At 55.2% G+C, this 57,428-nt stretch carries 52 protein-coding genes and 1 pseudogene (1 of these 53 only partly in view); 39 read left to right on the plus strand and 14 right to left on the minus strand.

What is annotated here, in order from left to right; genetic code table 11:
* Positions 1-304 carry the 5' end (the start) of an aspartyl/asparaginyl beta-hydroxylase domain-containing protein gene (locus tag KVH01_RS04160; protein WP_217880538.1) on the minus strand. Its footprint begins 521 nt before the window's first position, so 304 of the gene's 825 nt are visible here — the first part of the coding sequence; it begins with the start codon at positions 302-304; the stop codon falls past the left edge of the window.
* A gap of 276 nt (positions 305-580) precedes the next feature.
* Here KVH01_RS04160 and fabV point away from each other — a divergent pair, with 276 nt between their 5' ends.
* Positions 581-1,774: an enoyl-ACP reductase FabV gene (gene fabV, locus KVH01_RS04165; protein WP_217880539.1), complete on the plus strand. Its 1,194-nt coding sequence runs from the start codon at positions 581-583 to the stop codon at positions 1,772-1,774.
* 226 nt (positions 1,775-2,000) lie between these two features.
* Positions 2,001-2,624, plus strand: coding sequence for an HAD family hydrolase (locus KVH01_RS04170; protein WP_217880540.1), 624 nt, complete (start codon positions 2,001-2,003; stop codon positions 2,622-2,624).
* Here KVH01_RS04170 and KVH01_RS04175 read toward each other — a convergent pair.
* Positions 2,621-3,526: a LysR family transcriptional regulator gene (locus KVH01_RS04175; protein ID WP_217880541.1), complete on the minus strand. Its 906-nt coding sequence runs from the start codon at positions 3,524-3,526 to the stop codon at positions 2,621-2,623. The genes KVH01_RS04170 and KVH01_RS04175 overlap by 4 nt on opposite strands.
* 100 nt (positions 3,527-3,626) lie before the next feature.
* Between KVH01_RS04175 and KVH01_RS04180 the strand changes: the two genes are divergently transcribed.
* A complete protein-coding gene (locus tag KVH01_RS04180; RefSeq protein ID WP_217880542.1) occupies positions 3,627-4,796 on the plus strand; it encodes an aspartate aminotransferase family protein in 1,170 nt (389 codons plus the stop codon).
* Between the two features lie 58 nt (positions 4,797-4,854).
* Here KVH01_RS04180 and punR read toward each other — a convergent pair whose 3' ends face one another.
* The gene (punR, locus tag KVH01_RS04185; protein WP_217880543.1) at positions 4,855-5,769 is read right to left on the minus strand and encodes a DNA-binding transcriptional activator PunR; all 915 of its coding nucleotides are present in this window, start codon (positions 5,767-5,769) and stop codon (positions 4,855-4,857) included.
* 122 nt (positions 5,770-5,891) lie between these two features.
* On the opposite strand from punR, the gene punC reads away from it, so the two are divergent.
* Complete coding sequence (gene punC / locus KVH01_RS04190) at positions 5,892-7,082, plus strand: purine nucleoside transporter PunC (protein ID WP_217880544.1); 1,191 nt, start codon at positions 5,892-5,894, stop codon at positions 7,080-7,082.
* Positions 7,083-7,206: 124 nt separating this feature from the next.
* Here punC and KVH01_RS04195 read toward each other — a convergent pair whose 3' ends face one another.
* Positions 7,207-8,040 carry a nucleoside-binding protein gene (locus tag KVH01_RS04195; RefSeq protein WP_217880545.1) on the minus strand — a complete coding sequence of 278 codons (834 nt, stop codon included), beginning with the start codon at positions 8,038-8,040 and terminating at the stop codon, positions 7,207-7,209.
* A 158-nt stretch (positions 8,041-8,198) separates the two neighbouring features.
* Between KVH01_RS04195 and KVH01_RS04200 the strand changes: the two genes are divergently transcribed.
* A complete protein-coding gene (locus tag KVH01_RS04200; RefSeq protein WP_124377003.1) occupies positions 8,199-9,701 on the plus strand; it encodes a nucleobase:cation symporter-2 family protein in 1,503 nt (500 codons plus the stop codon).
* A 96-nt stretch (positions 9,702-9,797) separates the two neighbouring features.
* On the opposite strand, the gene KVH01_RS04205 is transcribed toward KVH01_RS04200, so the two are convergent.
* Entirely contained in the window at positions 9,798-10,730 is a 933-nt protein-coding gene (locus KVH01_RS04205; RefSeq protein WP_217880546.1) for a proline iminopeptidase-family hydrolase, read from the minus strand.
* Positions 10,731-10,821: 91 nt separating this feature from the next.
* The gene (locus KVH01_RS04210; RefSeq protein ID WP_043047458.1) at positions 10,822-11,586 is read right to left on the minus strand and encodes a LuxR family transcriptional regulator; all 765 of its coding nucleotides are present in this window, start codon (positions 11,584-11,586) and stop codon (positions 10,822-10,824) included.
* Between the two features lie 183 nt (positions 11,587-11,769).
* On the opposite strand from KVH01_RS04210, the gene KVH01_RS04215 reads away from it, so the two are divergent.
* The 6 genes from KVH01_RS04215 to KVH01_RS04240 are packed head-to-tail and all read left to right on the plus strand — an operon-like array spanning position 11,770 to position 17,930.
* The gene (locus KVH01_RS04215; protein WP_217880547.1) at positions 11,770-12,657 is read left to right on the plus strand and encodes a proline iminopeptidase-family hydrolase; all 888 of its coding nucleotides are present in this window, start codon (positions 11,770-11,772) and stop codon (positions 12,655-12,657) included.
* Between the two features lie 3 nt (positions 12,658-12,660).
* Positions 12,661-13,608 (plus strand): ABC transporter permease, encoded by a 948-nt coding sequence (locus tag KVH01_RS04220; RefSeq protein ID WP_217880548.1) that lies wholly within the window; start codon positions 12,661-12,663, stop codon positions 13,606-13,608.
* A complete protein-coding gene (locus tag KVH01_RS04225; RefSeq protein WP_217880549.1) occupies positions 13,605-14,462 on the plus strand; it encodes an ABC transporter permease in 858 nt (285 codons plus the stop codon). The genes KVH01_RS04220 and KVH01_RS04225 overlap by 4 nt, the downstream gene beginning before the upstream one ends.
* The gene (locus tag KVH01_RS04230; protein ID WP_217880550.1) at positions 14,459-15,415 is read left to right on the plus strand and encodes an ABC transporter ATP-binding protein; all 957 of its coding nucleotides are present in this window, start codon (positions 14,459-14,461) and stop codon (positions 15,413-15,415) included. Before KVH01_RS04225 ends, KVH01_RS04230 begins: the two co-directional genes overlap by 4 nt.
* On the plus strand, positions 15,412-16,383 hold the full coding sequence (locus tag KVH01_RS04235) for an ABC transporter ATP-binding protein (protein ID WP_217880551.1): 972 nt from the start codon (positions 15,412-15,414) through the stop codon (positions 16,381-16,383). The genes KVH01_RS04230 and KVH01_RS04235 overlap by 4 nt, the downstream gene beginning before the upstream one ends.
* Positions 16,384-16,415: 32 nt before the next feature.
* Positions 16,416-17,930 carry an ABC transporter substrate-binding protein gene (locus tag KVH01_RS04240; RefSeq protein ID WP_217880552.1) on the plus strand — a complete coding sequence of 505 codons (1,515 nt, stop codon included), beginning with the start codon at positions 16,416-16,418 and terminating at the stop codon, positions 17,928-17,930.
* A 135-nt stretch (positions 17,931-18,065) separates the two neighbouring features.
* Here the strand turns inward: KVH01_RS04240 and KVH01_RS04245 are convergent, their stop codons facing one another.
* The 4 genes from KVH01_RS04245 to KVH01_RS04260 form a co-directional block, all read right to left on the minus strand.
* Positions 18,066-18,806 carry a YciK family oxidoreductase gene (locus KVH01_RS04245; RefSeq protein ID WP_043047451.1) on the minus strand — a complete coding sequence of 247 codons (741 nt, stop codon included), beginning with the start codon at positions 18,804-18,806 and terminating at the stop codon, positions 18,066-18,068.
* A 157-nt stretch (positions 18,807-18,963) separates the two neighbouring features.
* Positions 18,964-19,635, minus strand: a complete 672-nt coding sequence (gene mupP / locus KVH01_RS04250) for an N-acetylmuramic acid 6-phosphate phosphatase MupP (RefSeq protein ID WP_217880553.1) — start codon at positions 19,633-19,635, stop codon at positions 18,964-18,966.
* 4 nt (positions 19,636-19,639) lie between these two features.
* Positions 19,640-20,338 carry a bifunctional 2-polyprenyl-6-hydroxyphenol methylase/3-demethylubiquinol 3-O-methyltransferase UbiG gene (gene ubiG, locus KVH01_RS04255; protein ID WP_003172645.1) on the minus strand — a complete coding sequence of 233 codons (699 nt, stop codon included), beginning with the start codon at positions 20,336-20,338 and terminating at the stop codon, positions 19,640-19,642.
* 64 nt (positions 20,339-20,402) lie between these two features.
* Entirely contained in the window at positions 20,403-21,734 is a 1,332-nt protein-coding gene (locus KVH01_RS04260) for a TRZ/ATZ family hydrolase (RefSeq protein ID WP_217880554.1), read from the minus strand.
* Between the two features lie 109 nt (positions 21,735-21,843).
* On the opposite strand from KVH01_RS04260, the gene mtnA reads away from it, so the two are divergent.
* The 25 genes from mtnA to KVH01_RS04385 all read left to right on the plus strand — a co-directional run bounded on the left by mtnA (position 21,844) and on the right by KVH01_RS04385 (position 50,461).
* Positions 21,844-22,914: an S-methyl-5-thioribose-1-phosphate isomerase gene (mtnA, locus tag KVH01_RS04265; RefSeq protein WP_217880555.1), complete on the plus strand. Its 1,071-nt coding sequence runs from the start codon at positions 21,844-21,846 to the stop codon at positions 22,912-22,914.
* A 422-nt stretch (positions 22,915-23,336) separates the two neighbouring features.
* Complete coding sequence (gyrA, locus tag KVH01_RS04270; RefSeq protein ID WP_217880556.1) at positions 23,337-25,991, plus strand: DNA gyrase subunit A; 2,655 nt, start codon at positions 23,337-23,339, stop codon at positions 25,989-25,991.
* Positions 25,992-26,222: 231 nt separating this feature from the next.
* Positions 26,223-27,308: a 3-phosphoserine/phosphohydroxythreonine transaminase gene (serC, locus tag KVH01_RS04275; protein ID WP_043047446.1), complete on the plus strand. Its 1,086-nt coding sequence runs from the start codon at positions 26,223-26,225 to the stop codon at positions 27,306-27,308.
* The gene (gene pheA / locus KVH01_RS04280) at positions 27,308-28,402 is read left to right on the plus strand and encodes a prephenate dehydratase (protein ID WP_217880557.1); all 1,095 of its coding nucleotides are present in this window, start codon (positions 27,308-27,310) and stop codon (positions 28,400-28,402) included. Before serC ends, pheA begins: the two co-directional genes overlap by 1 nt.
* Before the next feature lie 9 nt (positions 28,403-28,411).
* Positions 28,412-29,524 carry a histidinol-phosphate transaminase gene (gene hisC, locus KVH01_RS04285; protein WP_217880558.1) on the plus strand — a complete coding sequence of 371 codons (1,113 nt, stop codon included), beginning with the start codon at positions 28,412-28,414 and terminating at the stop codon, positions 29,522-29,524.
* Between the two features lie 28 nt (positions 29,525-29,552).
* Positions 29,553-31,763, plus strand: coding sequence for a bifunctional prephenate dehydrogenase/3-phosphoshikimate 1-carboxyvinyltransferase (locus KVH01_RS04290; RefSeq protein WP_264083495.1), 2,211 nt, complete (start codon positions 29,553-29,555; stop codon positions 31,761-31,763).
* Positions 31,760-32,449: a (d)CMP kinase gene (gene cmk / locus KVH01_RS04295; protein WP_034102642.1), complete on the plus strand. Its 690-nt coding sequence runs from the start codon at positions 31,760-31,762 to the stop codon at positions 32,447-32,449. The genes KVH01_RS04290 and cmk overlap by 4 nt, the downstream gene beginning before the upstream one ends.
* A 119-nt stretch (positions 32,450-32,568) precedes the next feature.
* Positions 32,569-34,254: a 30S ribosomal protein S1 gene (rpsA, locus tag KVH01_RS04300; RefSeq protein WP_043047443.1), complete on the plus strand. Its 1,686-nt coding sequence runs from the start codon at positions 32,569-32,571 to the stop codon at positions 34,252-34,254.
* A 158-nt stretch (positions 34,255-34,412) separates the two neighbouring features.
* Complete coding sequence (locus KVH01_RS04305) at positions 34,413-34,697, plus strand: hypothetical protein (RefSeq protein ID WP_217880560.1); 285 nt, start codon at positions 34,413-34,415, stop codon at positions 34,695-34,697.
* Between the two features lie 131 nt (positions 34,698-34,828).
* Complete coding sequence (gene ihfB, locus KVH01_RS04310) at positions 34,829-35,125, plus strand: integration host factor subunit beta (protein WP_003189779.1); 297 nt, start codon at positions 34,829-34,831, stop codon at positions 35,123-35,125.
* A 24-nt stretch (positions 35,126-35,149) separates the two neighbouring features.
* A complete protein-coding gene (locus KVH01_RS04315) occupies positions 35,150-35,380 on the plus strand; it encodes a lipopolysaccharide assembly protein LapA domain-containing protein (protein WP_217880561.1) in 231 nt (76 codons plus the stop codon).
* 336 nt (positions 35,381-35,716) lie between these two features.
* A complete protein-coding gene (locus tag KVH01_RS04320; protein ID WP_217880562.1) occupies positions 35,717-37,081 on the plus strand; it encodes a Wzz/FepE/Etk N-terminal domain-containing protein in 1,365 nt (454 codons plus the stop codon).
* Between the two features lie 611 nt (positions 37,082-37,692).
* Positions 37,693-38,586, plus strand: coding sequence for a glucose-1-phosphate thymidylyltransferase RfbA (gene rfbA / locus KVH01_RS04325; RefSeq protein WP_217880563.1), 894 nt, complete (start codon positions 37,693-37,695; stop codon positions 38,584-38,586).
* Positions 38,583-39,149 (plus strand): dTDP-4-dehydrorhamnose 3,5-epimerase, encoded by a 567-nt coding sequence (rfbC, locus tag KVH01_RS04330; protein ID WP_217880564.1) that lies wholly within the window; start codon positions 38,583-38,585, stop codon positions 39,147-39,149. Before rfbA ends, rfbC begins: the two co-directional genes overlap by 4 nt.
* Complete coding sequence (locus KVH01_RS04335; protein WP_217880565.1) at positions 39,146-39,550, plus strand: sugar 3,4-ketoisomerase; 405 nt, start codon at positions 39,146-39,148, stop codon at positions 39,548-39,550. The genes rfbC and KVH01_RS04335 overlap by 4 nt, the downstream gene beginning before the upstream one ends.
* The gene (locus tag KVH01_RS04340) at positions 39,543-40,007 is read left to right on the plus strand and encodes an acyltransferase (protein WP_217880566.1); all 465 of its coding nucleotides are present in this window, start codon (positions 39,543-39,545) and stop codon (positions 40,005-40,007) included. Before KVH01_RS04335 ends, KVH01_RS04340 begins: the two co-directional genes overlap by 8 nt.
* The gene (locus KVH01_RS04345) at positions 40,004-41,128 is read left to right on the plus strand and encodes a DegT/DnrJ/EryC1/StrS family aminotransferase (protein WP_217880567.1); all 1,125 of its coding nucleotides are present in this window, start codon (positions 40,004-40,006) and stop codon (positions 41,126-41,128) included. Before KVH01_RS04340 ends, KVH01_RS04345 begins: the two co-directional genes overlap by 4 nt.
* Positions 41,129-42,418: an O-antigen translocase gene (locus KVH01_RS04350; protein WP_217880568.1), complete on the plus strand. Its 1,290-nt coding sequence runs from the start codon at positions 41,129-41,131 to the stop codon at positions 42,416-42,418.
* Positions 42,415-43,473, plus strand: coding sequence for a glycosyltransferase family 4 protein (locus KVH01_RS04355; protein ID WP_217880569.1), 1,059 nt, complete (start codon positions 42,415-42,417; stop codon positions 43,471-43,473). Before KVH01_RS04350 ends, KVH01_RS04355 begins: the two co-directional genes overlap by 4 nt.
* Positions 43,474-43,493: 20 nt before the next feature.
* Positions 43,494-44,399, plus strand: a complete 906-nt coding sequence (locus KVH01_RS04360; RefSeq protein WP_217880570.1) for a glycosyltransferase family 2 protein — start codon at positions 43,494-43,496, stop codon at positions 44,397-44,399.
* Positions 44,399-45,460 (plus strand): EpsG family protein, encoded by a 1,062-nt coding sequence (locus KVH01_RS04365; protein ID WP_217880571.1) that lies wholly within the window; start codon positions 44,399-44,401, stop codon positions 45,458-45,460. Before KVH01_RS04360 ends, KVH01_RS04365 begins: the two co-directional genes overlap by 1 nt.
* Before the next feature lie 18 nt (positions 45,461-45,478).
* Positions 45,479-46,390 (plus strand): glycosyltransferase, encoded by a 912-nt coding sequence (locus KVH01_RS04370; protein ID WP_318836564.1) that lies wholly within the window; start codon positions 45,479-45,481, stop codon positions 46,388-46,390.
* Positions 46,387-47,352 (plus strand): UDP-glucose 4-epimerase family protein, encoded by a 966-nt coding sequence (locus tag KVH01_RS04375; RefSeq protein WP_217880572.1) that lies wholly within the window; start codon positions 46,387-46,389, stop codon positions 47,350-47,352. Before KVH01_RS04370 ends, KVH01_RS04375 begins: the two co-directional genes overlap by 4 nt.
* Entirely contained in the window at positions 47,349-48,374 is a 1,026-nt protein-coding gene (locus tag KVH01_RS04380; protein WP_217880573.1) for an MraY family glycosyltransferase, read from the plus strand. Before KVH01_RS04375 ends, KVH01_RS04380 begins: the two co-directional genes overlap by 4 nt.
* Positions 48,375-48,466: 92 nt before the next feature.
* On the plus strand, positions 48,467-50,461 hold the full coding sequence (locus KVH01_RS04385; protein WP_217880574.1) for a polysaccharide biosynthesis protein: 1,995 nt from the start codon (positions 48,467-48,469) through the stop codon (positions 50,459-50,461).
* A gap of 94 nt (positions 50,462-50,555) precedes the next feature.
* On the opposite strand, the pseudogene tnpC reads toward KVH01_RS04385, so the two are convergent.
* The 4 genes and pseudogenes from tnpC to KVH01_RS04405 all read right to left on the minus strand — a co-directional run.
* Positions 50,556-51,313, minus strand: a pseudogene (gene tnpC, locus KVH01_RS04390) (IS66 family transposase); the annotation flags it as partial.
* A gap of 507 nt (positions 51,314-51,820) precedes the next feature.
* Positions 51,821-53,644: a DUF2142 domain-containing protein gene (locus tag KVH01_RS04395; protein ID WP_217880575.1), complete on the minus strand. Its 1,824-nt coding sequence runs from the start codon at positions 53,642-53,644 to the stop codon at positions 51,821-51,823.
* A 13-nt stretch (positions 53,645-53,657) separates the two neighbouring features.
* Positions 53,658-53,996: an EamA family transporter gene (locus KVH01_RS04400; RefSeq protein WP_217880576.1), complete on the minus strand. Its 339-nt coding sequence runs from the start codon at positions 53,994-53,996 to the stop codon at positions 53,658-53,660.
* Complete coding sequence (locus KVH01_RS04405) at positions 53,993-54,961, minus strand: glycosyltransferase family 2 protein (RefSeq protein WP_217880577.1); 969 nt, start codon at positions 54,959-54,961, stop codon at positions 53,993-53,995. Before KVH01_RS04405 ends, KVH01_RS04400 begins: the two co-directional genes overlap by 4 nt.
* A gap of 482 nt (positions 54,962-55,443) precedes the next feature.
* Between KVH01_RS04405 and KVH01_RS04410 the strand changes: the two genes are divergently transcribed.
* The 3 genes from KVH01_RS04410 to KVH01_RS04420 all read left to right on the plus strand — a co-directional run bounded on the left by KVH01_RS04410 (position 55,444) and on the right by KVH01_RS04420 (position 57,424).
* The gene (locus KVH01_RS04410) at positions 55,444-55,776 is read left to right on the plus strand and encodes a ComEA family DNA-binding protein (protein WP_217880578.1); all 333 of its coding nucleotides are present in this window, start codon (positions 55,444-55,446) and stop codon (positions 55,774-55,776) included.
* A gap of 140 nt (positions 55,777-55,916) precedes the next feature.
* Complete coding sequence (locus tag KVH01_RS04415; protein WP_217880579.1) at positions 55,917-56,561, plus strand: GntR family transcriptional regulator; 645 nt, start codon at positions 55,917-55,919, stop codon at positions 56,559-56,561.
* A 14-nt stretch (positions 56,562-56,575) separates the two neighbouring features.
* Complete coding sequence (locus KVH01_RS04420) at positions 56,576-57,424, plus strand: urea carboxylase-associated family protein (RefSeq protein WP_198844619.1); 849 nt, start codon at positions 56,576-56,578, stop codon at positions 57,422-57,424.
* The last annotated feature ends 4 nt before the right edge of the window (positions 57,425-57,428 follow it).

Here is a 57,428-nt window from a genome sequence, read left to right on the forward strand (position 1 = left end):
GCAGATCTTCGCGCCAGGCGGGGGGCAGGTCGTGCATCGTGTAGACATGGCGGTTGCGGCTGCTCAGCAGGTCAAGCAGGGTGTTGAAGGGGGCGAGCACCCAGGTATTGCGGCCGTTGCCGATGAAGTATTTCTTGAGGGTGGCGCGGTCATAGAGGCCGTTGCGCAGGAAATCATAAATACCGCACAGCACCACCAGCAGCAGGAATACCAGGCAGGTACGCGGGAAACAGTCGATCAACAACAGAACGCCGAGTACCCAGGCCAGGGACACCAGCTTTTTGCCGACAGCACTTTTGCTCATGAAAAACGGCTCCAACTTTGAAACATAATGAAACAATATCGTCATGATAAGGCTTTGAGGAGCCGCCAGGGGTTATTAAATAGGGCGAAATTGTGAAGCCCTTGCACAATTTGTAAGCGTTGCCACGCCCCCTTCGAGGGTTTTTGGATTGAATTTTGAGAACAGAAGATTTGCGACTATCGTGACGCTTCGGTTTTTTGGACGTCATAGACCGGTACGATTGAAGTTGAATGGCCACCATTGGCCTTCGGCACCTTGGAAGAGGCAGAAATTTTTATGATCATCAAACCGCGGGTTCGTGGCTTTATCTGTGTGACCGCTCACCCTGTTGGCTGTGAAGCGAACGTCAAAGAGCAGATCGACTACGTAACCAAGAATGGCGTCATCGAAGGCGGCCCGAAGAAAGTGCTGGTGCTTGGCGCTTCCACCGGTTACGGCCTGGCCGCGCGCATCAGCGCCGCGTTTGGCTGCGGCGCCGACACCCTGGGCGTGTTTTTTGAGAAAGAAGGCGAAGAAGGCAAACTGAGCTCTGCCGGCTGGTACAACAGCGCGGCGTTCGAGAAGTTTGCCGTGGAAAAAGGCCTGTACGCCAAGAGCATCAACGGCGACGCGTTCTCCGATGAGATCAAGCGCCTGACCATCGACACCATCAAGAAAGACCTGGGCAAGATCGACCTGGTGGTCTACAGCCTGGCCGCGCCACGCCGTACCGACCCGCAAGGCGTGGTGCACAACTCCACCCTCAAGCCAATCGGCAAGGCCGTGACCCTGCGCGGTATCAACACCGACAAGGGCGTAGTGGTCGACACCACCCTTGAGCCTGCAACCCAGGAAGAAATCGACGGCACCGTGAAGGTCATGGGTGGCGAAGACTGGCAGCTGTGGATCGACGCCCTGCGTGACGCCGACGTACTGGCCGAAGGCGCCAAGACCACTGCGTTTACCTACCTCGGCGAGAAGCTGACCCAGGACATCTACTGGAACGGTTCCATCGGCGAAGCCAAGAAAGACCTGGACAAGAAAGTCCTGACCCTGCGCGAAAACCTTGCAGCGCTCAAGGGCGATGCCCGCGTGTCGGTGCTCAAGGCCGTGGTCACCCAGGCCAGCTCGGCGATCCCGATTATGCCGCTGTACCTGTCGCTGCTGTTCAAGGTGATGAAAGAGCAGGGCACCCATGAAGGTTGCATCGAGCAGGTCTACGGCCTGTTCAAGGACAGCCTGTACGGTAAAGAGCCTAAGCTCGACGCCGATGGCCGCCTGCGCGCCGACCTGGCTGAGCTGGAACCCAAGGTTCAGGACGCCGTAGCCGCGCTGTGGAATCAGGTTACCGACGACAACGTCAACGAGATCAGCGATTTTACCGGTTACAAGGCTGAGTTCCTGCGCTTGTTCGGCTTTGAAGTCGACGGCGTGGATTACGACGCGGACGTGAACCCGACCGTCAAAATCAACGGCCTGGTCCAAGCCTAAGGTCTGATGCAGATCTAAAATGTGGGAGGGGGCTTGCTCCCGATAGCTGTGTGTCAGTCACTGAAAATAGGGACTGGTGCACCGCTATCGGGAGCAAGCCCCCTCCCACATTTGATTTGTGTTACGCATTCTTTTTGGGAACCGTCCTACCTGCCATTGCGTTCCCACGACCGCCCTCAATCTGCCAGACTCCTGCGGCTATCAAGTCACGCTAACGGAGGATCTGATGACGATTCGTGCAGTAGTTTTTGATTTCGGCGGTGTCCTGTTCGACTGGAGCCCGCAGCACCTGTACCGCAAGCTGATTGCCGATGACGCAGAGCGGCAGTGGTTCCTCGACAACATCTGCACCCAGGCCTGGAACACCGAGCAAGATGCCGGTCGTACCCTGGCTGAAGCCACCCGCACCCTGATTGACCAACACCCCGATCACCACACCTTGATCCAGGCTTATTACGAACGCTGGCACGAGATGCTGCGCGGTGAGTTGCCCGAAGGCGTAGCGATGCTCGAGGCGTTGCACCAAGCTAATGTGCCGTTGTTCGGCCTCACCAACTGGTCGGCTGAAACTTTCCCTTATGCCCGGGCCAATTACCCGTTCCTACAGCGTTTTCGCAACATCGTCGTGTCCGGCGAATTGAAGTTGATCAAGCCTGATCCGGCGATCTACCACGCCAGTCTTGCGCAGGTTCGTGCCCACCTGCCGGATATCCAGCCGGGTGAAGTGGTGTTTATCGATGATGTCGAAGGCAATATCGACGCGGCTGTCGCCTTGGGCTGGCAGGGTATCCACCATGTGTCGGCCGATCGTACCGCTGCGCGTTTGCGCGAGTTGGGCGTGGCCTTCTAGGGCGCCCACTTCTCCATGGCGAAGTCGACGAACGCCCGCAGCTTGGGCAGGCGATAGCGGTCCTGGCGATACAGCAGGTGCATGGGGCGGCTGGGTAGTTTATAGGTGGTCAGCAAGGCCACCAGCTTGCCGCTCTCCAGGTCCGGTTGCACCAGGGCATCGGCCAGCATGATGACGCCCATGCCGTTGATGGCCGCCTGGCGCAAGCCTTGCGAGCTGTTGATGGTCAATGAACCGCCAACCGGGACTTCCACCTGGCCTTCATCCCCGGTCATGCGCCAGAGTTTATCGGTATCGCGCCAGTTATCATTCGCGGGGTAAGCGAACGCCAGGCAATCGTGCTGCTGCAGATCATCTGGGGTCTGCGGCGTACCCCGTCGCGCCAGGTACGCAGGTGATGCGCACAGGGTCAGGGTGTAGGGCTGCATGGGCCTGGCGATCAAGCTGGATGTTGCCAGTTCACCCAGGCGGATCGCCACGTCGAAGCCGCTGTCTACGAGGTCCATCCGCTCATTGCTCAGCACCACGTACAGGTCAATAAGCGGGTAGCGCTGGGAAAACTCGCTCAAGGCCGGCACCAGGCGTTCGGTGCCGAACACGGGCGGTGCAGTGATACGCAGGCTGCCTTTGGGGGTTTCGCTGTGGATCTGTTCGGCCATTAGCTCGGAGTCGGCCACCAGCCCCAGCACTTCCAGGCAGCGCTGATAATACTGCGCGCCAAATTCCGTAAGGTCCTGTTTACGGGTAGTGCGTTTGAGCAGGCTGACGCCCAGCCGTTGCTCCAGGGCACGCAAATGGTTGCCCACCATGGTGGTCGACATCCCGCATTCGTGGGCGGCGGCGGTCATGCTGCCGGTCTCGACGACTTTCACGTACACCGACATTGCCTGGAACAGGTCCATTATCAACTCCTGGTTTAAAGTCATTGCAGGCATTCAGAGTTTATCCATCCCAGGTGGTTAACGATACTGAAACCACCTCAACGATGCACTGGAGCCCCCCATGACCGCCGCCTGCCTGATGAGCACCTATCAACCCTTGGCCCTGAGCTTCAGTCGTGGCCTGGGCACGCGCCTGTGGGATCAGCAGGGCCGCGAATACCTGGATGCAGTTGCCGGCGTGGCAGTGACCAATGTCGGTCATTCCCACCCCAGGCTGGTAGCGGCCATCAGTGAACAGGCCGGCCTGCTGCTGCACACGTCCAACCTCTACAGCATCGACTGGCAACAGCGGCTTGCCCTTCGCCTGGCCCAACTGTCCGAGCTGGACCGTGCGTTTTTCAACAACTCCGGCGCCGAGGCCAACGAGACGGCGCTGAAACTGGCGCGCTTGCATGGCTGGAAAAAAGACATTGAACAGCCGCTTGTGGTGGTGATGGAGAATGCCTTTCACGGCCGGACGCTCGGCACCATGGCCGCCAGCGACGGGCCGTCGGTGCGCCTGGGGTTCCAGCGCCTGCCCGGGGACTTCATCAAGGTTGGCTTTGGCGATATGGCCGCCTTGGAGGTGATCACCAGGCAATACGGCACACGCATCGCCGCGGTGCTGCTGGAACCGATCCAGGGCGAAAGTGGCGTGCTGGTGGCCCCACCCGGTTACCTCAAAGCCCTGCGCGACCACTGCACGCGCCACGGCTGGTTGATGATGCTCGACGAAATCCAGACCGGCATCGGGCGTACCGGCATCTGGTTTGCCTTCCAGCACGAAGGCATCGTGCCGGATGTGATGACCCTGGCCAAAGGCCTCGGCAATGGCGTGCCCATCGGTGCTTGCCTGGCCCGGGCCGCCGTGGCCGAGTTGTTCACGCCTGGTAGTCATGGCAGCACCTTTGGCGGCAACCCACTGGCCTGCCGCGTGGGCTGTACCGTCCTGGAGATTATTGAACAGCAAGGTTTGCTACAGAACGCGACACACCAGGGTGAATACCTGCTGGCGCGGTTGCATATGGAATTGGACGAGCACCCGCAGGTACGGGCGATTCGCGGCAAGGGCTTGATGATCGGCATTGAACTGGCCAGCCCTTATCGCGACCTGGCCCAGCGCGCGGCCCAGGAGCATGGGCTGTTGATCAACGTCACGCGGGGCAAGATCATTCGCCTGTTGCCGCCGCTGACTTTGCAGCGCCATGAGGCAGAAATGATTGTGCGGGCCATCACCCGCTTATTGGGTTGAAATATGATCAAAGTGTGGGAGGGGGCTTGCTCCCTCCCACAGTGGTTCTGTGTAGGGTTCAGAGGGTGGGGCCATTCAGCCATTCCTGGTTCATGGTCTGCGTATCCCCCAGATACTCCAGCAACCACGCCATGGCCGGTGAAAACTTGCTCTGCGCCCAGGCCACACACGACGGGCTGGCCGGGAACGGTCGGCTTAATTGCAGCGCCACCAACTCGCCCTTTTCGATCCACGGCAACACCTGATGGGCCGGGGCCATGCCCACACACAGGCCATCGCGCAGGCAATCCAGCGCCGAAGCCCAGTTGGGTACCACCAGGCGGCGCTGGTTATCCAGGGTCCAGGTGTCACGCTTGGGCAGGTTGCGCGAGGTGTCGGTCATGCAGAGTGAGGCGAAGGGGCGTAGCTGGTCATCGCTGAGCAAACCTTCTACCGCCGCCAACGGGTGCCGGGCACTGACCACACACAGCCAGTTCAACAGGCCCATGTCGCGGAAGCTAAAGTGGCTGGCCACCGGTACCGCGCTGGTGGCGCCGATCACGATGTCGGTGCGCTCATCGGCCAGCGCATCCCACACACCGTTGTACACCTCGTACTCAAGCAGCAATTCCACTTCGGGAAACTGCCGATAGAAGTCCAGCACCAGTTGACGACAACGCTGGGGTTTGACGATGGAATCCACGGCCACCTTCAATTGGCCGCTCCAGCCATTGGCCACCTGTTGGCACAAGCGCCGGGTGCCAAGCATTTTTTTCATCACGCCGCGGGCTTCGTCGATAAACAGGCGGCCGGCGGGCGTCAACTCTACGTCGCGATGCCTGCGCACAAACAAGGGCACGGCCAGCCATTCCTCAAGCTGACGTACCGTGTAGCTGATGGCCGATGGCACGCGGTGCAGTTCCTGGGCGGCGGCGCTGAAGCTGCCGTGGCGGGCAACTGCATCGACTACATCCAGGGAATATTCTGACCACATGAAAGTTGCCTTCAAAAATATTGATAAGAGCGTCCAATTATTATCGCTTCACACACATATTGTCAGCTTCATAATGGACGCCAGTCAGCAAATAGTTTGATGGCAGTATCTACAAGGCTTCGATGAAAAATTCTTTTGGTTTTACCTGGTACCTGGCGGGGCTGAGCATGCTCGGTTATCTCGCCATGGACATGTACTTGCCGGCGTTTGGCGCCATGGGCGAGCAGTTACAGATTGGCGCCGGCGCAGTGGGTGCCAGCTTGAGCATTTTCCTCGCCGGCTTTGCGGTGGGGCAGTTGGTGTGGGGGCCGTTGTCGGATCGCCTCGGGCGCAAGCCGATCCTGCTCGCGGGCCTGAGCCTGTTTGTGCTTGGGTGCCTGGGTATGTTCTGGGTCGAGACCGCGCCGCAATTGCTGGCCCTGCGCTTTATCCAGGCGATTGGCGTATGTGCTGCCGCCGTAAGTTGGCAGGCCTTGGTGATCGATCGCTACCCGGCCGACAAGGCCCACCGCGTATTCGCCAGCATCATGCCGTTGATGTCGCTGTCGCCGGCCCTCGCGCCATTGTTGGGCGCCCTGGTGTTGAATCACTTTGGCTGGCAGGCGATCTTCGGCGTGTTGCTGGTGGTGTCGCTGTTGCTGCTGTTGCCAACGCTGTTCCTGCGCAGCCTGCCCAAGCGTCTTGAACAGGAGGGTGCCCCTACGCGCCTCGGTTATGGGGAGTTGCTCACCTCTAAAGTGTTTACCGGCAATGTGATGATCTTCGCTGCCTGCTCAGCCAGCTTCTTCGCCTGGCTTACGGCCTCGCCGTTCATCCTTGGTGGCATGGGCTACAGCCCGAATGACATCGGTCTCAGCTACGTGTTGCCGACCCTGGCGTTTCTCGTCGGTGGCTATAGTTGCCGCAGCGCCCTGCAGCGTTTGCCGGGCAAAACCCTGTTGCCGTGGTTGCTGGCTGCGTATTGCTTGAGCATGGTGGCGTTGTACCTAGTAGCTACCCTGAGCGTGCCGACCCTGACCACCTTGCTGATCCCGTTCTGCCTGATGGCGCTGTGCAACGGCGCCAGCTACCCGATTGTGGTCGCGAATGCGCTGATGCCGTTTGCAGAAAACTCCGGCAAGGCCGCGGCACTGCAAAACACTCTGCAACTGGGGCTGTGCTTCCTGGCCAGCTTGTTGGTGTCGTCGATGATCGAGCAACCGCTGATGATTACGGTGATTGTGATGTTGGCGACGGCGCCATTGGCGGTGTTGGGGTATTGGTTGGCGCGGCCGAAAGCAGATTGCTCCGAGCTGGCAACTGATTTGAAGTGACAATGTGATCAAAAATGTGGGAGGGGGCTTGCTCCCGATAGCGGTGTATCAGCCAGCACATTTGCCACTGACATACCGCTATCGGGAGCAAGCCCCCTCCCACATTGGTCCTGAATTTATTCAGTTAGAACGTCACTTCCATGTTCAGGGTGGGTGTTGAGGTGCGGGTTCCCCGCCCCCCGTCCACACCGAATTTGTTATGCCAGTATTCATAGCCCACCCCCAAGTACAGGTTCGGCTTGACGCTTTTACCCGGCCGTACCGCCACCATCAACGCCGTACGCATCAGCCCTTCAGGCGCGGTATCGCGGCCATGGTAATCCTCGCCTTTGTCCCCGACATAATTGATAAACCCCTGGAACTTCGCCGCGTGGCTGCCAACCTCGAAAGGGCGCATCCAGGTCAGGTTGAGCATGTAGGTGTCGTCGAACGTATGGTTCGACTCTTGCGCGCCGGGGATGCCGGTGTGGTTCCTTTCCTTGTAGTACATCAGGCTCAGGTCCAGTACGCCGACGGTGTTGAACTTGAAGGTCGGGCCGATCACCAGAGCGCGCTTTTTGGCTGAGGCGAAGTTGTTGTTGCGGTTGGCGTCAAAACCCAGGGTCAGCGCGTAATCCTTGATCAGGCCAGTGCCCGGCGGCAGGTCGAACACCCGCGAGGCATACAGCTGGTGCCGGTACACGGCGTACACCTCGCTGCCGCCGTGATCGGTGCCCTTGCGCGGGTCGCGGCTGTCGGACAGGAACACATCCAGGTTGAGGAAGTTGCTGCCATAGCGGTAGCCGCTGGCGTGGGTAAAGCTGTAGATGCGCTTGCTGAAATCGTCGGGGTTGTTTGGGTTGGTGAAGTGCTGGCCGTAGCGAAATCCTACGCTGTTGTTCATCCACTCCACCGCGACAGCCTCGCCGCCGCCGAGAAGGGTCAATGCGACGGTGGCGCCCTGTATTGCCTTTTTCATTATTGTTGGTCCTTTGGCGTTGTGGCTCGTGACGGCCGGATTATTTTTGTAACGCCGCGGGAGGGTATCTTGTTCGATTGATTGTATACAACTCTATGGACATACAGTCTTAACATTGCATACAGTGAGCGCACAACAAAAACAGAGAACCTCTCACCATGACTATCCCGAAGGCGTCACCGCAGCGGCCCGAAGACGAGAACCTGGGCGTCGCCGCCAACATGGCTTACGGCCTGCAGCATGTGCTCACCATGTACGGCGGCATCGTCGCCGTGCCGTTGATCGTCGGCCAGGCAGCCGGGCTGTCGCCTGCGGATATCGGCCTGTTGATCGCGGCATCGCTGTTTGCCGGTGGCCTGGCCACCTTGTTGCAAACCCTTGGCCTGCCGTTCTTCGGCTGTCAATTGCCGCTGGTGCAGGGCGTGTCGTTCGCGGGCGTGGCCACCATGGTGGCGATTGTCGGCAGTGACGGTGCGGGAGGGATCCCGGCGATTCTCGGCGCAGTCATGGCCGCTTCGTTGATCGGCCTGTTGATCACCCCGGTGTTCTCGCGGATCACCAAGTTTTTCCCGCCGCTGGTGACCGGCATTGTGATCACCACCATCGGCCTGACCCTGATGCCCGTGGCGGCGCGCTGGGCCATGGGCGGCAACAGCCGTGCGGCGGATTTCGGCAGCATGTCGAATATCGGCCTGGCCGCATTGACCCTGGTGTTGGTGCTGTTGTTGAGCAAAATCGGCAGCGCCACCATCTCGCGCTTGTCGATCCTGCTGGCGATGGTGATCGGCACGGTGATCGCGGTGCTGCTCGGCATGGCTGACTTCTCCGGGGTGACCCAGGGGCCGATGTTCGGCTTCCCCACACCTTTCCATTTCGGCATGCCGACCTTTCATGTGGCAGCGATCATCTCCATGTGCATCGTGGTGATGGTGACCCTGGTGGAAACCTCGGCGGATATCCTGGCGGTGGGTGAGATCATCGACACCAAGGTGGATTCCAAGCGCCTGGGCAATGGCCTGCGTGCCGATATGTTGTCGAGTATGTTTGCGCCGATCTTCGGTTCCTTCACCCAAAGCGCGTTCGCCCAGAACGTTGGCCTGGTGGCGGTGACTGGAGTGAAAAGCCGATTTGTAGTGGCTACCGGCGGGGTATTCCTGGTGGTGCTTGGCCTGTTGCCGTTCATGGGCCGGGTAATCGCCGCAGTGCCAACCTCGGTGCTGGGCGGTGCAGGTATTGTGTTGTTCGGCACGGTGGCGGCCAGTGGGATCCGCACGCTGTCCAAGGTGGATTACCGCAACAACATGAACCTGATCATCGTGGCCACGTCCATTGGCTTCGGCATGATCCCAATCGCCGCGCCGAGCTTCTATGATCACTTTCCAAGCTGGTTCGCGACCATCTTCCATTCGGGCATCAGTTCGTCGGCGATCATGGCGATCCTGCTGAACCTGGCCTTCAACCACTTCACCGCCGGTAACTCGGACCAGCAGTCAGTGTTTGTGGCCGGGACTGAACGCAGTTTGTGCTTCCGCGATGTGGCCGCGTTGCGTGACGGGGATTACTACAGGGGCGGGAAGTTGTTTGATGCAGAGGGCAAGGAGATTCCGTTGGTAGCGGATACCTCAAAGAAAGCTACAAAACCCGAAACCACAGAGGTCTAAAAATGTGGGAGGGGGCTTGCTCCCGATAGCAGTGTGTCAGCCACTGAAGCTATTGACTGATACACCGTCATCGGGAGCAAGCCCCCACATTGGAATCTAGCCAGCCTTGCGGGCTTTGTGCGGCATTGAACACACCTCATCCAGAAACTTCACCACTGTCCCCATGCACGCCTGGCGTTCTTCAACATGGGGCATGTGGCTGGAGTCTTCAAACAATGCCCAGCGCACGTCCGGGATTTCATCCAGGAACGGCTTGACCACCAGTGGCGTGGCCTCGTCATGCCGGCCGGAAATCACCAGGGTCGGCACCTTGATTGCCGCCAGACGACCGATCACGTTCCAGTCCTTCAAGCTACCGATTACGTGGAATTCGGTCGGGCCGCTCATGGCGTGGTACACCGTGGGGTCTGCATCGACCTGGGCGAAGGTGCGCGCCACTTCTTCCGGCCAAGGTTTGACGCGGCACACATGCTGATCATAGAAAATCCGCGAGGCGGCCAAGTATTCCGGATCTTGATAGGTGCCGGCCTGCTCGTGCCTGAGCAGGGTTTCGTGCACGCCCTCAGGCAACAACTTGCGCAGGCGGTTGGCTTCGCTGACCCAGGTGCGCATGCAGGTCGGTGAGTTGGCAGGAATAAACGCGCGCAGGCCCTTGGGCTGCAGGATCGCGTGTTCGCTGCCCAGCATGCCGCCCCAGGATTGGCCGAGGATCGCGTAGTTATCGCTGATCTGCAGGTGGTCCAGCAGGTTGTTCAACTCGTCGAGGAACAGGCTGATGGTCCAGAACGATGGGTCTTTATCTGGCAAGTGCGTGGAGCGGCCATTGCCCAACTGATCATAGTGAATCACCGCGTGGCCGCTGGCGGCGACGTCCTTGAAGGCATCGACGTAATCGTGGGTGCAGCCCGGGCCGCCATGGATGATCACCAACGGCGTACGGCCTGTGCTCAGGTCGCCCGTGACGCGATACCAGGTCTGATACGCGCCAAAGGGCGCATAGCCTTCGCGAACTTTTTCGATGAATTCCATTTCGTGCCCCGCTCTGAAAAAAGGATCAGGGCTACGATAGTCTGAACAAAAAGTTTAGGTAACTAGCAAAACAGCTAGGTTTTTCCGGTAGTCAGCCTTCCAGCAAGCGGTAATGGGTAGCCCGCACCACTGCCTGTACGCGGTTCTTGGCCCCCAGTTTGTGCATGGCCGAGGCCAGGTGCAGGGTGACCACCGCCAGCGAACGACTCAATTGCGTGGCGATTTCGGCAGCGGTCAGGCCGTCGGCGGCCCATTTCAGGCATTCGCGTTCGCGTTTGGTCAGGTGGATATGCGGATAGGCCCGCAGTTCCTTGCTGAACAGCGGGTAGGCTGCTTCCTGCAGGGCATGGGTAATCAGGCTGAAATCGGCCAACGTATGTTGTGCGTCCTTCAATACCGTGCGCGCCTTGCCGGTGCGCAACCCGGTCAGCGACGCGAAGCCGCCCCGGGGCAGGTGAATAGGGACGCTGACGCCACAGGTCAGCTCACGTTCGTGCAAGTAAGAGGACACGGGCGCGTGGCACGGGTCGATGATCTTCTGCAGGGCTGTCTCTGTCTTCGCTTCATAGGACCAGACAAACGGCGATACCGTGCTCAACGCCAGGTGCTGCACCGGATCGATCTGGTAGAACCCTTCGCTGCACCACAAGGCATGCCAGTCCGGCGGGGTGTTGCGCAACTGCAACACCGAGGGCGTGATCAGCGTGCCATTGAGGTCGATGGGCACCGGCGTGTAGTCATACACCAACGCATCGAAGCCCAGTTGTTGGGCCAGGATAAACGTATTGTCCATCTGTTCATCCAGGCTCCTGCCTGGCATGAGGCGATTATTGAAGGCGGTCAGCTTGGCCAGCATCCGTTCTGCTCCCGAATTCATTTGAATCTCGACTTGCGGCAAGTAGAATGCCACGCCCCGGCGAAGGACTGCCAGGCCAAACCTATAAGAAATACTAGGTTATGGACGCACGGCATCCTCGGTAGTGTTTACCTGATAAACGGCCGCTACCCGCCAGGCCGATACAACACAAGGAATGTATGCATGTGGCGTGAAATTGCCCCCGACCAGCAGTACAACGTGCAAGTCGACGGCCACAACCTCGTGGTCTACAGCTTCGGCGAAGGTGATGAGGTGCTGCTGTGTCTCAACGGCGGGCCGGGCCTGCCGTGTGACTATCTGCGCGACGCCCATGGCTGGCTCAAAGCGCATAACCTGCGAGTGGTTGCATTCGACCAGCTTGGCACGGGCGCATCAGCCAGACCGACCGATACCGCCCTGTGGGAAATTCGCCGTTATGTCGAAGAAGTCGAGACCGTGCGCCAAGCCCTGGATCTGGGCCGCGTGCATTTGCTCGGGCACTCCTGGGGCGGCTGGTTGGGTATCGAATATGCCATCCATTACCCCGATGCCCTGAAAAGCCTGATCCTGGAAAACACCGTCGGCGACATCCCGCATTTGTCCCGGGAACTCGAACGCTTGCGCGGGGCGCTGGGCAGCGAAACCGTGGCCATGATGCAACGCCACGAAGCCATGGGCACCCTCGACCACCCGCAATACCAGGCTGCCATCACCTTGCTCAACTATCGTCACGTGTGCCGCCTCGACCAATGGCCGGAGCCGCTCAAGCGCTCCCTGGACGACTGGAACATGGGCCCCTACGAAACCATGCAAGGCCCCAACGAGTTCCTTTATATCGGCAACCTCAAGGATTGGAACCGCCTCGAGGAAATGGCCGGGTTCACGATGCCGATCCTGATTACCACCGGCCAGCACGACGAACTCACCCCCGCCTGTGCCATGCGCATGAAGCTGGCGGCCCGGCATGCCCAATTGCATGTGTTCCCCAACAGCAGCCATATGCCATTTTACGAGGAGCCCCAGGCGTACTTCCCGGTGCTGCTGGACTTTCTCGCTCGCCACCGAGGTTGACGCATGAACTTGGCGCGTTACCGTTTTGTCCTGTCCCGGCCGCTGCAACTGCTGCCGGTGCTGTTTGGCATCAGCCTGATCACCTTTGTGCTGGTGCGCTCGATCCCCGGCGACCCGGCGCGAGCGCTGCTGGGCTCACGCAGCACGCCGGATGCCCTGCTGAAAATCCGCGCCCAGTTCGGCCTCGACCAGCCCTTGTGGCTGCAATATTTCTACTTTCTGAAAAACCTGCTCAAGGGCGATCTCGGTCAATCGCTGTTGTACAAGGTCGATGCCCTGAAACTGATCGTGACCCGTATCGAGCCGACGCTGATGCTGGTGCTGGGCAGCGTGGTCCTGGCGTTGTTGATCGCGGTGCCGTTGGCGACAGTGGCGGCACGCAACAAAGGCGGTTGGGCGGATAACCTGATCCGCGTTTTTACCACGGTCGGCCTGGGCATGCCGGCGTTCTGGCTGGGGTTGATGCTGATCCTGCTGTTCAGTGTGCAATGGGGTTTGTTCCCGGTGTCCGGCTACGGTCGCACCTGGCTGGACAAGGCGCACCATATGGTTTTGCCCTGCCTGACCATCGCCCTGGCACTGGCGGCGGTGCTGGTGCGCAACCTGCGCGCGAGCATGCTGATGGAGTTGCAGGCCGATCCTGTTACCGCCGCCCGAGCGCGGGGCCTGTCGGAGGCCGTGGTGTTTCGTCGACATGTGCTGCCCAACTCCCTGGTGCCGGCGGTCAACCTGCTGGCGGTCAACATTGGCTGGCTGATCAGCGGCACGGTGGTCATCGAAAGTCTGTTCGCTATCCCGGGCATCGGCCAGTTGCTGGTGCGCGGCATCTTCACCCGTGACTACATGGTGGTGCAGGGCGTGGCGATGGTGCTGGCGTGTGCCACGGTGGTGGTCAATTTCATTGCCGACGTGGTGACGGTGGCCCTCGACCCACGGGTGAAGATGCAATGAGCAGCCGCCCACTGATCGCCCCATGGCGCTTGCGCCTGCGCTTTGGCTTTCGCAACGGTCGACTGACCGCCGCGTGGGGCCTGTTGATCCTGTTGGCATGGCTGGCCCTGGCGCTGTTTGCGCCGTGGATCGCACCTTTCGATCCTATCGCGCAGAACACCGACATGAGTTTGCTGGCTCCCAGCCTGGCACATCCGTTTGGCACTGATAACTACGGCAGGGATATCCTTTCGAGGGTTATCTGGGGTGCGCGCATCGACCTGCAACTGGCGGTTGTCGGGGTGATCTTCCCGTTCATCATCGGCACCTTCATCGGTGCGGTGTCCGGTTATGTCGGCGGGCGTTTCGACAGCTTCTGCATGCGTGTGATCGATGTGGTCCTGGCGTTTCCGTTCCTGGTGCTGATGCTGGCGATCATGGCTATCCTCGGGCCGGGCTTGAAGAGTTTCTATATCGCCATGGCGCTGGTGGGTTGGGTGTCGTATGCGCGGCTGATCCGCTCGCAGATCCTGGTGCTCAAGGAAAGCGAGTTTGCCTTGGCCGCCAAGAGCCTGGGCTTTGGCCATGGGCGCATTCTGTTCCGGCATTTGCTGCCCAACGCGCTATTTGGCTCCATTGTGTTTTCCATGTCCGACGCAGTATTGGTGCTGCTCAACGGCGCCGCCGTGAGTTACCTGGGCCTGGGCGTGCAACCGCCTACCGCCGAGTGGGGGACGATGGTGGCCGAGGGGCAAGCCTTTATCACCACCGCCTGGTGGATCTGTACGTTCCCGGGCCTGGCCATCGTGACCCTGGCCATGGGTTTCAGCCTGTTGGCTGATGGCGTCGCCCAAGTGTTGGGGGATCGCTCATGAGCCTGCTGCAAGTGCGTGACCTCAGCGTGATCGCCAATAACGGCGGGCGCGATGTCACCCTGGTGGATCGCGTGTCCTTCGACCTGGCCGAAGGTGAAATCCTCGGCTTGGTGGGTGAGAGCGGGTCCGGCAAGACCATGGCCTGTCGTGGCCTGATACGCCTGCTGCCCTCTGCGAATCTACGCGTGCAAGGCACCGCCGTGAGCTTGGCCGGCCAGGACCTGTTGCAGCTCGACGATGCTGGCATGCGCGCTGTGCGAGGCGGGCAACTGGGTATGATCTTCCAGAACCCCGGCAGCCACCTGGACCCGCTGATGCGCATCGGCGAGCAGATCGCCGAAGGCATTCGCCTGCATCAAGGTGCATCGAAAAAAGACGCACGCTTGCAGGCCATTGAGGTGCTGCGCCAGGTTGGGATCCCTGACCCCAAGGCGCGGGTCGACAACTACCCCCATGAGTTTTCCGGTGGCATGCGCCAGCGCGCGATGATTGCTGTAGCCCTGGGCTGCAACCCCAAAGTGCTGATCGCCGATGAGCCGACCACGGCCCTGGATGTGACGGTGCAGGCGCAAATCCTGCGCCTGTTGCTCGACCTGCGTGACCAGCGTGGACTGTCGATCATCATGATCACCCATGACCTTGGCGTAGTGGCGCAGACGTGCGACGCCATCGCGGTAATGTACGCCGGGCGCCTGTGCGAGCATGGCAGCAAATACGAGCTGCTGGCGCACCCGCAACATCCGTATACCGCAGGCCTGATCGACTGCCAGCCGGCCCACAGCAGCGGCCATGCCTTGTTGCGCACTATCCCCGGCCAGCCGCCGTTGCTGGATGCATTGCCCGATGGTTGCCGCTTCCACCCGCGCTGCCCCCAGGCCGGTACCTTATGTGCCGAGGTGTTGCCCCAGGGCGCACGCGTGGCCTGTCACTATCCGTTGGGAGAGCGCCCATGAGCCTGTTGCAGATCAAGGACCTGGAGGTGCGCTTTGCCGCGTCCGGCACTGGCCTGTTCGGCCTCAACAAGCAGTGGGTGAGGGCGGTGAATGGCGTGTCGCTGAATCTGGCCGCCGGTGAAACCCTGGGTTTGGTGGGCGAATCTGGCAGTGGCAAGAGCACCCTGGGCCGGGCGATTCTGCACCTCAACCCGATCAGCGCCGGGCAGGTGTTGTTTGACGGTGTCGACATGGCCCATGGCAGCGCCATCGACATCGCTCGCCTGCGCCACGAAACCGCGATGATTTTCCAAGACCCCTACGCTGCGCTGAACCCACGCCAGAGCATCGGCGAGATCATTGCCGAGGTGCTACGCGTGCAGCGCAAGGTGGCGGTGGCGCAGATCCCGGCGCGGGTCAATGAGCTACTGGAACTGGTTGGCCTGCGCCCCGAGTTGGCCACGCGCAACCCAGGCTCACTCAGTGGCGGCCAGTGCCAGCGCGTCGGTATTGCCCGGGCGCTGGCGGTGGAGCCACGCCTGATCATTGCCGACGAATGTGTGGCGGCGCTGGATGTATCGATCCAGGGCCAGATCATCAACCTGCTGCTGGAACTGCAACAGCGCATGAACCTGGCGATCCTGTTTATCGCCCATGACCTGGCCATCGTGCGGCGCCTGTGCGACCGCGTGGCGGTGATGTACCTGGGCAAGATCGTCGAAGAAGGGCCGGTGGAAGCGGTGTTTACCGCGCCGCGTCATCCGTATACAGCGGCGTTGATCGAGGCGATTCCCGAGATCGATCCGCATCGGCCGTTGCCCGCGCAGCCGTTGCCCGGCGAGCCGCCGAGCCCGTTGGATTTGCCTGCAGGTTGCGCCTTTCATCCACGTTGCCGGCATGCCCGAGCGATGTGTTCGGTGGTGTTGCCGCCGACCCATTTCCTGCACGAGCATCGGTACAGTTGCGTGCTTGAAGAACCTTTGCTTTGACCCTCTGCCATTCATTAACAAGGAGTTGTGATATGCAATCGCGCCACTTGAAATTGCTCGCCGCCGCCACGCTGACCGCTTGGTCGCTGACCGCTGGCCTGGCCCAGGCCGCTGGTGTTCTCACCATCGGCTGCCGTGAAGACAGCACCACCTTTGACCCGATCAAAAGCGCGCAAAACCGCGACACCTGGGTGTTTGCCAACGTCTACGACACCCTGGTGCGCGTGGATAACCTGGGCACCAAGATGGAACCAGGCCTGGCCGAAAGCTGGGAGATTTCCAAGGACGGCCTGACCTACACCTTCAAACTGCGTGAGGCGAAGTTCTCCGACGGATCAAAGATCACCGCCGATGATGCCGCGTTCAGCCTGCTGCGCATCCGCGACAACAAGGCGTCGTTGTGGAGCGACCCGTTCAGCCTGATCAACACCGCCAAGGCCAGCGATCCGAAGACCCTGGTGGTGACCCTGAAAACCCCGGCGGTGGCTTTCCTCTCGCAATTGGCGTCGCCGACGGTGTCGATCCTGTCGGAAAAAGCCATGAACACCCTGGGCGAAGACGCCTACTCGGAAAACCCGGTGACTTCCGGTGCGTTTACCGTGGAAGAATGGCGTAAGGGCGACCGGGTCATCCTCAAGAAGAACCCGAACTTCTGGCAGGCCAGCAACGTCAGCCTCGACGGCGTGGAGTGGGTGTCGGTAACCGATGACAACACGCGCATGCGCATGGTGCAGAACAACGAACTCGACACGGCGATCTTCGTGCCGTTCTCGCGGGTTGAAGAGCTTAAGAAAGACAAAAATGTGGTGATCCACTCCGACCCGTCCACCCGTGAAGATCACCTGTTGATCAACCACGAGCACGGCCTGCTGGCCAAGCCGCAAGTGCGCGAGGCCCTGGACATGGCCATCGACAAGCAATCACTGGTGAAGGCCGCCACTTACGGTCAAGGCACCGTGGCCTATTCCTACATTCCAAAAGGCTCGCTGTACCACTATGCCAATAACCTGCAACGCCCCTATGACCCTACGGCGGCGAAAAAGCTGCTGGAAGAGGCCGGCGCCAAGGACTTGAAGCTCAACTACGTGGTCAATGCCGGCAATGAGGCCGACGAGCAGATTGCGGTGATCATCAAGGACCAGTTGGCCAAGGTCGGCGTCACCGCCAACCTGCAAAAGGTCGACCCGACCCAAAGCTGGCAGATGCTGGTGGACGGTGAGTACGATATTTCGGTGATGTACTGGACCAACGACATCCTCGACCCGGACCAGAAGACCACCTTCGTCCTGGGACACGACACTAACCAGAACTACATGACTCGCTACAAGAACGACAAGGTCAAGGCGTTGGTCGCGGCTGCACGGGTCGAGGCAGACCCGGCCAAGCGCGAGCAAATGTATGTGGAGTTGCAGAAACTGGCGAAACAGGATGTGAACTGGATTGACCTGTACTACAGCCCGTATATCAACATCTCACGCAAGAATGTGAGCAACTTCCTGCAGAACCCGTTGGGGCGTTTCACCCTTGAAGAGGTCGTGAAAAACTGAGTTCCAGAGAACACCCGATACAAATGTGGGAGGGGGCTTGCTCCCGATAGCTGAGTGTCAGTCAATGCATTTATTGGCTGGCCCACCGCTATCGGGAGCAAGCCCCCTCCCACATTTAATACTTATGTATGTCTATTATTGCGCGTCGAACGCCTGCCCATTGATGCCGGCACTGTCCGGCCCCATCAGGTACAGGTACACCGGCATGATCTCTTCCGGTGCCGGCCGCTCCATCGGATTTTCCCCTGGATACGCCTGGGCCCGCATGCTGGTGCGCGTGCCGCCGGGGTTGATGCTGTTCGAGCGTACTGCCGCCACATCCTCAAGCTCATCGGCCAGGGTCTGCATCAGCCCTTCGGTGGCGAATTTCGACACCCCATAGGCACCCCAATAGGCACGGCCCTTACGCCCGACGCTGCTGGAGGTGAACACCACCGACGCATCCTGGGACAGCTTGAGCAACGGCAGCAAGGTGGCGGTCAGCATGAACATCGCGTTGACGTTCACATGCATCACCCGCATGAAATTCTCGCCGGACAACTGCTCGATGGGCGTGCGCGGGCCAATGATCGAGGCATTGTGCAGCAGGCCGTCGAGGTGGCCGAATTCCTTTTCGATCATCGCCGCCAACTCATCGTACTGATGGGGCAGGGCGGTCTCCAGGTTGAACGGGATCACCACCGGTTGCGGGTGGCCGGCGGCTTCGATCTCGTCATACACCTGGGCCAGATTGGCTTCGGTCTTGCCCAGCAACAGCACGGTAGCGCCATGGGCGGCATAGGTCTTCGCCGCTGCCGCGCCAATCCCGCGACCGGCGCCGGTTACCAGGATGATCCGGCCTTTGAGCAGTTCTGGAGGTGCGGAGTAATCAAACATAAATAGCCTCGACAAAATTCACAGAAAATCCACGTGCCTTCTGTAGGAGCGAGCTTGCTCGCGAAAAACGTTAACGATAACGCGGGGGATCAGGATAAACGCGTCGTCCTCGGATTCTTCGCGAGCAAGCTCGCTCCTACAGGTGGGTGATAGCGCTTCAGCAACTGCACAGCGCGTTATCCAGCACCTTGCGCAGCTCCAGCGGGTGGTCCACCACCACATCCGCGCCCCAGTGACGTGGGTTGTCATCCGGGTGGATATAGCCGTAGGTCACCGCCGCCGTGCGGGTGCCGGCGCCGCGGCCGGACTCGATATCGCGCAGGTCATCACCGACGAACAGCACGCTGGCCGGGTCCAGGTCGAGCATCTTGCACGCCAGGATCATCGGCTCGGGGTCCGGCTTGCTGTTCTTCACGTGGTCCGGGCAGATCAGCACGGCCGAACGCTCGGCCAGGCCCAGTCGCTGCATGATCGGTTCGGCAAAGCGCACGGGCTTGTTGGTGACTACGCCCCAGATCAGCTTGGCTTTCTCGATGTCTTCCAGCAGCTCCGCCATGCCGTCGAACAGTTTGCTGTGAACTGCACAGTCCTTGAGGTAGCGCTCGAGGAATTCCAGGCGCAATGCTTCAAAGCCGGGTGATTCCGGGTCCATCGAGAAGGTCACCGCGACCATTGCCCGCGCTCCGCCGGAAATCTCATCGCGGATATGCTGCGGGCTGATCGGCTCCAGGCCCCGGTCGGCGCGCATGGCCTGGCAGATGGCGATAAAGTCCGGCGCGGTATCCAGCAGGGTACCGTCCATGTCGAAGAGAACCGCTCGCAACTTCACAGGCTTACTCCTCGCGCAGGGTCTGGATCATGTAGTTGACGTCAACGTCGCTGGCCAGCTTGTAGTGCTTGGTCAGCGGGTTGTAGGTCAGGCCGATGATGTCCTTGACCGTCAGCCCGGCCTGTCGGCTCCACGCGCCCAGCTCGGAAGGGCGGATGAATTTCTTGAAGTCATGGGTGCCACGCGGCAGCAGCTTCATGATGTATTCGGCGCCGATGATCGCGAACAGGTAAGCCTTGGGGTTGCGGTTGATGGTGGAGAAGAACACCTGGCCGCCGGGCTTGACCATGCGGAAACACGCACGGATCACCGAGGATGGGTCGGGTACGTGCTCCAGCATCTCCAGGCAGGTGACCACGTCGAACTGCTCGGGCATTTCCTCGGCCAGGGCTTCGGCGGTGATCTGGCGGTATTCCACGCTCACGCCGGATTCCAGCTGGTGCAACTGGGCCACGGCCAGGGGCGCTTCGCCCATGTCGATGCCCATCACCGTGGCGCCGCGCTGGGCCATGGCTTCGCTGAGGATGCCGCCGCCGCAACCGACGTCCAGCACTTTTTTGCCGGCCAGGTTGACGCGTTCGTCAATCCAGTTGACCCGCAGCGGGTTGATGTCGTGCAGGGGCTTGAACTCGCTTTCGCGGTCCCACCAGCGGTGGGCCAGGGCTTCGAACTTGGCGATTTCGGCGTGGTCGACGTTGCTCATGGTGAATCCTCTAGAATCTGATAAATCGCTATGTCGGTGCTGAACGCAGGGGCCAGCACCTTCGTTATTCGCTGTGCCCGCTGATGCGTTGGCCCCAGGCGATGGCCGTGGCGGTCAACTGTTGTTCATCCATGCGGGTCAATTGCCGATCGTCGAGCAATGGCTTGCCGGCGACCCAAAGGTGTTTCACGCAATCGCGCCCGGTGGCATATATAAGCTGTGAGACCGGATCGTAGATCGGTTGTTGCGCCAGCCCCGACAAATCAAAGGCGACCATATCTGCTGCCTTGCCCACTTCCAGCGAGCCAATCTGGCTTTCCAGACCCATGGCGCGCGCGCCGTTGAGGGTCGCCATACGCAGGGCGCGGTGCGCATCCAGGGCGGTGGCCGAACCGGCGACGGCCTTGGCCAGCATCGCGGCGGTGCGGGTTTCGCCCAGCAGGTCCAGGTCATTGTTGCTGGCGGCGCCGTCGGTGCCGACGGCCACATTGACCCCTGCCTGCCACAAGCGCTCCACCGGGCAAAAGCCGCTGGCGAGTTTCAGGTTCGATTCCGGGCAATGGATAACGCTGGTGTTGCTTTCTACCAGTAAAGCCAGGTCATCCTCGCTGATTTGGGTCATATGAACGGCCTGGAAGCGCGGCCCCAGCAAGCCGAGGCGACCCAGGCGCGCCAGTGGCCGCTCGCCGGTCTGCTCCACGGCTTGCTGCACTTCGAAGGCGGTTTCATGCACATGCATATGGATCGTGGCGTCCAGCTCCTCGGCGACCACGCGGATTTTCTCCAAATTGGCATCGCTCACGGTGTAGGGCGCGTGAGGGCCAAAGGCGATCTTGATGCGCGGGTGATGCTTGAGGTCGCCGAATAGCTCGATAGCCTGGCGAAGCGCCTCGTCGGCACTGCTGGCGCCGGGAATCGGGAAATCGAGGATCGGCATCGCGATCTGCGCGCGCATGCCGCTGTTGTGCACGCAGTCGCTGGCGACCTTGGGGTAGAAGTACATGTCGCAAAAGCAGGTGATGCCGCCCTTGAGCTGTTCAGCGATGGCCAGGTTGGTACCGTCGCGCACGAAGGCTTCATCGACCCACTTGGCTTCGGCGGGCCAGATGTGTTTTTCCAGCCAGGTCATCAGCGGCAGGTCGTCGGCCAGGCCACGGAACAGGCTCATGGCTGCATGGCCGTGGGCGTTGATCAGGCCGGGGCTGAGCAGCATGCCGGGCAGCTCCCGCACTTCCTTGGCCGCAAGCTTCAATGCCGCAGCCCGCGGGCCGATAAAGGCAATGCACCCGTCGCGGATGCCCAGGCCATGCTCCTTGAGCACTACGCCGGCAGGTTCGACGGGTACCAGCCAGGTCGGCAGCAGCAGCAAGTCGAGCGGGGCGGCAGAGGTGGTCATCGCAGGCTTCTTCCCAGGCAGCTATAAAAGAAGGGCGAAGTATACCCGAGCGTCCTGGCTGGCGGATCGCTATAATCCGCGGCTTTTGTTCATGAGTGCGGGGTAAGGGATGCGCGACCGACTGTTGGCTGCAGAGAACGTGAAGGCCATCGATTGGCGTGATGGCGCGCTGTATCTGCTCGATCAGCGTGTTTTGCCGTCCCGGGAAAGCTGGGTAGCCTGCCGTACCGTAGAGGCAGTGGCCGATGCCATCCGCTCGATGCTGGTACGGGGCGCGCCGGCCATTGGCATCTGCGCCGCGTATGGCTTGGTGCTGGCTGCCCGTGAGCGCATCGCTCAAGGCGGTGACTGGCAAGCTGCCTGGGAAGAAGACTACGCACTGTTAGCCGATACCCGACCTACTGCCTCGAACCTGTTCTGGGCCTTGCAGCGCATGCGCGACCGCCTGGACCGCCTCAAGAAGCACGCCGATCCGCTGGCGGTGCTGGAAGCCGAAGCCATTGCGATTCATGAAAGCGACCGGGAGGCCAATTTCGTTATGGCCCAGCTAGGCATGGAGCGGATTCGCAAGCACCAAGGCAACGCCCAGGCGATCCTGACTCATGGCAACACTGGCGCTTTGGCCACGGGCGGCGTCGGCACGGCCCTCGGGGTTATTCGCGCAGCGTTCCTTGAAGGGTTGGTCGAGCAAGTCTATGTCAACGAGACCCGGCCCTGGCTGCAAGGCTCGCGGCTGACTGCCTGGGAGCTGGCGGGCGACGGTATCCCGGTGACGGTGAATGCCGACTCGGCGGGGGCGCATATCCTCAAGACCAAGGGCGTGACCTGGGTGATTGTCGGCGCCGACTGCATTGCCGCCAATGGCGATGTGGTCAGCAAGATTGGCACTTATCAGTTGGCCGTCTGCGCCATGCACCACGGCGTGCGCTTCATGGTGGTGGCGCCAAGCTCGACCCTCGACCTGATGATGGCTACTGGCGATGACGTTGCGCTGGAGGCGCGTGATCCCGGCGAATTGCTGGAGGTAATGGGGCAGCGCTTGACGGTAGAGGCTATTAATCCGGTATTCGATGTCACCCCGGCTGACCTGATTGACGTGATCGTGACTGAGAAGGGCGTGGTCGAGCGGCCGGATACTGCCAAGTTGGCCAGGTTGATGTGCCGTAAGCGGCTGCATTGAGGCCTGTGGTGTCTGTGAAATAGCAATCGGGAGCAAGTCCCCTCCCACACTTGAATTGTGAACACCGTCAAATGTGGGAGGGGGCTTGCCCCCGATTGGCCCTTGAAGTCAATAAAGCATCCAGATCCAGCCTCAAAAAAAGCACCACCCCACCTCTGAGCCCCTCTCGTCGCCCTCAAGCCTGTCATCCGTCAAATTACTAGTCTCCATGCGCATCAGGGGGATAGGTGCGTGGCGGCGATTGTGATAACATCCGGCGGTTTCCAGGGCCACCCCGAGGGGTGGCCCATAACGTGCAGATCCGTGTCATAACTCGTTGATTTGTCGTAAGTCGTTGTCAGGCACCGTGCCGGCAGCGGCGAGCTTCGTTCGTCCCATATGGATGCGACGAAGTTTCACCCGAAAAAGGAATCAGGCTTCTCATGGGCGAACTGGCCAAAGAAATCCTCCCGGTCAATATCGAAGACGAGCTGAAACAGTCCTACCTCGACTACGCGATGAGCGTAATTGTCGGTCGGGCACTGCCTGATGCACGCGATGGCTTGAAGCCCGTGCACCGGCGTGTGCTGTTCGCGATGAGCGAGCTGGGTAACGACTGGAACAAGCCGTACAAGAAATCTGCCCGTGTTGTCGGTGACGTGATCGGTAAGTATCACCCTCACGGCGACACTGCGGTGTACGACACCATCGTTCGGATGGCCCAGCCGTTTTCCCTGCGCTACCTGCTGGTAGACGGCCAGGGCAACTTCGGTTCGGTCGACGGCGACAACGCCGCGGCCATGCGATACACCGAAGTGCGCATGACCAAGCTGGCGCACGAACTGCTGGCCGACCTGCATAAAGAAACCGTGGACTGGGTGCCGAACTACGACGGCACCGAAATGATCCCGGCTGTCATGCCCACCCGCATCCCCAACCTGCTGGTCAACGGTTCCAGCGGTATTGCCGTGGGCATGGCCACCAACATCCCGCCGCACAACCTCGGTGAAGTCATCGACGGTTGCCTGGCCCTTATCGACAACCCGGAGCTGACCGTCGATGAGCTGATGCAATACATCCCCGGCCCGGACTTCCCGACCGCCGCGATCATCAACGGTCGCGCCGGCATCATCGAAGCCTACCGCACCGGTCGCGGGCGCATTTACATGCGCGCCCGCTCGATGATCGAAGACATCGACAAGGTCGGTGGCCGCCAACAGATCGTCATCACCGAACTTCCGTACCAGCTGAACAAGGCGCGCCTGATCGAGAAGATCGCCGAGCTGGTTAAAGAGAAGAAGCTCGAAGGCATCACCGAGCTGCGCGACGAGTCCGACAAGGACGGCATGCGCGTAGTGATCGAGCTGCGTCGTGGCGAAGTGCCTGAGGTGATCCTCAACAACCTCTACGCCCAGACCCAGCTGCAAAGCGTGTTTGGTATCAACGTAGTTGCTCTGATCGACGGCCGCCCACGCATCCTGAACCTCAAGGACCTGCTGGAAGCCTTCGTACGTCACCGCCGCGAAGTGGTGACCCGCCGTACCGTATTCGAACTGCGCAAGGCTCGTGAACGAGGCCATATCCTGGAAGGCCAGGCCGTTGCGCTGTCGAACATCGATCCGGTCATCGCCTTGATCAAGGCCTCGCCAACCCCGTCGGAAGCCAAGGAAGCGCTGATCAGCACGCCTTGGGAATCCAGCGCCGTGGTGGCAATGGTTGAACGTGCCGGCGCCGACTCGTGCCGTCCGGAGACCCTGGACCCACAGTATGGCCTGCGCGAAGGCAAGTACTTCCTGTCGCCGGAACAGGCCCAGGCTATCCTGGAACTGCGCCTGCACCGCCTCACGGGCCTTGAGCACGAGAAGCTGCTGGCCGAGTACCAGGAGATCCTCAACCAGATCGGCGAGCTGATCCGCATCCTCAGCAGCGCCGTGCGCCTGATGGAAGTGATCCGCGAAGAGCTGGAAGTGATCCGCGCCGAATACGGCGACGTGCGCCGCACCGAAATCCTCGATGCGCGCCTCGACCTGACCCTGGGTGACATGATCCCGGAAGAAGAACGTGTGGTGACCATCTCCCACGGCGGCTATGCCAAGACCCAGCCGCTGGCTGCGTACCAGGCCCAGCGCCGTGGCGGTAAAGGCAAGTCGGCTACCGGCGTCAAGGATGAGGACTACATCGCTCACCTGCTGGTGGCCAACAGCCACACCACGCTGCTGCTGTTCTCCAGCAAGGGCAAGGTGTACTGGCTGAAAACCTACGAAATCCCGGAAGCTTCCCGCGCCGCCCGTGGTCGCCCACTGGTCAACCTGCTGCCGCTGGACAGTGATGAATACATCACCACCATGCTGCCGGTCGAGGAGTACACCGAAGGTCACTTCATCTTCATGGCCACCGCCAAGGGCACCGTGAAGAAGACCCCGCTGGAATCCTTCAGCCGTCAACGCAGCGTGGGCCTGATCGCCCTGGAGCTGGACGAAGGCGACGTACTGATTTCCGCCGCCATTACCGATGGCGAGCGCGAAGTCATGCTGTTCTCCGACGGCGGCAAGGTCACCCGCTTCAAGGAATCCGACGTGCGTGCCATGGGCCGTACCGCCCGCGGTGTGCGTGGCATGCGCCTGCCAGAAGGGCAGAAGCTGATTTCGATGCTGATCCCGGAAGAAGGCAGCCAGATCCTCACTGCTTCCGAGCGTGGTTATGGCAAGCGCACCGCCATCAGCGAGTTCCCGGAATACAAGCGTGGCGGCCAGGGCGTGATCGCCATGGTCAGCAACGACCGCAACGGCCGTCTGGTCGGCGCGGTGCAGGTGCTCGATGGCGAAGAGATCATGCTGATTTCCGACCAGGGCACCCTGGTGCGTACCCGCGTGGCTGAAGTCTCGAGCCTGGGCCGTAACACCCAGGGCGTGACGCTGATCAAGCTGGCCAAGGACGAAAAACTCGTCGGTCTTGAGCGTGTGCAGGAGCCTTCGGAAGTTGAAGGTGAAGAGCTGGAAGGCGAGGAATTCGACGACGAGGTAATCGCAGCTGGCGATGACAGCGTCGACGAGCCAACCCTCGATGCTGCCGCAGGCGAAGAAGAGCCGCAGGAATAAGCGGACACACAGGGGGCGGATGAAGATTCGCCCCCTTGTTGTTTGTCCGGATGGAAATATCGACAGCGATGAAAATCCAACTGTGGGAGGGGGCTTGCTCCCGATTGCGGAGTGTCAGCGGCATATCAGCTGACTGACCCACCGCTTTCGCGAGCAAGCCCGCTCCCACATTGGATCGGGTGTCGCCTGATATGTTTGCGTGACTACCACCAGATCAGAGTGAGATTGGATGTGAGCAAGAGAGCCTATAACTTCTGTGCCGGTCCCGCGGCGCTTCCTGAAGCAGTCCTGCAGCGTGCGCAGGGTGAACTCCTCGACTGGCATGGAAAAGGCCTCTCCGTGATGGAAATGAGCCATCGCAGCGATGAGTTCGTATCCATCGCCACCAAGGCCGAGCAGGACCTGCGCGACTTGCTGGACATCCCATCCGACTACAAAGTGCTGTTTCTGCAAGGTGGTGCGAGCCAGCAGTTCGCTCAACTGCCGCTGAACCTGTTGCCGGAAGATGGCACTGCCGACTATATCGACACCGGGATCTGGGGGCAGAAAGCCATTGAAGAGGCATCGCGCTACGGTCACGTCAATGTGGCAGGCACCGCCAAGCCCTACGACTACTTCGCCATTCCAGGTCAGAACGAGTGGAAGCTTTCGAAGGATGCGGCCTACGTCCACTACGTAGCGAACGAAACCATTGGCGGCCTGGAATTCGACTGGGTGCCGGAAGTGGGTGACGTGCCGCTGGTGTGCGACATGTCTTCGGACATCCTTTCGCGCCCGATCGACGTATCCAAATACGGCATGATCTACGCCGGTGCGCAGAAGAACATCGGCCCGAGCGGCATCCTGGTCAATATCATCCGCGAAGACCTGCTCGGTCGCGCGCGCTCGCTGTGCCCGACCATGCTCAACTACAAGGTTGCGGCCGATAACGGCTCGATGTACAACACCCCACCAGCGTTCGCCTGGTACCTCTCGGGCCTGGTGTTCGAATGGCTCAAAGAGCAGGGCGGTGTGGCTGCCATGGGCAAGCGCAACGAAGAGAAGAAGCGCACCCTGTACGACTTCATCGACGCCAGCGGCTTGTACAGCAACCCGATCAACCTCACTGACCGCTCGTGGATGAACGTGCCGTTCCGCCTGGCCGATGATCGCCTGGACAAGCCATTCCTGGCCGGTGCCGACGCGCGCGGCCTGCTGAACCTCAAGGGCCACCGTTCGGTCGGCGGCATGCGCGCCTCCATCTACAACGCTGTCGACATCCACGCGATCAACGCGTTGGTGGCCTACATGGCAGAGTTCGAAAAGGAACACGGCTAATGTCTGAGCAAGAACTCAAGGCCCTGCGTATACGCATTGATAGCCTGGACGAGAAAGTCCTGGAGCTGATCAGTGAGCGAGCGCGCTGTGCCCAGGAAGTGGCACGGGTGAAAATGGCGTCCCTGGCAGAAGGCGAAGTGCCGGTGTTCTACCGGCCTGAGCGTGAAGCCCAGGTGCTCAAGCGCGTGATGGAGCGCAACAGGGGCCCGTTGGGTAACGAAGAGATGGCGCGGTTGTTCCGTGAAATCATGTCCTCGTGCCTGGCGCTGGAGCAGCCGCTGAAAGTGGCTTACCTCGGCCCGGAAGGCACCTTCACCCAGGCCGCAGCCATGAAGCACTTCGGCCACGCGGTGATCAGCAAGCCGATGGCGGCCATCGACGAAGTGTTCCGCGAAGTGGCGGCCGGGGCGGTGAATTTTGGCGTGGTGCCGGTGGAAAACTCCACCGAAGGCGCGGTCAACCACACCCTGGACAGCTTTCTCGAGCACGACATGGTGATCTGCGGCGAAGTCGAGCTGCGTATCCACCATCACCTGCTGGTGGGTGAGAACACCAAGACCGACAGCATCAGCCGCATCTACTCCCACGCCCAGTCCCTGGCCCAGTGCCGCAAGTGGCTGGACGCCCATTACCCGAATGTGGAGCGCGTGGCGGTATCCAGCAACGCCGAAGCGGCCAAGCGGGTCAAGGGTGAGTGGAATTCGGCGGCGATTGCCGGTGATATGGCTGCGGGCCTGTACGGCCTGACGCGCCTGGCCGAGAAGATCGAGGACCGCCCGGACAACTCCACGCGCTTTTTGATGATCGGCAGCCAGGAAGTGCCGCCCACCGGCGACGACAAGACCTCGATCATCGTCTCCATGAGCAACAAGCCCGGCGCGCTGCATGAGCTGTTGGTGCCATTCCACGATAACGGGATTGACCTGACGCGCATCGAAACGCGTCCTTCGCGCAGCGGTAAATGGACTTATGTGTTCTTTATCGACTTCATCGGCCATCACCGCGACCCACTGGTCAAGGGCGTGCTGGAGAAAATCAGTCAGGAAGCCGTAGCACTCAAGGTGCTGGGCTCGTACCCGAAAGCGGTTTTGTGAGGCTTTGACATGAGTGGCAACTTTCTCGCCCTGGCGCAGCCGGGCGTGCAACAACTCTCGCCTTATGTTCCAGGCAAGCCTGTGGACGAGTTGGCCCGTGAGTTGAATCTGGACCCGTCCAGGATCGTCAAGCTGGCGAGCAACGAGAACCCGCTGGGCCCGAGCCCTAAAGTGCTTGCGGCGATTCGCGAAGAGCTGGCCGAGCTGACCCGTTACCCCGATGGCAACGGCTTTGCGCTCAAGTCCCTGCTGGCGGACAAGTGCCGGGTCGAGCTGAATCAGGTGACCTTGGGCAACGGCTCCAATGACATCCTTGAACTGGTCGGCCGTGCCTACCTGGCGCCAGGCTTGAATGCGGTGTTCAGCGAGCACGCGTTTGCGGTCTACCCGATCGTGACCCAGGCGGTGGGGGCGGATGCTCGGGTGATTCCTGCCAAGGACTGGGGTCATGACTTGCCGGCGATGCTGGCGGCCATCGACGCGCAAACCCGCGTGGTGTTTATCGCCAACCCGAACAACCCGACCGGCACCTGGTTTGATGAGCGGGCGCTGAACGAATTCCTGCAGGATGTGCCGGAGCACGTGCTGGTGGTGCTGGACGAAGCCTATATCGAGTACGCCGAGGGCAGCGACCTGCCGGACGGCCTCGACTTCCTGGCGGCCTATCCGAACCTGCTGGTATCGCGCACGTTCTCCAAGGCGTATGGCCTGGCGTCGCTGCGGGTCGGCTACGGCTTATCCACGGCGGTGGTTGCCGATGTGCTCAACCGTGTGCGCCAGCCGTTCAACGTCAACAGTCTGGCCCTGGCGGCTGCGTGTGCGGCGGTAAAGGATGCCGAGTATCTGGAAGAAGGACGTCGCATCAACGAAAGCGGCATGCTGCAATTGCAGCAGGGCTTTCGCGAGTTGGGCCTGGGTTGGATTCCGTCCAAGGGCAACTTCATCTGCGTCGATCTCGGCCAGGTTGCTGCCCCGGTGTTCCAGGGCCTGTTGCGCGAAGGCGTGATCGTGCGTCCGGTGGCCAACTACGGCATGCCGAACCACCTGCGTATCACCATCGGTTTGCCGGCTGAGAACAGCCGCTTCCTTGAGGCACTGGCCAAGGTTCTGGCCCGTGGTTGATGTCACTGCATTGCAACCTGCTGTGCCTATGATCGGTCGCCTGGTGGTGGTCGGCCTGGGGTTGATCGGTGGCTCCTTCGCCAAGGGCCTGCGCGAAAGCGGATTATGCGGCGAAGTGGTGGGGGTGGATCTGGACCCGCAGTCGCGAAAGTTGGCGGTGGAGCTGGGCGTGGTGGACCGCTGTGAGGCGGACCTGGCGATCGCTTGCCAAGGCGCGGATGTGATCCAGCTCGCGGTGCCGATCCTGGCCATGGAGAAGCTGCTGGCGGTGTTGGCTGGCCTGGATCTGGGGCAGGCAATCCTCACGGACGTCGGCAGTGCCAAAGGTAATGTGGTGCGGGCTGCGCAGCTGGCATTTGGCGAAATGCCGCCGCGCTTTGTGCCGGGCCATCCGATTGCCGGTTCCGAGCAGAGCGGGGTGGAAGCCTCCAATGCACAGTTGTTTCGTCGGCATAAGGTGATCCTCACGCCGCTTGCGCAAACCGATCCGGCGGCGCTGGCCGTCGTGGATCGTCTCTGGCGCGAGCTGGGGGCAGATGTGGAGCACATGCAGGTTCAGCGCCACGATGAAGTGCTGGCGGCGACCAGCCATTTGCCCCATTTGCTGGCATTTGGCTTGGTGGACTCCCTGGCCAAGCGCAATGAAAACCTGGAGATTTTCCGCTATGCCGCCGGTGGCTTCCGCGATTTTACGCGGATTGCCGGCAGCGACCCGGTGATGTGGCACGACATCTTCCTTGCCAATCGCGAAGCGGTGTTGCGTACCCTGGACACCTTCCGCAGCGACCTCGACGCCCTGCGTGACGCGGTTGACGCGGGTGACGGCCATCAACTGTTGGGCGTGTTCACCCGTGCGCGGATGGCGCGTGAGCATTTCAGCAAGATCCTGGCACGCCGGGCTTATATGGAAACCGCAGTGAACGCCGATGAGCTGACTTTCATCGCCAGTCCGGGAGGCCGCTTGAGCGGGCGTATTCGGGTGCCGGGTGATAAGTCGATCTCTCATCGCTCGATCATGCTCGGTTCGTTGGCCGAGGGCGTGACAGAAGTCGAAGGTTTCCTTGAGGGCGAAGATGCCCTGGCGACTTTGCAGGCATTTCGCGACATGGGCGTGGTGATTGAAGGGCCGCACCATGGGCGCGTGACTATCCATGGCGTCGGCCTGCATGGGTTGAAAGCTGCGCCGGGGCCGATCTACCTGGGTAATTCCGGTACGTCCATGCGTCTGCTGGCCGGTTTACTGGCGGCGCAGAGCTTCGATAGCGTGCTGACCGGCGATGCGTCGCTGTCCAAACGCCCGATGGATCGCGTGGCCAAGCCGCTGCGGGAAATGGGTGCAGTGATCGAGACCGGGCCGGAAGGCCGCCCGCCGCTGGCCATACGTGGCGGTCAAGTGCTCAAAGGTCTGACCTACGCATTGCCGATGGCCAGTGCGCAGGTTAAATCCTGCCTGTTGCTGGCTGGCCTGTATGCACAGGGTAAAACCGCGGTCACCGAGCCTGCGCCGACGCGTGATCATACCGAGCGTATGTTGCGTGGTTTTGGGTGCCCGGTGGCAGTGGAGGGCGCGACGGCGTCCGTGGAACCTGGCCGTAAGTTGGCCGCGACCCACATTGAAGTGCCTGGGGATATTTCGTCTGCGGCGTTTTTCCTGGTGGCGGCATCGATTGCCGAGGGCTCCGAGTTGCTGCTGGAGCATGTCGGTGTCAATCCGACCCGCACCGGGGTGATCGATATCCTGCGGCTGATGGGCGCAGATATCACCTTGGAAAACCCGCGTGAAGTAGGGGGCGAGCCGGTTGCTGACTTGCGTGTACGTGCCGCCAAGCTCAAAGGTATCGAGATTCCAGCGGCGCTGGTGCCGTTGGCAATCGATGAGTTTCCTGTGCTGTTTGTCGCCGCTGCCTGCGCCGAAGGTCGAACCGTACTACGCGGTGCCGAGGAGTTGCGCCTCAAGGAGTCCGACCGTATCCAGGTCATGGCCGATGGTCTGGTGGTCCTGGGTGTGACGTGTGAAGCCACGGCCGATGGGATTATCATTGACGGTGGCCCGGTGGGTGGGGGTGAAGTGCAGGCCCATGGTGACCACCGCGTGGCCATGGCGTTCAGCGTGGCTTCCCTGCGGGCCGCGGCGCCGATTCGTATCCGTGACTGCGCGAACGTTGCTACATCTTTTCCGAACTTTCTTACACTGTGTGCCCAAGTCGGCATCCGTGTTGCCCAAGAGGCTCAATTGTGAATATCAAAGCACCGGTGATTACCATCGACGGGCCAAGCGGCTCGGGCAAGGGCACCATCGCCGGCATCCTGGCCAAGCGCCTGGGCTGGTGCTTGCTCGATTCCGGCGCGCTGTACCGCCTGCTGGCGTTCGCGGCGCGCAACCATGGCGTCGACCTGACCAACGAAGAATCCCTCAAGCTGCTGGCCGCGCATCTGGATGTGCAGTTCGTCGGCGCGACGGAAGGTCATCCCCAGCGCATTATCCTCGAAGGCGATGATGTGACCGATGACCTGCGTAACGAGCAAGTCGGCTCCTGGGCGTCCCAGGTTGCCGCACTGCCGGCCGTGCGCGATGCCCTGCTGCAGCGTCAGCGGGCGTTCCAGGAGCCGCCGGGCCTGGTGGCCGATGGCCGCGACATGGGCACCGTGGTGTTTCCGGACGCGCCGCTGAAGATTTTCCTGACCGCCAGCGCCGAGGAGCGGGCGCGCCGCCGCTACTTGCAGTTGAAGGGCAAAGTCGATGGTGTTAGTCTGTCGAGTCTGCTAGATGAGATCCGTGCACGCGATGAGCGTGATACCCAGCGCGCAGTAGCCCCGCTAAAGCCGGCGGCTGACGCGATACAGCTGGATTCCACGGAGTTGTCCATCGAGCAGGTGCTGGAACGCATCATGAGCGAGATCGCCATTCGCGATATCGCCGGGTGACCAAGAAGGCTGCAGGGGACCAGTCATAGTCCTGCGGTGCTTCTTCTAATTGAAACTGACCCATACCGTCTGGGGTGTGGAGATGGGCGTATTCTTCGCCCTTATCAACAGGAATTAAAATGAGCGAAAGCTTTGCGGAACTCTTTGAAGAAAGCCTAAAAACCCTGAACCTTCAGGCAGGCTCCATCATCACCGGTGTTATCGTTGATATCGATTACCAAGCTCGCTGGGTAACCGTTCACGCTGGTCTGAAGTCTGAAGCTCTGATCCCGCTGGAACAGTTCTACAACGATGCTGGTGATCTGACAATCAATGTCGGTGACGAAGTTCACGTTGCTCTGGACTCGGTTGAAGACGGTTTCGGTGAAACCAAGCTGTCCCGTGAAAAAGCCAAGCGCGCTGAATGCTGGATTGTTCTCGAAGCAGCCTTCGCAGCTGAAGAAGTGGTCAAGGGCGTTATCAACGGTAAGGTTAAGGGCGGCTTCACTGTCGACGTTAACGGCATCCGTGCGTTCCTGCCAGGTTCTTTGGTCGACGTTCGTCCAGTGCGCGACACCACGCACCTGGAAGGCAAGGAACTCGAATTCAAGGTCATCAAGCTCGACCAGAAGCGCAACAACGTTGTCGTTTCCCGTCGCAGCGTCCTGGAAGCAGAGAACTCCGCCGAGCGTGAAGCTCTGCTGGAATCCCTGCAGGAAGGCCAACAAGTCAAAGGTATCGTCAAGAACCTCACCGATTACGGCGCATTCGTCGATCTGGGTGGCGTCGATGGCCTGCTGCACATTACCGATATGGCTTGGAAGCGTATCAAGCATCCTTCCGAAATCGTCAACGTTGGCGACGAGATCGATGTCAAGGTTCTGAAGTACGATCGTGAGCGTAACCGCGTTTCCCTGGGCTTGAAGCAGCTGGGCGAAGATCCATGGGTTGCTATCAAGGCTCGTTACCCAGAAAGCACTCGCGTAACCGCGCGTGTTACCAACCTGACCGACTACGGCTGCTTCGCAGAGCTGGAAGAAGGCGTGGAAGGCCTGGTACACGTTTCCGAAATGGACTGGACCAACAAGAACATCCACCCTTCGAAAGTCGTACAAGTCGGCGACGAAGTGGAAGTTATGGTTCTGGACATCGACGAAGAGCGTCGTCGTATCTCCCTGGGCATCAAGCAGTGCAAATCTAACCCATGGGAAGATTTCTCTGGCCAGTTCAACAAGGGCGATAAAATCTCCGGCACCATCAAGTCGATCACCGATTTCGGTATCTTCATTGGTCTGGACGGCGGCATCGACGGCCTGGTTCACCTGTCCGACATCTCCTGGAACGAAGTTGGCGAAGAAGCTGTTCGTCGTTTCAAGAAGGGCGACGAACTGGACACCGTTATCCTGTCGGTTGACCCAGAGCGCGAGCGTATCTCCCTGGGTATCAAGCAGCTGGAAAGCGATCCGTTCTCCGAGTACGTTCAAGAGAACGACAAAGGCGCAATCGTTAAGGGCACTGTGAAAGAAGTTGACGCTAAAGGCGCCATCATCACTCTGGCCGACGATATCGAAGCGACTCTGAAAGCCTCCGAAATCAGCCGTGACCGCGTTGAAGACGCGCGCAACGTTCTGAAAGAAGGCCAGGAAGTAGAAGCCAAGATCATCAGCGTTGACCGCAAGAGCCGCGTAATCCAACTCTCCATCAAGTCGAAAGACGAAGTTGAAGAGAAAGAAGCCATCCAGAGCCTGAAAGCCGCTCCGGAAGCTGAAAAAGGCGAGACCACCATGGCCTCCCTGCTGCGCGAAGCAATGGCTAAGCAGAACTAAGTTCTGTAAAGCTATAGAAAAAGGGCGACTTCGGTCGCCCTTTTTTGTGCCTGAAATTTGATGAATCAACAACATAGAACCAAGGCGTTCAGCTCAATGTCAGAACTGACTATAGTCTTCACGAAGGCTATTCGTTTTGCTGACCTATAAGGGCTTGAATGAACAGGATTATTGTAATAGTTGCGTTGATGGTGCTTGCAGGCTGTTCCTCCACCAGTGCCAAGACCTACGCCAAGCGCGGCGCCAGCGGTATCGAAATCGACTGCTCTGGCCTGGGTAATAAGTGGGAGAAGTGCGAGAAGCGTGCTGCCCGTGAGTGCAAGATGCAGGGCTACAAGGTTGTCACACGCTCCAGTGATGCCAAGGACGAAGAGGGTGACTACTTGTTCGGTTGGAACCCTGCAGGTGCCGTAACTCGAACCATGTTGGTAATCTGTAAATGAGGGCAGATGCTTACGCGATGGGCATTCATTCTGCCTGTAGATTAGTTGACACATGGGCTGTTCAAATTCATCAAGTCATGCTAAAACCTTCGAAGCGCTTTTCCTAGCTGCTTGAAAAAGAAGGGAAAAATATGACGAAGTCGGAGTTGATCGAACGAATTGTCACCCATCAAGGGCTGCTCTCATCCAAGGATGTGGAGCTGGCTATCAAGACCATGCTTGAGCAAATGTCCCAATGCCTGGCCACCGGAGATCGTATCGAGATCCGCGGCTTCGGCAGCTTCTCACTGCACTACCGTGCACCGCGCGTAGGCCGTAACCCAAAAACCGGCCAATCCGTCAGCCTCGACGGCAAATTCGTACCCCACTTCAAACCGGGCAAGGAATTGCGTGATCGGGTGAACGAAGAAGAGGAAGAAGGCGTCTGAGTGTTTTTGGGGTAGGAGAAGGTTATGCGTGGGGTTAAGCGCTTTGTTGCGGTATTGATTGCAGTGCTTGCGGCGCTGGTGGTCTTGGCGTTTGTGTTGGAGAACCAGCAGGGTGTGGCGCTGTCGTTCCTGGGTTGGAGTACTGCGCAGATGCCGGTGGCGGTGTTTGTGGTGGTGGCTTTGATTGTGGGGATGTTGATTGGGCCGGTGTTGGGGGTGGTTGTTCGGAGGCGTCGGGGTAAAGCGGTTGCTTAGGGTATGCTCTCTGGGTCAGGTGTGATGAGGGGGCGGCGGCGCTGGTGACCGTTTGTCAGAAACCTTGTCATGCAGAGCGCTTCAAACTGCCTGGCTACCTATCCCCGTTGGTTCCGACAGTTCTCCTAGAAAAGTCAGAATCGTCCGACATACATGTCAAGACTTGTAATATACCAAAGAGATGGCAGAATGGAATCTGTTCTCGATAACAGGCATTTTGTGCGCTCAAAATTTGGCAGAGACGCTGGGTTTTGGCGGTCAACCAATTAGAATAAAAAAACGCAATTTTGTCTGCATAACGAGCCCGCAGTTTCTCTTTGAAGGCAGGTTTTTGTTGTGAGTAGTAGTCTCCGCGTTCCCCCATTAAGATCCTCCGACGAAATAGATTTAATAACTCTATTAAAAAACGTCTTCCTTCAAAAAAAGCTCGTGTTCTTAGTGACCTTAGCTGTCACATTGATTGCAGTGTGCTATGCGTTTCTGGTAACGCCACAATACAAGATCAATGCGGTGTTGCGCCCTGCGGCCATCAACGAGTTGGATGCACTGAATCGCTCTGAGATTTACCAGTTGCCACCAGCGGACGCATTAATCAAGGTTGGTGAGGCACTCGAATCCTACGATACTCGCTTAGCTTTCTTCAAAGCCAATCAGAGGCTATTCGCAAGGTTCGTTCGCCCAGGAGAAACGCTGGAGCAGAGTTTTGAAGCATTCAACCGCAACTCTATTCAATTAACGTTGCCTGATCCAAATAAAAAAGACGCTCTGAGTGATTATATAAAGCTTGAAATGACTTATCCCAAGGGTATTGATGGCGTAGCGATTCTGAATGGTTTAGTGGATTACGCTATTGGGACTGAGCGTGAGCAGATCAGTGCGGACGTTAATGTAATCGTTCAAAATCGGTTAAGGGAACTCCAGGGAAAATTCGATTCAGCCCGATCGAATTACAATGTTGAGAAAGAGGCCAAAATAGCCCGGTTTCGTGAAGCTGATTCATTGAAGCGTGCCCAGTTGCAGGACGAGTTGAAAGCCTTGCGGGCTCAATTGAAAGCGTTACGCAGCGATCGTATCTTTCAACTGAATGAAGCTATCGGAATTGCTAAAACTTTGGGTATTCAAAAACCGGCAACGCCTTCATCGTTCGGTGAATCTGATAAGGCGGGCGCTGGCAGCGTAATTCGTACCGAAGTAAATAATCAGCAAATCCCACTTTATTTTATGGGGGTTGAGGCGCTTAAAGCTGAGATCACCGCATTGGAGCAGCGTAGATCGGATGATTTCACCGATCCTCGCGTGGCCCAGATCGCAAAGGAGCTTCAGTTGCTAGCGACCAATCGCGAAATTGAAGTGCTGAACGCGCGTAAAAATGAGGATGTTTTTCTCGCTGGTGTCGAGTCCTTACGTGCGGAGATGACTCGTTTGAGTAACTTGAGTACCGATATGTCGACCCTCAAGCTAGTCACTATCGATCAACAGGCCCTTGAGCCGGTAGCGCCCTCTAAGCCTAACCGTATATTGATAATGGCGCTTGGTTTGTTTGGCGGCGCTGTCTTAGCATTTTTTATTGCGCTTACTAGGATTATGGTCGTTACCGACAGCGCCCGCATAGTCGATGAAGATATAACCTCAAGCAGTCGTGTGCGCGGCGATGTTAAATCGACCAGTAGTGTTAAACCCAACTTATCCCAAATTAGTTGAGCGCTATGGAGTGATTGAGGTTTAATGGGCTCCCCCTTTTCAGAGCGTCACTATGGTGCGTCTTCGCTTTAAGGCCCGGGGAGGGGCAGTTTTGAAAAGCGTTTCCGGGTTGGATGTTTTGATCTTGAATTGGTTGTTGCCGCAAAAAAGGGTAGGTCAACTGAGAATTTTTTGTAGGAAATGACAGGTCGGGGTCTGTGCTGAGATCGCTTAGGATACATAGCTTGGCGTCCAAGTCCGCACTGGATTGTGACGGCCGTAACGTAGTTACGAATCAGATTGTCGCTCTCAAGTGCTCGGATCCTATATGTCGGCGTGTTCCTGTTGCTGTCAGCCGGGCGCTGATAGATCCATTGGTAGCTGTGGTTTATCAGCTTTACACCGTGGGCTCTAGATACGTGCCCCCAGCTGATGATCAATTTCAGCAAATTTATGGCGCTGCTGATTCTTCTAGAACAGGTTGTAAACCTAATTTCAAGGTACGGTTCCCCTCACCTACCCTCGACCATTGAATTCTTGGCCCAATACCGAGAAACTGCGTCAGAGTTTTTGCATTCACCTGGCAGAATGGCGCGGTGGTGTAATTCCTATGCTAAAGGAAGTTTTAGAGAATGACGGTTATTAAACGCAAAGGCATTATTCTGGCAGGCGGTTCTGGTACGCGCTTGTACCCGTTGACATTGGGCGTGTCCAAGCAGCTGCTGCCCATCTTTGACAAACCGATGATTTTTTATCCGCTATCCGTGCTCATGCTAGCCGGTATGCGCGAGATCCTGATCATTTCTACGCCAGAAGACCTGCCATGCTTCAAAAAATTGCTGGGCGATGGCAGCCAATACGGCATCGAACTCACCTACGCAGAACAGCCAAGCCCCGACGGATTAGCGCAAGCCTTCATCATAGGCGAAGAGTTTATTGCTGATGATCCTTGCTGCCTGATTTTGGGTGACAATATTTTTTATGGCCAGCATTTCTCGGACAACCTTAGCTCTGCGATGTCTCAAAACTCTGGCGCAACCGTATTCGGATATCATGTTTCGGACCCGGAGCGTTTTGGTGTGGTTGAATTTGATCACGACGGCCGTGCGCTTAGCATTGAAGAGAAGCCAGCAGTTCCGAAGTCAAATTACGCAGTTACAGGTTTGTACTTCTACGATAATCGTGTTGTAGATATTGCAAAAAACATTAAGCCTTCACCGCGTGGTGAGCTTGAAATTACGGATGTTAACAAGGCCTATTTGGACGACAAATCATTAACTGTAGAGATGCTAGGTCGAGGCTTTGCCTGGCTGGATACAGGCACTCACGAGTCGTTGCTTGAAGCAAGCCACTTTGTTCATACCATTGAACATCGTCAGGGACTCAAAGTCGCTTGCCTCGAAGAAATAGCTTTCAACAACAGTTGGATCTCACCAAAGCAACTAAGCATGCAAGCAGAGAAGCTTAAGAAAACAGGTTACGGACAATACCTGCAGAAACTTCTTAAAGAGGCTTCTGAAAAATGAAATTGATTCAAACATACATTCCAGATGTTGTGATAATTGAACCTGCTGTTTACACGGATGCGCGTGGCTGGTTCATGGAAAGTTTTAATCAAGCGAAGTTTCAGGTGGCGCTGAAGGAGCTGGGGCTACCCGTTCCGAGTGCATTTATTCAAGACAATCATTCTTACTCCTCGAAAGGGGTATTACGTGGACTGCATTTTCAGCGTGCACCTCACGCCCAAGGAAAATTAGTCCGGGTTGTAAGAGGTTCTGTATTCGATGTTGCAGTCGATATCCGCCCCTCTTCTCCTACCTATCTCCAATGGGTCGGCGCGGAGCTAAGCGGCGATAACAACCGTATGATGTGGATTCCGGAGGGCTTTGCTCACGGCTTTGTTGCGTTGGAAGATCATACGCACTTTTTGTACAAAACTACTGGTTACTATGATAAGGAGTCCGAAGGTGCGCTCCATTGGAACGACCCTAAACTATCCATCAAGTGGCCTGGGTCTATTAATTATAATGTCAGCGATAAAGATGATGAGGCCCCCGGGGTCGAGAGCTTATCGGTGATTGTAAAATGAGTTTAATTAAACTTTTGGATATCAAGAAGTTAGGTGATCATCGCGGTCACCTCGTTGTTCTTGAGAATAACAAAAGTATTCCGTTCGCTATAAAGCGCGTCTATTACCTCACTGGCACGCAAGCGGGGGTACCTCGTGGGTTTCACGCTCACAAAGAGCTCACACAAGCTGCCGTTTGTGTTTCAGGGCGTTGCCTCATGAAAATGGATGACGGAAGACACAAAGATGAAATTTGGTTGGATTCGTCTGATAAAGCTATCGTCATTGATAAAATGATTTGGCACGAAATGCATGAGTTCAGTGCAGATTGTGTACTGTTAGTGCTAGCCGATGATTATTATGATGAAGAAGACTATATTCGAAATTATGATGCGTTTTTGGAGTTGGTAAAACATGCCTAAAATTCATCCGCTTGCTGATGTAAAAAGCACAAACATTGGAAAAGACACCCGGGTGTGGCAGTATTCGGTGATTTTTGAGGGAGCGGTCATTGGCGAAAATTGCAACGTTTGCGCTCATACACTAATAGAAAACGGCGTCTCGGTAGGCAATAATGTAACGATTAAGTCGGGTGTATTTCTCTGGGAAGGGACAGTGGTTGCTGATGACGTTTTCATCGGACCGAATGCTACATTTACTAACGACGCTAAGCCTCGATCCAAAGTTTATCCAAAGAGTTTTTCTGGCATTACTATCAAACGAGGCGCCAGCATTGGTGCCAACGCGACTATCTTGCCGGGAGTAGTTGTGGGAGAGGATGCGATGATAGGCGCCGGTGCTGTAGTGGTTTCTGATATTCCAGATGGTGCAGTCGTTGTGGGTAACCCAGCTAAAATTATTAGGTATTTGACAAAATGATAAGTTTTCTTGATTTGAAATCTATCAATCAAGTGTTTCGTCAGGAACTGATTGACGCTTGCACCCGAGTTATAGATTCAGGATGGTATATAGGGGGGAGCGAACTGGAGCAGTTTGAACAGAGCTATGCTGACTATTGCGGGACGAAGTATTGTATTGGCGTTGCCAATGGGCTTGACGCTTTGGTACTGGTCATCCGAGCCTGGAAAGAACTTGGCTACTTGAGCGAAGGTGATGAAGTTCTTGTTCCTTCAAATACTTATATCGCTAGCATTCTAGCTATATCAGAGAATGGGCTGATACCTGTTTTAGTAGAACCGGATCCTGCGACCTTTAATATGTGCCCCCTCAAAGCAGAAGCTGCTATTTCTAGCAGAACCAAATGCATTCTGCCCGTGCATTTATATGGTCGTCTTGCGGATATGCCGGCCATCTTGGAACTCGCTGAACGTTCTGGTCTGCTTGTGCTGGAGGACTCAGCTCAATCCCACGGGGCTAACTTGAATGGAAGGAAAGCTGGTAGCTGGGGGAATGCCTCCGGTTTCAGTTTCTACCCTGGAAAAAATCTAGGTGCGCTTGGAGATGCAGGTGCAATAACTACAAATGATGAAGTGCTTGCGTCGACTCTGAGGGCTTTACGCAATTACGGTTCTCACCAAAAATACAAAAATTTGTACCGTGGGGTGAACAGCCGGTTGGATGAGATTCAGGCAGCTTGTTTGTCTGTCAAACTCAAATATCTGGACGAGCAAACGTCCCATCGTCGTCAAATTGCTGATCTCTACACCAGATCTATCAATAACCCGGCAATTGTTTTGCCGACGTCGGAAGGTTTCGAGCCTTTGCAGAATACGAGTCACGTATGGCATGTTTACACCGTGCTTTGCGAGCAAAGAGAAGCGCTCCAAGAACATTTTATTGAATGTGGGATTCAAACTCTAATTCATTATCCAATTCCTCCACACCATCAAGATGCCTATGCTGAATTGGCGGGCTACTCTTTCCCAATTTCTGAAAAAGTACATAATCAGATCTTGAGCTTACCGATCGGTCCTACCTTATCGCTGAGCGACGCTGAAGTAGTAGTTCAAGCATGTAATAGTTTTATGGTTAAAAATTAAATGAATCTTGTTAAAACCAGCTTTTTTAATGGAATAGCTGTTGTTGTTAAGATGTTGACCCTGTTGGGCATTAATAAAATATTGGCGCTGTATGTTGGGCCGTCAGGCTACGCTGCGTTGGGGCAGTTACAGAATGCCCTTACGATGATCATAACGCTCTCCAGCGGCGCTGTTAATACGGGTGTTACTAAATATACAGCTGAATATATCGACGAGCCGAGTAAGCAGCATGCAGTATGGAAGACCTCAACAGCTTTGGCTATTGTAGGCTCTCTTTCTGTAGGTATCATAGTTGCGGTATTTAGCGATAGACTGTCAGTGTATTTTTTCAAAAAGGAAGAATACGCGAGCGTATTTTTGTGGGTCGCTTTATCCCTAATATTTTTTACCTTTAATGCATTGCTGATGGCCGTTATTAACGGAAAAAAAGATGTAAAAACATTAGTCGTTGCTAATATCTGTGGAAGTTTTTTATCACTGATAGTGACTGGTTTCCTTACTTGGTTTCTAGGGCTTTATGGCGCTTTAGTTTCTCTTGGGATATACCAGGCGCTGGCTTTCGTTACGACTGTTTTTTTATGTAGGCATGCAGAGTGGTTTAGAGTTGAATATTTTTTTGGACGGTTTGATAAAGGTGTAGCTGTTAATCTAGCTAAGTACGCGGCAATGGCGTTGACCACTGCAGTTTGTCTTCCGATCGCTCAGATATTGATTCGAGACCATTTAACCAGTGAGTTTGGAGTAGAATACGCTGGTTATTGGGAGGCAATGTGGAGGCTAAGCAGTGCGTATCTCTTGTTGGTGACAACTACTCTAGGTGTTTATTATCTTCCCCGCCTTTCTGAGCTGTTCGGCTACGCGGCTATTTTGAAAGAAGTTGTAGAAGGTTATAAAGTTGTACTCCCTGTTGTTATCGCAGGCTGTGTGGTTGTATATTTTTTACGCGATTTTGTTATATATATATTATTTAGCAATCAGTTTCTGCCAATGAGAGATTTATTCGCGTTTCAACTCATTGGTGATGTCATGAAAGTTGGAAGTTGGATACTTGCCTACGTCATGCTGGGTAAGGCTATGTATAAACTTTACATAGTTACAGAGATACTTTTTTCTATGTCATGGTATTTCCTGGTTTTGCTCTTCACTCGATGGCATGGTTTTGACGGAGTGGTTGAAGCTTATGCACTCAATTATTTTTTGTATTGGGTTGTCATGTCTATTTGTGTAACGTGGGCGCTGAGCACCCACTCTAAGGGTAAGATCGCCCCATCAATGAAGAGTTCTCAATGAAAATTTTAATTCCAATGCTTGCATTTTCAAGTGCTGGTGGGATGAGGGTGTTATCCAGGCTGTCAAGTGAGTTGATAGAAAGCGGCCACGAAGTTGATTTTTTAGGTCCGCACTTTATCAATAGTCCTTATTATCCAACGCGGGCTAAAGTGAGGGTGTTTTCGAATTTTTTTCATCGTGTGCCGGTAGTGCGAGGGATTTTTAACCTCTTAGGAATGTTTTTGTTTATTCTAAAGCATCGGAAAGAATATGATGTTTTTTTGGCAAACTATAATTTGACTGCATTCCCGGTTGCGTTCGGTGCTTTAGGTACGGGTAAAGGTTTTTATTATATTCAAGCCTATGAGCCCGACTTTTACGATAAGAAAAGTTTTATAGGTTTTTTTGGCTATCTTATGGCTTCAGCTTCTTATTTCTTACCGCTTCGACGAATCGTTAATGGTGAAATATATAAAAGTTATAAGTTGCTAAAAGCAAAGTGTGTTGTTGAGCCGGGCATTGATCTTGAGGTTTTCAAATTTACTCCTAGGCCGGTTCCTTCTGAAAAAATAGTATTAGGCTGCATAGGTAGAGAGCTAGCATGGAAAGGTACATACGAGATTGTGGAGGCAGTAAAAATAGTTAGGGCAACCACAGGTAAGAACTTAATTTTAAAATTAGCGTTCGAGCTTCCGAAAAATGTAGCTTTGAAAAGCTATGACTTTATCGAGATGAGTGTGCCTCATGGAGATGAGAACCTAGCAGCATTTTATAGCGGTGTTGACTTGTTTATAGCCATAGGGCTCCTTCAAGATAATGCCTTTCACTATCCGTGTTTAGAGTCGTTGGCGTCGGGGTGTATAGTTATTTCAAATTATGGGCCGGCCAGTAAAAGTAATTCGTTAATTGTTGAGCAGGTAACGGTTGAAAAAATAGTTACTCAGATACTGCGTTACCTTCAATTAGATCAGCACGTTTTGGCCACCATGCGGGCTCATGCAGAGCGTGACGTGAAAGCATATGATTGGTCAGCGATAGCAAAAAAAATGCTCGATTCATTCGCTTTTTTACGTTAATTAAGTTTAAGAAAATAAATATGAATACTTCCGTTGCCGCAGTAGTAGTGCTTTTTAAACCTGATCTGATCGTGCTTGATAGGTTGCTGCTTAGCATCTATGAGCAAGTGCAGCTTGTGTACATTATTGATAATACCCCCGGGTCAAGTATTGAGGATTACGCGGGCAGGTTTGATGATCGAAAATTGTTTTATAAATCCCTCCACGATAATTATGGTATCGCCCGTGCACATAATGTTGGTGCTCAGCTGGCTGAAAGTGAAGGCTATTCACACGTTTTGCTGCTCGACCAAGACAGTGAGTTACTACCTGGCACTGTTCAAACATTGTTAGCTGAAGAGAAGAAGCTGCTCGATAAGGGCATTAAAGTTGGTGCAATAGGGCCCGTATTCGTCGATGAAAAAACAGGCGATGCTGCCCCTATACTTAGGCCATCATTTTTTGGCACTAAGAAAATTGATATTGATTTAAGTTCTACGTTACCTGTGCTCAGTAACTATATCATCGCCTCAGGGTCATTGATCCGCGTTAGTGTTTTTAAGGTGGTCGGGTTGATGCAGGAAGATTTATTTATTGATTGGGTCGATATAGAATGGGGAGAGAGAGCTTCTTCAGTAGGTTATGGTTCATATTTGACTCCGTTTGTGACAATGCGCCACAGCATTGGTGACGAGTTTGTAACTTTGATGGGTAAGCGAATTACGCTACACAGCGACTTTAGGAATTACTTTATTGTCCGAAATGCCGCTTATCTTGCCATATGGAGTAAGGCACGTATTCAAACACGCCTCGAGTTTGCGCGAAAGGTGCCTTATTATATTATTTGTTATACCCTGTGTTCAAAGAGGAAGTTTTACTCTGCGAAATTGTTGTGCCAAGCTCTTTATGATGGCGTAGCGAGAAATATGTTTAAAGGCAGATTTTGATGTTGTACTTGTTAGTTTTTTTGACTGCTTTAATGTGTAGCTTTTTTTCTTTGGTTCGCAGCCAGGAAAATTTAATAGCGGTTTCACGCGCTTTGTTTGCGCTTTTGTTTTTGTTTTTGGTTCTCTTTGCGGGGCTGCGTGCGCCAGATGTGGCACCCGATTATTCAAATTACATTGACTGGTTATATCGAGTCGGAAGCTCATCCGAGTCCATTTTTGAAGAATTTAAAGATCCCGGGTTCTTACTTGCTTTCGGCTTTATACATTGGCTTGGTTTTCCGGATTATATATTTTTCTGTTTCATTGCATTTGTTTCCTTGTATGCTAAGTCAGCATTTTCAAACATAGTCTTGCGTGGATTTTTCTCTTACGTGCTTTTTTTTATGATCTTGTCTCGATTCTACATCGTTCACGACATGGTTCAAGTTCGTGTTGGGGGCGCGATAGCGTTCGCTTCTTGCGGCATAATGTTTTTTTATATGGGGCAGAAAACCAAGGGCCTAGTTTTATATGTTTTAGCGCTTAGTTTTCATCTTTCGGTCATAGTGTTTGTCCCCTGTTTTGCTCTGGTAGTGTTAGGGTTTAGATATATTGGGCGAGTCGGTATTGCTATTTTATTAGGTTCGGCTTTCGCGTTGAGCACTTTGATTTCTGGTTTTGCTGATCGTCTAGCTGGGTTTAGCCGTCTGGCACCTTATATTAATGGCGAATATCATACAAGTGCACTGTCTTTATTGTCCTTCTACTTTATTTCTCGCATGACGCTGATTTCGGCGATTTTGATTATGCTTTATCAACGACTTACAGATGTCGAACGCTTTATTTTAAGTCTGTCTGCCATCGGTTTGGTTTTGCAGATTTCTCTCTCGTGGAATGATTCATTTTCATTGAGGGCTGCCGAAATTTTCGGTTTTTTCGATATGGCCTGTTTTGTCATGCTGATGCGATTATTTAACTATAGAAGTAGAGTTTTCTATTGGTTAGCTCTTGTGGGGATGTCTGCCGTTTTCTATTTCTCATCGTTGAAAATGGTTGAAGATTATCATTGGATATTGTCTTGAATTTTACGAAGGTATATTGTGAGTCCTAATTTTCTTGTTCTTCTCGCTGCTTATAACGGCATGAAATGGATATCTGATCAGGTTCATTCCATACTCAATCAGAATGAGGTTTCTGTAACGCTGATCATCAGCATTGATAGCTCAAATGACGGAACGGAGGAGTGGGCTATTGCGTTGTCGGAGCGCAATCCGCAAGTCTTCATTCTTGAAACGGGCAAAAAATTTGGTGGCGCAGCCCCTAATTTTTTCCGGCTAATCAATGAAGCCTCGCTCAAGGAATTTGATTATTTTTCTTTTGCTGATCAAGATGATATCTGGTTGCCTAATAAGTTAATTGAGGCTGTTGAAGCTATGTCTTCCGCAGGTGCTGAGGGCTATTCAAGTAATGTCACCGCATTTTGGCCTGATGGTAAAGAAAAACTCATCGTCAAGTCGCAACCACAAGTGCAATTTGACCATCTGTTCGAGGCCGCTGGGCCTGGTTGTACCTATGTCTTTTCAAAAGAATTGTTTCGTGATTTGCAGAAACATGTTTCTAACCAGTTTTGGGAAGTTCAAAGCGTTACCCTTCATGACTGGTACTGCTATGCGTTCAGTCGTACTCATGGGTACAAGTGGATCATAGATAGTCGCTCTCACATGCTTTATCGGCAGCATAGTAACAATCAGGTTGGAGTGAATGCAGGCCTAAAAGCCTTTAAAGCTCGCCTATCGCAGGTTTTCAACGGTTGGTGGCTAAATCAAGCCGCTTTGATTTCAAGGTTAGTCGGCGTTGAAAATACTCCTTTCGTGCAACGTTGGATAAGCTTGCGCCGGGTCGCCCTCATTCGCTTAGCCTTCTCTGGTTATAAGTGCCGTAGGCGCGTTCGCGATAAGATCGTATTTACAGTGTTGTGCGTTATACTGGCAATTTTGAGACAAAAGAAATGACCAGAATAGTGGTTACCGGTGGTAGCGGATTTGTGGGAAAGCGCTTAATTGAAAAACTCGTAAGCGTTGCTGATTATCAGGTAGGCGCGATTGTTCGTCAGGTCCCCGCGCAACCTCTCAGCGCTGTGATTTATCATCTTGTGCCCGATTTTGCAGCTATCGATACGCATCACAATGCGTTAGAAGGCGCTGAAGTCGTGATCCATCTAGCGTCACGTGTCCACGTCATGAACGACACTGAGCTTGATCCTCTGGGTGCTTTTCGATTGGTGAACGTCGGATATACACTGAAATTGGCGCGCAGTGCAGCGGCGGCTGGTGCTAAGCGGTTTATCTTCATAAGCTCGGTAAAGGTCAATGGAGAGGGCTCCGGGCCTGGGTGTCCATACCGTGAAAATGATGTTCCTGCCCCTGTTGACGCGTATGGTATCTCCAAGATGGAAGCCGAAGCAGGCTTGCGCCTGATCGCTGCCGAAACAGGCCTGGAAGTTGTAATTATTCGTCCAGTACTCGTGTATGGTCCTGGTGTGGCCGCCAATTTCGAAAGCATGATGAAATGGTTACGAAGAGGTATACCGTTACCATTCGGTGCTATACATAATCAGCGCAGTCTGATCGCTTTGGATAATCTGGTCGATTTTATCATGACGTGCGTCAGTCATCCTGCGGCTCGCAACCAAACCTTTTTAGTGAGTGATGGCGAAGATGTTTCCACTACTCAACTACTACAAAAATTGGCAAATGTGTTAAACAGTCCGGCACGACTGCTGTCTGTGCCTGAGTGGGTGCTGAAAGCTAGCGCTAAGTTTTTGGGTAAGAAAGCTCTTTCTCAACGGCTCTGTGGTTCTCTTCAAGTAGATATTACTAAAGCTCGCTGCATGTTGGAGTGGAACCCAGTGATCAGTGTAGATCAGGGATTACGCAAGACTGCAGATCATTTTCTGAACGAGCGAAATAAATGAAGTATTGGTATGTTTTTCCCGTAGTTGCGCTGGCAGCTTTGCTTTTGACGTCGGTTTTAAGACAATATGCGTTGCGGCGCAGTATTATGGACGTCCCCAACGAACGAAGCTCCCACTCAGTTCCAACTCCTCGGGGTGGGGGAGTTGCGATTGTTGTGACGTTTTTGGTTTCCTTAGTCTTGCTAGGATATCTCCAAGTACAACCTTATGTCTGGCTAACTGGGTTACTAGGCTCTGGCAGCTTAGTCGCAGTGATCGGTTTCATGGACGACCATGGGCATATTGCTGCACGCTGGCGTCTATTGGGGCATTTTGTTGCGGCGCTATGGGCGCTGTTTTGGCTCAATGGATTACCAACGTTCAGTATTCTAGGATTTTCTATTGATTTGGGTTGGATAGGTCATGCGCTTGCAGCATTTTATCTAGTATGGATGCTCAACCTTTACAACTTTATGGATGGTATAGACGGCCTAGCCAGTGTTGAGGCTATCAGTGCCTGCTTAGGGATGTGCGCCATCTACCTTTTTTTCGGTTTTGATAATTTGATTTGGGCTCCAGCAATACTTGCGATGGCGGTAGCCGGCTTTCTTTTTTGGAACTTTCCTCCGGCTAAAATATTCATGGGCGACGCAGGTAGCGGTTTCCTGGGGATTACGTTGGGTATCCTGTCGCTCCAAGCGGCATGGGCTGAGCCAGGCTTTATCTGGGCTTGGCTGATTATGCTCGGCATATTCATTTGCGATTCGACCTTTACCTTGGTCCGCAGATTGCTGCGAGGGGAGAAGGTATATGAGGCCCACCGAAGTCATGCTTACCAGTTTGCATCGCGTAATTTTGGTAGACATTTACCTGTTACAATGGCCGTGCTTTGTATAAACATTTTTTGGTTATTGCCGATTGCTTTTTTAGTCATGGAGTTTCGATTCACAGGTTTTGTTGGATTGGTTTTTGCGTACGCTCCGCTCATTTATTTGGCGGTTAAATTTAACGCGGGCGCAGTTGAGCGTTCTAACGTAAAGTGAGTTGAAAGTCTTGGTCTTAATAGTGTGCCCAAGGCACGCGGTGCGCGTCTCTGTACGCTCAGAGGCAGATAATAAAGAACGGCGGGCAACTTATGGATAAAGTCAGATTATTTCTATTGGGCCTTTCGCGCCGACAAAAGCGTTTCATCCAGGTTGGGACGGACGTAGTGCTGGTCTGGCTGTCCTTGTGGATGGCTTTTCTCGTTCGCCTAGGCATTGACGAAATGATAAATCCCGTCAGCCGCCACCTCTGGCTGTTTCTCGTTGCTCCAGTGGTATCCGTCCCTCTGTTCATTCGCTTCGGGATGTATCGTGCGGTAATGCGTTATTTTGGTAATGACGCATTAATAGCAATCATCAAGGCCGTCAGCTTGTCAGCCCTTATCCTTGGTGTAGTTGTTTATTGGTACAGCAATCATCAAAACGTGGTTCCACGCTCGATCATTTTTAACTATTGGTGGCTTAGCCTAATCATGATTGGTGGGCTGCGCCTAGCGATGCGTCAGTATTTTCTGGGCGACTGGTTTGCCGCATCGCAACACGTGCCATTCACCAATCGTGACAATGGTCTACCACGTGTTGCTATTTATGGTGCAGGTGCTGCGGGTAACCAATTAGTCGCTGCTTTGCGCATGGGTAGAGTGATGCGGCCGGTAGCGTTTATTGATGATGACACCAGTATCGCGGAGCGTGTCATTTCAGGCCTGCAGGTCTACAAACCCAAGCACATCCAACGCATGATCGATGCCACTGGCGCGCAGGAGATCCTACTTGCTATACCGTCTACCAATCGTGTTCGCCGGCGTGAAATCCTTGGTTTTCTCGAAGGCTTTCCACTACATGTTCGCAGTGTCCCGGGGTTTATGGACTTGGCCAGCGGTCGGGTTAAGGTGGATGACATTCAGGAAGTTGACATCGCTGACTTACTTGGACGTGATGCTGTACCTGCGCAGAACGAGTTGCTGGAACACTGTATCAAGGGGCAATGCGTACTGGTGACAGGGGCCGGTGGGTCGATCGGTTCAGAGCTCTGCCGGCAGATTCTTACCTTGCGCCCGACCATATTGCTGCTGCTTGATCACAGCGAGTTCAACCTATACAGCATCCTTTCGGAGCTGGAGCAACGTATCACTCGCGAGTCGCTGCCAGTTAAGTTGTTGCCGATTTTGGGATCTGTGCGCGATCATTCCAAATTGCTGGATGTGATGAGCACATGGCACGTAGACACTGTTTACCATGCTGCGGCTTACAAGCATGTCCCGATGGTTGAACACAATATCGCCGAAGGTGTGTTGAATAATGTAATCGGCACTCTTAATACAGCACAGGCAGCGTTGCAGGCTGGCGTATCGAACTTTGTGCTGATCTCCACTGACAAAGCGGTGCGCCCGACCAATGTAATGGGTAGTACGAAGCGCCTAGCAGAGCTGACCTTGCAAGCTCTCAGTCGTGAATTGACACCGGTATTGTTCGGCGACGAGTGGAATATCTCAAGAAATAACAAGACCCGCTTCACCATGGTGCGTTTCGGCAATGTCTTGGGCTCTTCGGGCTCTGTAATTCCGCTTTTTCACAAGCAGATCAAGTCTGGCGGCCCGCTCACGGTGACCCACCCTAAAATTACTCGCTATTTTATGACGATTCCCGAAGCTGCACAGTTGGTGATTCAGGCTGGGTCAATGGGGTTGGGCGGTGATGTGTTCGTTTTGGACATGGGCGAGCCAGTTAAAATTGTCGAACTCGCAGAGAAAATGATTCATTTGTCTGGCTTGAGTATTCGCTCTGAGAAGAATCCTCATGGAGACATTTCAATTGAGTTCTCGGGGTTGCGCCCAGGAGAAAAGCTTTATGAGGAGTTGCTTATTGGTGACAACGTAGTCGCAACGCAACATCCTATGATCATGAGTGCTAACGAAGATCACTTGGTGTGGGATGCTCTTAAACTCAAACTGAAGGAGCTGCTGGTAGCGGTGGAGCAAGACGACTATCCACGCGTTCGTCAGATATTGCGCGAAACTGTAAGCGGCTACGCCCCAGACGGCGAAATCGTTGACTGGATCTACCAGCAAAGACGTCTGGAACCGTGAGGGTATTCGAACCACTCCTTTTTGATCATATTATTTAATGACTTAGCCGCTTCCGAGCGGCTTTGTTGTTTCGTAAGCGCTTCATGAACCTCACTTAGTTAAAAGTGGGTGGCGCGCTTAACTGTGGGTCGAGGCTGCAGTTCCGCGGCAACAGGGCTTCGTAGTCTTCAACCGAGGATGCCTGTGGCGGGCGCACCAGTGCGTGGCGCAGCCACGCATAGGCTGTTGGCCGTTGGCTTTGGCGGTCTCGGCCAGGCTTTAGAGTTGAGCACTCGCCGTCGCGCCTTTGGCCGTGTCGCTGAACCGCCAGTTCTTGCGTCCGATAACGAACGGTCTGATCGCACGCTCTCCCGCATTGTTGTCGATCGGCAAGTAACCGGCTTCGGTGTAACGCGCCAACTTGATCCAGTTGCTGGCCAGGTAGCTGATGGCTTTGCCCAGTGCATTCTGCACCGTCATTTGTGGCTGGGTTTTCTCCAGCCATATATGCAACTGCGCCAACACCGGCAGGCTGTTTTGCTGTCGGCTTTCGTGGCGATGTTCATCGCCTACTTCTTTTAAATCTCGCCCGATACCGTACAGCTTGTTGACCAGATTCAGGGCAATATCCGCCCGCCCGGTTTTGCCTTTAGGCTGCACCTTTTGCGCTTCGACGAACTTACGGCGAGCGTGTGCCCAGCAGCCCATACGTTCGACAGCAGGCCGCACACCCGGCCCGTTGTAACCGGCGTAATCATCGGTCATCAGGTAGCCGCGATAACCTGCGAGCAAGCGCGACGGAACCTCCTGCGCTCGGCTGGTCGAGTAGTCAAAAAAAATCACTGGCTGATTCGGCGGCCCGCCGGTTTGCACTTAAATCCAGGATAGAGATAGACTTTTTCGAATTTTGCGTCGGGCACATGAGTTGCTGGCTCCAGAGGGAATCGGGAGCACAGCATCCGGGATCATCTGGTCGCTTCAAATGTGGGGCTCATGGAGCGGTTACGATTGTTTTCTCCACGAAAGGTGTGTCCTCCGTGTTCAGGCTGGTCCTGAATCTACAAGGATCAACAAAAACTGCAAGCACAGGGAATGCGACAGTTACCATTAACGGTACTCCGGTGGCAACAATACCTGTCGCCCAGCTTGGAACCGAGTTAGTGAAACTAGATATACAGCTGCAGACCATTGCCCCTGCGGACACCTACACCATCAACCCCGCTGACACCTGCAGCGACATGGGTTTGCGTCGGCGGTGTTTGAGTTGCAAACGGTAGAGTCATGACGCAGGATCTAGCAAAATAGCCGATGTCGCAGACGGCAACCGATGATAGTTGCCGTCCACCCTAATTCAGGACTCAGTCCCGAATGAGCGGGTGACTATGATCGCGGACATCCCTTAGTGTATTGTTTGGCGCCACTGGAAAACTCATAAATCATGCAAGTTACGATTTCGCCCGACTCAAGCTCAGTCTGCCAAACACTCACGCCTCCACCAGATTCAGCGCGAATCATCCCGGAGGAGTAGGGTTGATTATCAAGCTTGAAGGTCCTGTATTGATTGTCTTCTAGAGACGAAACGTCTAAATCTAAGCCTGTCTCCTTACCATCCTTGGTTGTGAATGTGACCTTGGCCGCCCCTTTGTTTTTGCGTACGTGTGTTGCAAACAGAACGCTAACAGAACGTAGGAGTGCGTCGCTTTTCAGGTGCTGTGTGTCGAAGCGTAAAATTATCGGATCGGCTGTCGACAATTGCGCGCTGGGTGTAATTTTTGCTGGAATGACTGGTTGTTGCTCGGCCCCAATGAAATATCTGGATATTAAAAGCGAGCTAGTAACGTACGTTGAAAAGAGGAATAGGATGGCTAGCATTCCTGCGTTTAAATATCGGATTGCGACGTATTTTTTGTTTTGGTCGTTTCCTATTGAATATGCGAATAAAAGTGCCGGTATGAGTAGATACCTACCTTGCACCCCCTGGATTAGCGTAGCTGGGTGTTGTAATGCGTTCCACTGTATTAGAAGCGCTACAAAGGTTAATCCAATAGATGCAATGCCACACGCAATCAAAAGCGCTATGTAAATGCCTACGTTCTTTACCCTGGCTGTCAGAATGGATAGCGCGAGAATTATAATTATTAGGGTGTATATAGTTTCGTATATTGTTAATGGAAACTTGGTATCAAGCCAGCCTAGAATACCCACAAAGGATTGCAAATAGAACGTTCGGAGCGTGTCATCCATAATCGTGTGGAATATTACTCGGACGAGCGCTATAGGGTCCTTTATGTAGTAGGCAGCTATTGTAGCCGCAGATGGCGCCCCCTGGAATGTAATGTTGGTAGTTAGCTTTATCGAAACTAACATCCAAGATATCACGAATACCAAACAAGCCAAGCTTGCCGCAAGAATTTTTCTATCTCGTGTATAGAAGTAAGATGCGAATATTAAAGCGAAAAGTGGCAATGCATGCGCTCGACTTGACGTTACTATTAATACGCAAAATATCAAGGTGTAGCTTAAATATTTCTTTGATCTCTGTCGGTCTATTGTTATTCGTGAAAAGCACGAAATGGCAAGTATAAATATTGCTGTGGATATTCCATCTATTGTCGCTGTGGAAAATTGAAATAGGCTCATTGGCAGCACCAAAAGCGCTACAGCTATGATTGGTGGGCGATGAATTGAAAATGCCCATGCCAGCACTAAAGCTGTGCTGACAAGCACGAAGAACCTTGCCATTCTATAGGATGTATCGACAGTGAACCCGAATGCCTCTCCAGCGGCTAACCCTATCGCCTGCGGCGTATAAATCAAGGGGAAGTAATATCCTGTTCCTGACGGAGCGTCGAATTCTTTATGTCCAGTCCATCGCAAATTGTTAGCCTCATCTATCTCCACTTGTGACATTTTGGTATCAGGTCTGGAAATAAATTTACTGTAAGCTTGCAAGTAGGCACGCAGGCCTGAATCAATCATCCCCCCCGAGGAGCTACCCTCGGGTGTTTCAAGCATTAATTGGCCTTTGCCAAGCAGGTAAATTCTTTCCAGATGCGCTCCCTCGTCGGGCGACTGAAGAGGGGGTATTAGCATTGATAAAATAAAACACGTCATGAAGATTGCGGCGGTTAGCGGTACCCATGACACGTGCCGCTTCATCGTGGTTTGAGGTGAACCCGTCATGGCTATTGTATTCTCCATCATGATCTAAACGTCCTTAAGCTTTTACAGTAACTACAATGCCCACAATTATAAGCGCGACGCCAACCATATATTGTGGCTGAAAGCGCTCGCCGAAAACGAAATGGCTACCAATCGGGACTATTACAAATGCCAAAGCCATGAGGGGATATATCTTTCCAAGGTCCGCTCGCTGCAACACGTAGACCCATAGAATAGTTGTCAGTCCATATAGTGCGAACGCAGAGAAAAGAACTGTCAGAGTTTGCATGTCAAACCATGATCCCGACTTACTAAGAGATGATGAGCTCATCTTGAATAAGATCTGGCCGGCGGCAATTCCAATTACACAAACTATAGCTAACAGATAAGTCACTTCAAGCTCCTTTTCTTGTGAAATGGTCGTTTAGGTATTGATGCAATATCATATCCGATAAATGCAAGCAATAACTGTACTCCGAGTATAAGAGGGAGCGATGAAATCATTACCTTACCTGCTGTAGCTGGCGTTCCTTGCTGTATGGATTCAATCCATCCAGAGATGCCGTACGAAAGGCCAAACAATATCAATAGAAGGCCGATAGGTAGCTCAAGTGAAGCCAGCGACATATCGCGTAAGTAATAGTTGTAGAAAATTCTCTTGCCGAAGTTTCTAACGTGTTTTACGAAGAACTCACCCACTATCTTTGAGATTTTGAGGTTTGATTCCTCGTCCTCGTATTTTGCTTCCATTGGCATATCTACAACTACTGCACGGACAGTGTTTAATCTGAATAGTATGTCAGTCTCGAAAAAGTACCGCTTACTGATTTTTTCAAATGGAAGATGTTTGGCTACGTCGGCATGTATAGCGGTATAGCCATTGGTTGGGTCGAATAAATCCCAGTAGCCAGACGACATTTTTGTCATGAAAGAAAGCACAGCATTGCCAAAGAGTCGAACTCTTGGCATCGCTCGGACGCTTTCCAAATCGAAAAATCGGTTACCCTTCGTATAGTCAGCGTGACCTGAGATGATTGGCTCAACGAAATATGGAATTAGACTAGGGTCCATTTGCCCATCACCGTCCACTTTGACGATGATATCAACGCCTTCTTCAATGGCAGCTCTGTAACCAGACATAACTGCACCACCCACACCCTGGTTTACCTCATGGCGAATTATTCTGACGCGAAGGTCATCACAGTGCGCCTCCACAAAGTCTCCTGATTGCTCAGGACATAGATCATCTACGACGTAGATTCTTTCTACCTCATTTCCTATCCCGGAAATCACTTCAAGTATGTGTTTCTTGACCCTGTAGCTAGGGATGACAACCGCGATGCGTTTATCGGCTTCCATTAAATAAGTCTCGCTTAGTTGGTAGAGCGGGTGCTGGTTAGCAAGGTCGATGGAGAGCCCTTCGAATTCCGTTTGCTGGTCATAACCGCTCCATAAAATGCTCAATTTCGTAGGGTGAACACGTTGGGGCGGACGGCAATGATCGCTTTTTTTTTACCAAAAGTCCCGTATCAGATACTTATGGCTATTGGGCCGAACGTGTGTGATGGCGGTTAGGAACCGCCTCGCTCGGTCGGGCGGTTTCATTGTGACTTTACGACTGCCTTCGTGAATCGCGGTTGCGCACTGTTTGGGCATCGTTGTAGTGAGTGTCAGGCGCTTTTAGCGAGCGGTACAGATTCCCGCTTGCATGAGGTGCTAGGAACCGTGAGTTAACACTCTGTTACTCACCCATTTTTGACACCCTCCACCCATTGCCTAACGTAGAAAAGCAGCTTCGGAAAAGCTGCTTTTTCTCACACCGATGTCATGGAGCGTCACCAATGCAAAACCTTTACATTTCCTCGCTAATCTTCGCCTTCCTTACCTCCTTCTCCATCGCCACCATCGCTGCGCCTTCCATCAAGCCGGAAGCCCTTACCCCGATCGCCGCCCAAATGACCAAGCCCGAGCAATCCACCAAGGTCAACCTCAACGCCGCCGACGCCGAAACCCTGCGCCGTGATCTGTTTGGTATCGGCGCTTCCAAGGCGAAGGCAATCGTTGCGTATCGCGAAAGCAACGGTCCGTTTACGGCGGTGGATGAGCTACTGGAAGTGAAGGGTATCGGCAAGGCACTGCTGGAGAAGAATCGCGACAGGTTGGTTATCAACTGAGGATGTGAATATCGCCCAGAAGGCCGGTCATTGACCGGCCTTTCCTTTATCGGGCTTGCGTCTATTTCTTTTCAATCATGCATTGGCATGAAACGTGATTACATCCATCTCAACGATTGTTCAACAATCTTGAGGTAACCATGACACTTAGCTTGTCGTTAGCCGACCAAATAGCCCTGGAACTACGCGCCGACATCATCGGCGGACGTTTGCTGCCGGGTGTTTCGCTCGTCGAGGCGGAGTTAGTCAAGGCATACAACGCCTCACGCAATACCATCCGTGAGGCGCTGCATCGCCTGGGCCAAGAAGGCCTTACCCGCTATGTCCGCAACAAGGGCGTAATGGTTCGGCGCCTGGAGCGAGCAGAGGTGCGTGATCTCTTTGTAGTCCGCCGCACCCTGGAGTTGCGGGCAATAGCACAATGTGGCCCGCTGACAGACGCTCAATCAGGCCGTATGCAAAACGCCATTGACGCCACCACCCTGGCCCGGGAGCGCGAGGATTGGCGAGCGGTGGCCACCCACAGTCTTGTGTTCCACCAACAGATCGTCGCGTTGATGGGCAGCCCGTTGTTCGACGAGTTCTTCGCCCAGGTGATTGCCCAGTTGCGCCTCGTGTTTTGCGCTGCACCGGATGAGCAGTGTTTCCAGTCGCCCTGGCTGGAGCGCGACCTAGAGATATACACGCTGTTAACCAGCAACCAAACCCAGGCTGCCAGCGAGGCGATGAGCCTTTACCTGGACGATTCCGAACACCTTTCTCTTGCCCTGTTTGATCACCCTTGATAGAGGATTGCCCCATGTACAAAGACTATCCCGCCGCTTACCAGGTCAGCAAAGGTTCGGCGTTGCAGGTGGATACGGCGTTCTATGAGCGTATTCGTGATCAGAAAGGCCAGCGTACGTTGATCGAACAGTTCGAGGTGCCGATTCGAACGGGGAGGGCGTGGAAGGTGCCGGCCGGGCATGTGTTTCGGGTGACTACGCCGGTGGGGCCGCAGGTGGGGGATTTCAACGTGTGGAACGCCAACGACCCGCGCGAACGCTTGTGGGCTGCGCGCACCCGACAGCTGCAAGGCGCCCATGTCAGCACCCATGACCGCTTGTGGTCGAACCTGCCCTTTCTAAGACCCTTGGTCACGATTACCGATGACAGCCTGGCCAGCTACGGCATTGATGAACACGGTGGGCGTTTGCACGATTTGTTGGGCACGCGGTGCGATCCCTATGTGAACCGTATGCTGACCGGTGAGGACTTCCACCACCACTGCCACTCGAACCTGACCCGTGCGGTATTGCCCCATGGCCTGACTGAGTTCGACGTGCATGACGTGTTGAATATTTTCCAGTGCACTGGCCTCAATCACGATGACATGTACTTCATGAAGGCCTGTCCGGCGCAGAAGGGTGATTACTTGGAGTTTTTTGCCGAGATTGATTTGCTGTGTGCATTGTCGACGTGCCCGGGCGGGGATTTGTCGTTGCCGATGTGGGGGCCGGAAGCGCAGGACCCGTTGACGGTGTGTCGGCCGTTGGGGGTTGAGATCTATAGGCTGGAGGATGAGTTGCTCAGTGGCTGGAGCCAGCCTGAGCGTGCGGCCTATAAGGGGCAACATGGGTTGCATATTGCCAAGGCGGAATGGGAGTAGGGGG

It is taken from the genome of Pseudomonas khavaziana, from assembly GCF_019145205.1.
GTDB classification, from domain to species: Bacteria; Pseudomonadota; Gammaproteobacteria; order Pseudomonadales; family Pseudomonadaceae; genus Aquipseudomonas; species Aquipseudomonas khavaziana.

Excerpts from the sequence above, each read along its gene's own strand:
- fabV (WP_217880539.1), top strand. The coding sequence starts at position 581 with ATGATCATCAAACCGCGGGTTCGTGGCTTTATCTGTGTGACCGCTCAC.
- KVH01_RS04170 (WP_217880540.1), top strand. The coding sequence starts at position 2,001 with ATGACGATTCGTGCAGTAGTTTTTGATTTCGGCGGTGTCCTGTTCGAC.
- KVH01_RS04175 (WP_217880541.1), bottom strand. The coding sequence starts at position 3,526 with ATGGACCTGTTCCAGGCAATGTCGGTGTACGTGAAAGTCGTCGAGACC.
- KVH01_RS04180 (WP_217880542.1), top strand. The coding sequence starts at position 3,627 with ATGACCGCCGCCTGCCTGATGAGCACCTATCAACCCTTGGCCCTGAGC.
- punR (WP_217880543.1), bottom strand. The coding sequence starts at position 5,769 with ATGTGGTCAGAATATTCCCTGGATGTAGTCGATGCAGTTGCCCGCCAC.
- punC (WP_217880544.1), top strand. The coding sequence starts at position 5,892 with ATGAAAAATTCTTTTGGTTTTACCTGGTACCTGGCGGGGCTGAGCATG.
- KVH01_RS04195 (WP_217880545.1), bottom strand. The coding sequence starts at position 8,040 with ATGAAAAAGGCAATACAGGGCGCCACCGTCGCATTGACCCTTCTCGGC.
- KVH01_RS04200 (WP_124377003.1), top strand. The coding sequence starts at position 8,199 with ATGACTATCCCGAAGGCGTCACCGCAGCGGCCCGAAGACGAGAACCTG.
- KVH01_RS04205 (WP_217880546.1), bottom strand. The coding sequence starts at position 10,730 with ATGGAATTCATCGAAAAAGTTCGCGAAGGCTATGCGCCCTTTGGCGCG.
- KVH01_RS04210 (WP_043047458.1), bottom strand. The coding sequence starts at position 11,586 with ATGCTGGCCAAGCTGACCGCCTTCAATAATCGCCTCATGCCAGGCAGG.
- KVH01_RS04215 (WP_217880547.1), top strand. The coding sequence starts at position 11,770 with ATGTGGCGTGAAATTGCCCCCGACCAGCAGTACAACGTGCAAGTCGAC.
- KVH01_RS04220 (WP_217880548.1), top strand. The coding sequence starts at position 12,661 with ATGAACTTGGCGCGTTACCGTTTTGTCCTGTCCCGGCCGCTGCAACTG.
- KVH01_RS04225 (WP_217880549.1), top strand. The coding sequence starts at position 13,605 with ATGAGCAGCCGCCCACTGATCGCCCCATGGCGCTTGCGCCTGCGCTTT.
- KVH01_RS04230 (WP_217880550.1), top strand. The coding sequence starts at position 14,459 with ATGAGCCTGCTGCAAGTGCGTGACCTCAGCGTGATCGCCAATAACGGC.
- KVH01_RS04235 (WP_217880551.1), top strand. The coding sequence starts at position 15,412 with ATGAGCCTGTTGCAGATCAAGGACCTGGAGGTGCGCTTTGCCGCGTCC.
- KVH01_RS04240 (WP_217880552.1), top strand. The coding sequence starts at position 16,416 with ATGCAATCGCGCCACTTGAAATTGCTCGCCGCCGCCACGCTGACCGCT.
- KVH01_RS04245 (WP_043047451.1), bottom strand. The coding sequence starts at position 18,806 with ATGTTTGATTACTCCGCACCTCCAGAACTGCTCAAAGGCCGGATCATC.
- ubiG (WP_003172645.1), bottom strand. The coding sequence starts at position 20,338 with ATGAGCAACGTCGACCACGCCGAAATCGCCAAGTTCGAAGCCCTGGCC.
- KVH01_RS04260 (WP_217880554.1), bottom strand. The coding sequence starts at position 21,734 with ATGACCACCTCTGCCGCCCCGCTCGACTTGCTGCTGCTGCCGACCTGG.
- mtnA (WP_217880555.1), top strand. The coding sequence starts at position 21,844 with ATGCGCGACCGACTGTTGGCTGCAGAGAACGTGAAGGCCATCGATTGG.
- gyrA (WP_217880556.1), top strand. The coding sequence starts at position 23,337 with ATGGGCGAACTGGCCAAAGAAATCCTCCCGGTCAATATCGAAGACGAG.
- pheA (WP_217880557.1), top strand. The coding sequence starts at position 27,308 with ATGTCTGAGCAAGAACTCAAGGCCCTGCGTATACGCATTGATAGCCTG.
- hisC (WP_217880558.1), top strand. The coding sequence starts at position 28,412 with ATGAGTGGCAACTTTCTCGCCCTGGCGCAGCCGGGCGTGCAACAACTC.
- KVH01_RS04290 (WP_264083495.1), top strand. The coding sequence starts at position 29,553 with ATGATCGGTCGCCTGGTGGTGGTCGGCCTGGGGTTGATCGGTGGCTCC.
- rpsA (WP_043047443.1), top strand. The coding sequence starts at position 32,569 with ATGAGCGAAAGCTTTGCGGAACTCTTTGAAGAAAGCCTAAAAACCCTG.
- KVH01_RS04305 (WP_217880560.1), top strand. The coding sequence starts at position 34,413 with ATGAACAGGATTATTGTAATAGTTGCGTTGATGGTGCTTGCAGGCTGT.
- ihfB (WP_003189779.1), top strand. The coding sequence starts at position 34,829 with ATGACGAAGTCGGAGTTGATCGAACGAATTGTCACCCATCAAGGGCTG.
- KVH01_RS04315 (WP_217880561.1), top strand. The coding sequence starts at position 35,150 with ATGCGTGGGGTTAAGCGCTTTGTTGCGGTATTGATTGCAGTGCTTGCG.
- rfbA (WP_217880563.1), top strand. The coding sequence starts at position 37,693 with ATGACGGTTATTAAACGCAAAGGCATTATTCTGGCAGGCGGTTCTGGT.
- rfbC (WP_217880564.1), top strand. The coding sequence starts at position 38,583 with ATGAAATTGATTCAAACATACATTCCAGATGTTGTGATAATTGAACCT.
- KVH01_RS04335 (WP_217880565.1), top strand. The coding sequence starts at position 39,146 with ATGAGTTTAATTAAACTTTTGGATATCAAGAAGTTAGGTGATCATCGC.
- KVH01_RS04340 (WP_217880566.1), top strand. The coding sequence starts at position 39,543 with ATGCCTAAAATTCATCCGCTTGCTGATGTAAAAAGCACAAACATTGGA.
- KVH01_RS04345 (WP_217880567.1), top strand. The coding sequence starts at position 40,004 with ATGATAAGTTTTCTTGATTTGAAATCTATCAATCAAGTGTTTCGTCAG.
- KVH01_RS04350 (WP_217880568.1), top strand. The coding sequence starts at position 41,129 with ATGAATCTTGTTAAAACCAGCTTTTTTAATGGAATAGCTGTTGTTGTT.
- KVH01_RS04355 (WP_217880569.1), top strand. The coding sequence starts at position 42,415 with ATGAAAATTTTAATTCCAATGCTTGCATTTTCAAGTGCTGGTGGGATG.
- KVH01_RS04360 (WP_217880570.1), top strand. The coding sequence starts at position 43,494 with ATGAATACTTCCGTTGCCGCAGTAGTAGTGCTTTTTAAACCTGATCTG.
- KVH01_RS04365 (WP_217880571.1), top strand. The coding sequence starts at position 44,399 with ATGTTGTACTTGTTAGTTTTTTTGACTGCTTTAATGTGTAGCTTTTTT.
- KVH01_RS04375 (WP_217880572.1), top strand. The coding sequence starts at position 46,387 with ATGACCAGAATAGTGGTTACCGGTGGTAGCGGATTTGTGGGAAAGCGC.
- KVH01_RS04380 (WP_217880573.1), top strand. The coding sequence starts at position 47,349 with ATGAAGTATTGGTATGTTTTTCCCGTAGTTGCGCTGGCAGCTTTGCTT.
- KVH01_RS04385 (WP_217880574.1), top strand. The coding sequence starts at position 48,467 with ATGGATAAAGTCAGATTATTTCTATTGGGCCTTTCGCGCCGACAAAAG.
- KVH01_RS04395 (WP_217880575.1), bottom strand. The coding sequence starts at position 53,644 with ATGATGGAGAATACAATAGCCATGACGGGTTCACCTCAAACCACGATG.
- KVH01_RS04405 (WP_217880577.1), bottom strand. The coding sequence starts at position 54,961 with ATGGAAGCCGATAAACGCATCGCGGTTGTCATCCCTAGCTACAGGGTC.
- KVH01_RS04410 (WP_217880578.1), top strand. The coding sequence starts at position 55,444 with ATGCAAAACCTTTACATTTCCTCGCTAATCTTCGCCTTCCTTACCTCC.
- KVH01_RS04415 (WP_217880579.1), top strand. The coding sequence starts at position 55,917 with ATGACACTTAGCTTGTCGTTAGCCGACCAAATAGCCCTGGAACTACGC.
- KVH01_RS04420 (WP_198844619.1), top strand. The coding sequence starts at position 56,576 with ATGTACAAAGACTATCCCGCCGCTTACCAGGTCAGCAAAGGTTCGGCG.